Consider the following 56,290-nt stretch of genomic DNA (forward strand, 5'->3'; position numbering starts at 1 on the left):
GGGGGACCGGCGTTCACCGGCTACGTGCGCGCCGCCGCCGAGGCCGGGATGGTCGGCGGGCTCGCCGACTGGTTCGCGGTCACCGCACTCTTCCGCCACCCGCTGGGCATCAAGATCCCGCACACCGCGCTGATCCCGCGCAAGAAGGACCAGCTCGGCGCGAGCCTGTCCGGGTTCGTCGGCGAGAACTTCCTGGCGCCCAGGGTGGTCGGCGAGAAGCTGCGGGCCGCGCAGATCTCCGCCCGCCTCGGCGGCTGGCTCGCCACGCCGGGCAACGCGGAGCGGGTCACCGCCGAGCTCGCCACCGTCGTGCGCGGCGCGGTGACGGTGCTGCGCGACGACGAGATCCAGGCCGTGGTCGACCAGGCCGTGACGCGACGGGTCGTCGCGCAGCCCTGGGGCCCGCCGCTGGGCCGGCTGCTGGCGGGCGTGCTCGCCGACGGCTCCCACCGCCGGCTCGTCGACCTCATCTGCGACCGCGCCTACGACTGGGTGCGCAACAACCACGAGACCGTCATGGCGCTGGTCAGCAAGCAGGCGCCGAGCTGGTCGCCGCGGTTCGTCGACGGGATCATCGCCGACCGTCTCTACGCGGAGGCGCTGTCGTTCGCCTGGGCGGTGAAGGCCGACCAGGAGCACCCGCTGCGCAAGGCCATCGACCGGTTCCTCGTCTCGTTCGCCGGCGACCTGCAGGACGACCCCGACACCGGCGAACGGGTCGAGGCCATCAAGCAGCAGCTGCTCGAGCACCCCGATGTCCAGGCCCTCATCTCGCGGGCGTGGGCCACCGGCAAGGCGATGCTGCTCGACGCCGCCGAGGACCCGTCCTCGCAGCTGCGCCTGCGGTTCACCGACGGCATCGCCCGCTTCGGCGAGCGCCTCGACACCGAGCAGGACCTCCGCGACAAGATCGACGGCTGGATCGTGGACGCCGCCTCGTACGTCGTCGGCAACTACTCCAAGGAGATCTCCACGCTGATCTCCGACACGGTGTCGCGCTGGGACGGCCACGAGACCTCGCGCAAGGTCGAGCTGCAGGTCGGGCGCGACCTCCAGTTCATCCGCATCAACGGCACCCTGGTCGGCGCCCTCGCGGGGCTGATCATCTACTCGGTCGGCGAGCTGCTGGTCTAGATCCAGAGCACGGCGCCGAGGGCGAGGCCGAGGCCGGCGGCGCCGAGACCCGCGAGGGTCGAGGCGACGACGTTCATCACGCTCGTCGTGCGGGCGCGCTCGTCGGCGAGGCGGACGGTCTCGTAGGCGAGCGTCGACCAGGTCGAGAGGCTCCCGCAGAAGCCCACGCCCACCGCCAGCACCGCGGCGTGCGGGGCGGGGCCGCCGAGCACGAGGCCCAGCACGAACGACGCGACGACGTTGACGCCGAACGTCCCCCACGGGAAGCCGGTGCCGTGCGTGGACTGCAGCCACCGGTCCGTGAGGTACCGGGTGGGGGCGCCGAGGGCGGCGCCGAGGGCGACGAGCAGGACGGTCATCGCGCGACCCGCCGGGTCACGGCCATCGCGAGGGCGCACGCGCCCACGGCGCCGAGGATCGTGACCCCCAGGGAGGCGAGCGCGGTCGCCCGGTGACCACTCCCGAGGAGGGTCTGGGCGTCGACGGCGAACGTCGAGAACGTGGTGAAACCGCCGAGGACGCCGGTGCCGAGGAACGGGCGCACGAGCGGGTGCGCCGCACGGACCTCGGTGATCACCACGACCAGCACGCCCATCAGCAGGCTGCCCAGCACGTTGATGCCGACGGTGGCCCACGGGAACCCACCGGGGGCGGTCGGCAGGAGCACGCCCACCGCCCAGCGCGCGAGCGAGCCGAGGACGCCGCCGGCGGCGACCGCGGCGACCGCCCGTCCCTGGCCGCGCAGGACCGCGGCGCCGGGCGGGCGGCCGGCGACGACGTCCTCGGCGTCGGGGTCGGCGTCGGGGTCGGGGGGCTCTCGGTCGATCATCGTCGTTCCTCCTGGGCACGCGCGTCGTCGCGGGTCCAGGGACCGTTGGCGCACCGGTGCGCGGTTGTCGGCGGGCCCCACCGCCATCGCCCGAGAGCCTAGCTCCGTCGCCCGTCCGTGTGTGTGACAGCCCACGTGACCAGCGCAAGCAGAATGCTTGCATCAGCTAGCACTCGTGTTAGCGTGGGTGTCAGCGAGATCGGAGGAGGTGGTTCCCGGTGGCAGGCGACGGGGTCGAGAAGATCGGCCAGGCCGTCGACGACATCGGGGGCTACATCCGCCGGCAGCGCGAGGGCGCGGAGGTCTCCCTCCGTCAGCTCGCGAAGGTCGCGGGGATCAGCAATCCCTACCTGAGCCAGATCGAGCGCGGACTGCGCAAGCCGTCCGCCGAGATCCTGGCCCAGATCGCGACCGGCCTGCGGATCTCCGCCGAGGCGCTGTACGTCCGCGCCGGGATTCTCGAACCCAGGGAGTCCTCGCCGGTGCTGGACGCCGTGGCGGCCGACCCGGACCTGTCCGAGCGCCAGAAGCAGGTGCTCCACGACATCTACGAGTCCTTCCGCCGCGGCAACGCCGCCGACGACGCCGGCAGTGACTCCGGCAGTGACGCCGGCAGTGCCGTGGCTGCGGCCGTCGAGACCGTCGTCGGGCCCAGCGCCGCGACCGAGGACGACAGCACGAACGACCACCGACCCAGGAGTGGAGAAGACCATGCCGGTCACCTTCCCGACCAAGTTCGACGTCCGTGAGGCCCGCGACCAGGCCAACAAGGTGGTCTCCGAGGCCATCGACCCGCTGCGCCACCCGGCGCTCGCCGTGCTCGGGCTCGGCGACGTGGCCGTCGCGTCCGCCCGTGAGGCCGTGAGCCGCGTGCAGGCCGGCGCCACCGAGGTGCAGGCCCGCGTCGAGGACCTCCCGGCCGAGCTGCAGGAGCTGCGCTCCAAGCTGACAACCGAGGACTTCCGCCGCCTGGTGGACAGCTACCTCGCCGCCGTCCGCAGCGTCTACACCGACCTCGTCAGGCGCGGCGAGTCGACCTACAAGGACATCAAGGCGCAGCCGCAGGTCAAGCAGGCGCTCGACACCGTCGACCAGGTCTCGACCGAGATCGAGGGTCGCCTCGAGGACGCCGTCGAGGGCGTCCGGGTCCGCGGCGAGGACGTCCTCGCCGGGGTCACCAAGCAGACCCGTTCGGTCGGCGAGCGCGCCGCCCGCGCGACCCAGCGCGTGGCCGCCGAGGCCGCCGAGACGGTGGCCGAGGCCGGGTCGGAGCTCTCCGAGGACATCAAGGAGGCCGGCGACGAGCTGGCGTCCGAGACCCGGAGCGCCACCCGCAAGGCCGCGGCCCGCACGGCCCCGAAGAAGCAGGGCCCGAAGAACGCGCCGAAGTCCGCGGCCACCGCGACCGCGGACGCCACGAAGGCCCCGAAGAGCTGATCACCGGTCACCCCGGCATGACGCTGTGGTGACAGCACTGCTCCGTACGGCCCCGGGACGCTCCGCCGTCCCGGGGCCGTCGCGCGTCGGGGGTCGACCGCGCGCCTGTCGCCCCTCCGAGGAGGGCACGTATCGTGGTGGCGTGTCGGTCCTCTACAACCTCGACGGCTACGTGCTGCTGGTGCTGTGGCTGCTGGGGATCCCGGTGGGCCTCTACGCGTTCGTGCACGCCCTGATGCAGCGCTCCGACGCCTTCACCGCCGCCGACAAGCTGACCAAACCGGTCTGGTGCGCGATCACCGGTGTCGGCCTCGCGATCCTCGCGATCTCCACGAGCGGCCCCTACAGCTTCCTCTGGCTCGTCGGCATCATCGCGGTGCTGATCTACATCGTCGACGTGCGCCCGCGCGTCGTCGAGATCCAGCAGGGCCCGCGCTGGTGACGGCGGCCGCCGACGCGGCCCGCGCGATCGCGGGGTCGCTGACGCCCGAGCCCGCCCTCGACCGGCCCGATCTCCTCGCCGCCCCCGTCGTCGACGCCCTGCGCGCCCTGCCCGCCGGTCTCGCCGCCGACTGCCTGGTCGCCGCGATCGACCCCGGGCTCGCCGACACGGCCGCCTTCTGCGAGGCCTACGGCTCGCCGCCGGAGGCGTCGGCGAACTGCGTGGTGGTCGCCGGCTCGCGCTCCGGCGAGCGCCGGTTCGCCGCCAGCATCGTGCTCGCCACCACGCGCGCCGACGTCAACAACGTCGTGCGCCGGCGCCTCGACGTCCGCAAGGCCTCGTTCGCGCCGATGGACGAGGCTGTGGAGCTGACCGGCATGGCCTACGGCGGGATCACCCCGTTCGGCCTGCCGGTGGGGTGGCCGGTGCTCGTCGACGCCGCCGTGGCCGCGACCCCCGCCGTGGTGGTCGGCAGCGGGCTGCGCGAGAGCAAGCTGCTCGTGCCCGGCGCCGTGCTGGGCGAGCTGCGCGCCGCCGAGGTCGTCGAGGACCTGGGCCGCTGAGGGGGCGCAGGGAGGGGTCTACCGCCCGCCCTCGACCCGCGCCCGCCAGAGCGCCGAGATCGACGCGCCCGGCTGGTCGTAGACGGGGTTGTTCGCGGTGGTCGGGAAGGCGAGGTTCGACCCGGGCGCCGAGCTGAACGGGTGCCGGGCGACCTCGACGTCGTTGAGCGTGACGACGATCGTGCCGGTGGTCGCGATGGTGCCGCTGTTGACCAGGCGCACCGTGACCGTGCAGGTCGGGGTCCGGCAGGTGCTCTCGCCGCCCTCGACGCTCAGCGCGAGACGCGGGCGCTCGGTGATCGCGACGATGTAGCTCTTCATCGTCGGCGCCTGGCCCGACAGGTCCGCCACGGTGCGCAGGGCCGCCGGCGCGGCCCGGTCGACGGCGACCGGCGAGGTCCGGCCCGTGCCGAACCCGGGCAGGTCGAACGCCACGAGCGTCGGGGGCTCGTCGTCGACGACGGTGACGCTGCGGCCGTCGCTACCGGGGGTGAGCACCCGGGCGTCGCGGCCGCCGACGACCACCTCGTCCCGCTCCCCGACGTCGGGCGCCGAGAGCCGGTCGGCGAGCGCGCTCGGCGGCTGCACCCAGGACGTGAGCCCGCGCGGCAGCACGGTGAAGGCGTCGGAGAGCCACTGGTCGGTCAGCCGGTCGGCGAGCTCCGGGCGGGGCGCGGCGCCCTCCCACCAGGCGCGGTCGGCGCGGATCGCCTGCTCGCGGCCCGCCAGGACGAACTCCGCCCGCCCGCCGCCGTCGCGGACGATGGTGCCGGCCGCGTTGCCGGTGCGGTCGACGGTGATCTCGAGGTTCGCCTGGGCGCCGGCGGCGTCGGGGAAGCGTCCCCGGTAGGTGGCGCCCTCCCAGCCGCGGACGTCGGCCACCGACGCCGCGAGCGTCTCCGACGGCGCGGGCTGGCGGGTGACGAGCAGGACCACCGTGGTCGCGAGCAGGAGCAGCACGACGGCCACCGCGATCCCGATGACCAGGCCCTTCCGGCGCGGGCCCGAGCCGCCCGCCCCCGGCGGCGGTCCGAACGGGCCGGTGTAGCCGTAGGGACCGCCCGGCCCACCCGGTCCGCCCTGTCCCGGCGGCGGCCCGTACCCGGGCGGCGGGTAGCCGGGCTGGGGCTGGCCGGTCTGGGAATGGCCGGGTCCGCCCGCGCCGGGAAAGGCCGCCGTGCCCCACGGGCCCTGCCCGGTGCCCGCTGCGCCCGGCGCGGCGCCCCACGGCGAGGCGGGTGTGCCCGTGGCAGCGCCGGGCTGCCAGGGGCCGGGCGTCTGCCCGGTCGGCACGTCGTACCGCTGGGTGCCGGCCGCCCCGCCCAGGGTGTCGCGGTTCGCCTGCGGGATGCCCTCGGGCGGGGTGGCGGTGTCCGAGGTGTCGACGTCCGAGGTGGCGACGCTCTCGGTGCTCGCCGACGACGCCGTCGGGTGCACCGCGGTCGCGCCCTCACCCTCCGCCGCGGCGGACGAGTCGGACCCTGCGGAGGATTCGCCCGGCGGAGCGTGCTCCGTGGCGGAGGTGCGGTGCACCTGCGTGGCGGAGGAGTCGGGTTCCGTGCCCGGGTGCTGGTCGTCGCGCCGGCTCTCGTCGTCGCCCGCCAAGGCTGCCCCCATGACCCCGTCGTGCCCGCACCGACACCACCTGTGCGCGCACGGTAGCCCGAACGCGGGCCGCAGAGGAGACATCCGGCGCAGAAAAGAACGATCTCGGTCTGCGCCGGGTGCTACGCCGGACGCGCCTAGCGGAAGACGACCGTCCGGCCCGCGTGGACCTGCACGCGATCCTCGAGGTGGGCCCGCAGGCCTCGGGCCAGCACGAGCTTCTCGACGTCGCGACCCTGGCGGATCATGTCCTCCGGGGTGTCGGCGTGATCCACGCGGCTGACGTCCTGCTCGATGATCGGCCCGGCGTCGAGGTCCGGGGTCACGTAGTGGCAGGTCGCGCCGACGAGCTTGACGCCGCGGGCGTGCGCCTGGTGGTACGGCCGCGCGCCGGCGAACGAGGGCAGGAAGCTGTGGTGGATGTTGATCGCTCGGCCCGCCCAGCGCTCGCACAGCGCGGGCGTCAGGACCTGCATGAACCGGGCCAGCACGATCGCCGCCGGGTCGTGTTCGTCGACGATGTCGGCGACCTGGGCGAACGCGCGGTCGCGGCCGCTGCGCTGCTCGTCGTCGTCGGCCCGCGCGGGGAACGGGACGTGGTGGAACGGGACGCCGTGGGCGGCGGCGACCGGGCGCAGCACCTCGTGGTTGCCGACGACGGCGCGCACGTCCATGTCCAGCTCGCCGCCCCAGACGCGGCCCAGCAGGTCGTGCAGGCAGTGCGACTCCCTGCTGACGAGCAGCACCACCCGCGGGGACTCGGCGGTGTCGCGGACCCGCCAGGTCACCGGCTCGCCCCCGGGCCCCTCGAGCTCGGCGGCCACCTGCCCGATCACCGCGCGCAGCATGTCGGCCCCGCCGGGGACGGTCGCCCCGTCGATCACCTGGCGGGTGGAGAACCAGCCCGCGGCGGTGTCGGCGTGGTAGGCGGCCTCGGTGATCGAGGCGCCGATCCCGGCGAGCCGGCCGGTGATGGCGGCGACGATCCCGGTGCGGTCCGGGCAGCTCAGCGTGATGACCAGCCGACGGGTCACGCCCCACCCCGGCCGAGGCGGCGCCGGGTGAACGCGTCCTCGGCCTCGAGCAGCGCGCCCACCTGCTCGACGACCACGCCCTCGATCTTGCCGCCGACCATCGGCACGCTGACCGTCGCCTGTCCGTCGATCTCGGTGACCGCGCCGTCGCCGTTGTCGGACAGCCGCTGGGTGCCCGACATCGTTCCGGGCAGGCCCCGCACGGTCACCTCGAACGTGCCGTCGTAGCCGCCCCCGTCGCGGGGCGTCCAGGTCTCGTGGCGGTCGAGCACGAGGTCGTCGCCGGTGAAGCGGCGGACCACCGAGGGCAGGAACTCGACGGGCACCGCGTGGCGCAGCCGCAGCCGGGCCCCGGAGTCGTCGACGGCGTGCTCGAGCAGCGCCGGGTCGTTCCCGCCGAGCTCGGCGAGGCGCTCGCGCAGGTGGTCGGCGTCGACCAGCTCCGCGTACACCTCCTCGGCGGGGGCGTCCCAGGTGGCGCGGTGGGTGATGCGGCGTGACACGGGCGGGAGGTTACCGTCGGACGGCGTGACACCTGGTCCGACGGCAGGCACGACCCTCGACACCGCGCTGCTCGCCCCCCACACGACCCTCGGGCTCGGCGGCCCGGCCCGCCGGCTGGTGCGCGCCACGACGGCCGACGAGGTCGTCGCGCGCGCCCGCGCCGCCGACGGGGCGGGCGAGCCGTTGCTGCTGGTCGGGGGCGGGTCCAACCTCGTCGTCGGCGACGCCGGGTGGCCCGGGACGGCCCTGCTGCTCGACCACCGCGGGCACGAGATCGTGGCGCGCGACGGCGACGCGGTCGTGCTGCACGTCGAGGCGGGGCACGACTTGGACGCCCTCGTCGCCGACACCGTCGCGGCGGGGCTGGGCGGGCTCGAGTGCCTCTCGGGCATCCCCGGGCGGACCGGCGCGACCCCGGTGCAGAACGTCGGCGCGTACGGCGTCGAGGTCGCCGACCTGCTCGTCGGCGCCGACCTCTACGCGCGCCGCACCGGTCGGCGCGGGCCCGTGGCGGCCGCGGAGCTCGAGCTGGGCTACCGCACGAGCAGGCTCAAGGGCGACCGCAACGTCGACGGCGAGGTCGTGCTGGGCGTGCGGTTCCGCCTGACCACCGACGGGCTCTCCGCGCCGATCCGCTACGCCGAGCTGGCCCGCGCGCTCGACGTCGAGCCGGGCGCGCGGGTGCCGGTGGCCGCGGCGCGCGAGGCCGTGCTGGGACTGCGGCGCGCCAAGGGCATGGTCATCGACCCGGACGACCCCGACTCCCGCAGCGCCGGGTCGTTCTTCATGAACCCGGTGGTCGACCCGGGGACCGCCGCGCGGGTGGAGGCGCGGGCGCAGGAGCGCGGTCAGGTCCCCGTCACCGCGTGGCCGCAGCCCGACGGGCGGGTCAAGCTCTCCGCCGCGGCCCTCATCGAGCGCGCGGGCATCCCGCGCGGCCACCCCGGCGAGCACTCCCCGGTCCGCGTGTCGACCAAGCACACGCTCGCGCTGACCCACCGCGGCGGCGGGACCACCGACGACCTGCTCGCCCTCGCCCGCGACGTCCGCGACCACGTGGACGGCGCCTTCGGCATCGTGTTGCGCCCCGAGCCCGTGCTGGTGTCCTGCGCGTTGTGACCCGCGTCCGGTGGGCTACGGCGCGGTCGCGCCGTGGGCCCGGAGCGTGGCGGCGACGACGCCCGCGGTCCGGGAGCTGCCGGCCTCGGGCCGCTGCGCGAGCGCGGTGACCACGAGGTCCGGCGAGTCGGCCGGAGCCACGGCGGTCATCCAGTCGTCCACGCCGCCGCCCGGGACCGAGGGGTCCTCGGCGGTGCCCGACTTCGCCGCCACCGGGATGCCGGCGCCGGCGAGCGCCCGGCCGGTCCCGGAGGTCACGACCGCCCGCATCCCGTCGCGGACCGGTCCGAGTCGGTCGGCGAACGGCAGCGGGGTCGGCGCCGGGTGCGGGAGGGCGGTCGCCCCCGGACCGGTGCCCACCGCCATCCCGACGTACGGCGTGACCAGCGCGCCGGTGGCGACCGCGGCTGTCCACCGCGCGGTCTGGAGCGGGGTCGCCAGGATCGGCCCCTGCCCGATGCCGAGGATCACGGTCGAGCCCGGGTACCAGGTACCGCCGGCTGCCGTGACGCTCGCGGGTGTGCCGAGGTAGCCGGGGCTCTCACCGGGCAGGTCGATGCCGGTGGGACGCCCGACGCCGAGGGCGCGGGCGGTGTCGATCATGGCGTCCGGCCCCAGCCCGAGCGCGAGCTTGTAGAAGTAGACGTCGTTCGACCAGGCGATGGCGTCCACCATGTCCTGCGGGGGCAGCACCCGCCAGTTGCCGAACGTGTGGCTCCCGTAGGTGAAGCTCCCGCCGGTCGGGACGACCCGGTCCGGGGGGAAGACCGGGTGCACCATGTTCGCCGTGGCGTTGACCAGCTTGTAGGTGGAGCCCGGTGGCAGGGCCGAGGCGATGGCGTGGTTGATCGTCGGGGTGCCGGGTGCCCGCGACGTGGCCCGCAGGGCGTCGGCGTCGAGCGGCGGCCCGTACAGGGCGTTGTCATGGCTGGGCCAGCTGGCCAGGGCGAGCACGGCGCCGCTGCGGGGATCCATCGCCACCGCGCCGCCGACCGCGCCCCGGGCGCTCCCGGCGAGGGAGGCGGCGACGTCCGCCACCAGGCGCCGCTGCACCCCGAGGTCGATGGTCAGGGTGAGCATCGCCCCGGGCACCGGGTCCCGCCGCATGGCCGCGCCGACGGGGCGCCCGCCCGGATCGACCCAGTAGCACTGCTCGCCGGGCACCCCGCGCAGGACGGCGTCGTAGCTCTGCTCGACGCCCGCGCGGCCCGTCGTGCCCCGGGGATCGAGGTCGGGGTGCCACGCGGTCTGCGTCGGGGTCGCGAGCCCGACCCAGCCGAGCACCGGGGCGAGCACCGGGCCGGTGGGGTAGGAGCGCCGGGGTGCCGGCACGACGACGACGCCCGGCAGCCCGGCCCGGGCCACGGTGTCGCCGACCGGCCCGGACACCGTCCCGGCGTCGAGCCCCACGACGGTGTCGGGTGCCGGGTCCACCAGCGCGTGGAGCTCGGCAGGCGGGCGACCGAGCAGTGCGGCGAGCCGGTCGACGGCCGCCGGTTCATCACGCAGCAGCGCCGGGGCGACGCGGACGCCGCGATCCCCGGCGTCGGCCGCGAGGAGCGCGCCGTGCCGGTCCACCACGCTCCCGCGCGGCGCCGGGATCGTGACGCACCGCGTCATCTGGTCGACGCTCGCCGCGGCCGCCACCGGGTCGCGCACCACCCCCGCACCGAACGAGGCGAAGGCGACGAGCACGACGGTCAGCGCCGCCACCGTGGTGCGGGCCAGCCGCGGACGGCCTCGAGCGGCGGGCGTCCAGAGCGGCCGGCGCGCGCCGTCGCGGCGGGCGCTGAGGGCGAGGCCGAGCGCCGCGAGGTGCACCACGGTCGCGGTGCCGCCGCCCGAGAGGACGGGGAAGGGCACCCCGGCGACCGGCAGCAGCCCCAGGTTGCCGCCGGTCGAGACGACGAGCTCGACGCTGAGCAGGACGGCGAAGCCCGCGCACAGCAGGCGTCCGGTGGCGCTGCGCGGTGCCCGCGCCCCCAGCGCGCACCGCCACACGATCACGAGCCCGGCGAGCAGCGCGAGCGCCGCCGCGACCGCGCCCCACCCCGAGGCGAGCGAGGCGAGGGCGAGGTCGGTCTGGCGCTCGGGCAGGTAGCGGGCGGCGAGGAGGTGGACCGGGTCGCTCCGGTCGCCCCACCAGCCGCCCCGGGCGATCGCGAGCCGGGCCTGGCGCACGGCCCACCCCGGCCCTTCGGCGGACTGGGAACCGGTGAGGAAGGTCCCGAGTCGGGCGACCTGGTAGTCGCGCAGGAGCCCGACCGCGAGCGGGGCGGCCACCACCGCCGCCGCGAGCACCGGCAGCAGGTACCGGGTGGGGACCCGGGCGATCACGAGGACGGCGGCCGCGGTGAGGGTCAGCAGCGTGGCCGTGGACAGGTCGGGCTGGTCGGCGACGAGCACGATCGGCACGGCCACGAGCGGGAGCGCCACGGCGAAGCGCCGCCACGTGGGGCGGCCCCGGGTGAGCACGGCGGCCAGCACGAGGGGGACGGCGATCTTCGCGAGCTCGGAGGGCTGCAGGGTGATCCCCCCGACCGCGAGCCAGCGCCGGGCGCTGTTCACCTCGCGCCCGACGACGAGCACGGCGAGCAGCAACGCCAGCGTCGTGCCGTAGACCGTCCAGGCCAGCGTCGGCGTGACGGCGAGCCGTCGCGTGGCCAGCAGGAACAGGATCGCGAGACCCAGCGCGCCGGTCACGAGCTTCGTGGTGGTCGCCTCCACGTCGCCCATGGCCGCCAGGTTGGCCGCGCCCAGCACGACCAGCACGACGGCCGCCAGGAGCGCGAGGACGTCGGCCCATGCCGCCCGGGGCGGCTCGGCGCCCCGCTCCTCCCGGGCCCGGACGCGGGCCCGGCGCTGTTCCGCGCGGTCGGCCCGCCCCGGGCGGCCGGGTCGGCGGGCGAGTCGGCGCAGGGCGCGGGGCAGGCGGGGCCGGCGGCGGTCCCGCCCCCAGCCGTCGCCGGCCGTGCAGCGCGCTGCAGGCTCCCCCCAGTCGTCGGTGGTCTCGTCGCTCAGCACGATCCCTCCCCGATCGGGACGGCCGCGGAGGCGGCGCGGGAGGGCCCGTCGGTGACGGCGACGAGGACGAGGGCGCGACCGGGCGGCACGAGGGCGGTCGTGGTCCCGTACGCGGTCCCGGGACTCGTGCCCGTCGCGAGCCGCGCGATCCCCCCGCGGCAGCGGTCGGCGACGACGAGCGTCCACGCCGCCGGCACCGCGTCGGCGCCGGGGCGGCGGTCGACGCCGACGAGGACGGTGCAGGCGGCGCCCGGGTGGCACGGCGGGTCGACCACGCGGAGCCGCACGGCGCCGACGTCCCCGGCCGCCGGCGGCGCGATCACCGGCACCGGGGGCAGCGCCGGGAGCGCGGCGGTGTCGGTCGGGGCCGGTGCGCCGCCCGCGGCGTGGAGGCGCGCGAGGTCGGCCTCGATGCGGTCCCGCAGGAACCCGAGCTCGACGCCGACCACGAGCACGACCGCGGCCACCGCGGCGAGCCACGGCCAGGTCCGGCGCCAGAGTCGGGCGCCCGCGGCGCGGACGTCGCGGGGCGGGCGCGCGGGCGGGAACGACGGCGCGGGCACCAGCCGGTCCGCGGGGACCGCGGGAACGGGGCGCTCGACGTCGGGAGCGGGGGCGGGCGGGCGGGGGCCGGGAGGGCGGCCCGGGGCGGTGGTCACCGTGGCGTCCGGGAGCTCGGTCGGGTCGGAGGGGTCAGGCGGGGTGGGAGCGCGGTGCGGATCGCCCGGCGGCGAGGGTCAGGCCCTCGGCGACGCAGGTCCGCGGCCGCTCGGGCACCTTGACCGGGAAGCCGAGCGCGGCCTCCAGGTCGTCACGCACGTGGGGCGCCAGCGCGCTGCCACCGGCCAGCACGACGCCGCCGGCCAGGAGGTCCGGGACGCCGGCGACGGGGAGCTCCTCGAGGAAGCCGCCGAGCGCGGCCACCGCACGGCGCACGACCGGCGCCACCGCCGCCTCGACCTCGGCGACCTCGACCATGACCACCCGGGGCCGGCCGGTCGCCACGTCCCGACCCTCGGCCGCGAGGGGCTCGCGGGTCGACGAGGCCCCGACCTTCAGCGCGTCGGCGGCCGCCTCGGAGAGGTGCAGGCCGTGGTGCTCGCGCAGGTAGGTCCGCACAGCGGCCGTCATCTCGTCGCCGGCGTGGCGGCAGGAACCGCGGGTGAGCACGGTGCCGCGGCAGAACACCGCGATCTCCGCGGTGCCCGCGCCGACGTCGGCCACGGCCTGGACGCGGGCGTCGGTGAGGTCGAGCCCGCAGCCGAGGGCCGCGGCCAGGGGCGCCGGGAGGAGGTCGACGTGCCCGAGCCCGGCCTCCTCGGCCGACTCGACGAGGGCGCGGCGTTCGAGGGGTGTCGCGTCCACCGGGCAGCTCAGCACGGCGTGCGGGCGCCGGACGCGCCACCGGCTCCGGGACGTGCGCCGCAGGAGCTCGTGCAGGTAGGTCCGGACGAGCGAGAGATCGGTGACCGCTCCGCCACGGACCGGCCGGCCGACCCGCGCGCCGGGGGGTGTCCGCCCCTCGAGCGCCGCGGCCTCGGCCCCGAGGATCAGCTCCCGTCCCCGGCGTGCCGGCCACTCCACGAGCAACGACGGTTCGTCGTGCACCACCCCGTCCTGCGGGTGGCACACCACCGTCGTACCCGTCCCCAGATCGATGCCGATGTCCGCCACCCCGACCCCCCGCGCGCCGCCCCGCGCCGCACCCGCGCCGCCCGGCGGTGATGGACGCTAGGAGCGGTCAGGGGAGTTCGGAAGGGTCGATGTCCCTCCCGGAGGGACCCGAAGGTCCCTCCCCCGCGGCCGCGCGGTGACCGGCCGAACACGCGCACTCGAGGGCGACGGACCCGCCCGCGGCGCCCCGGGGTCGTGGACGTGACCGTCGCGACCGCCGGGCCGTCGCCGGGGGACGAGCGAGCGGCTGTCGCTCCCCCCTGCCACGATGGTGGTGCCGGGGGAGACGAGGGTCGGGGGACGCATGGGTCGGGCGGTGCGCGTCGCGTCGGCGCTGCTGAGCGGGCTGCTGCTGGTGGTGCTCGCGGCCTGCGGGTCGGGCGCACCGGCCGCGCCCCCGGCGCCGCCCCCGCCCGTGCGGGTCGAGGTCCAGCCGGCCGCGAACGCCACCGACGTCGCGCCGCGGGCGGCCGTCGCGGCGACCACCGAGGGCACGTTCTCCGAGGTCACGCTCACGTCGTCGGCCGGCGGCACCGTCGCCGGCACCCTCTCCCCGGACCGGAAGCGGTGGACGCCGAACGGGCCGCTGGGCTACGGCGCCACCTACACCTGGGGTGGCGCGGCCACCGGTCCGGACGGGCGTCCGACGCCGGTGACCGGCTCGTTCACGACGCTCGCACCGGCCGAGACCGTGCGGGCGACACTGAACATCGGCGACGGCCGCGAAGTGGGGGTCGGCGCCCCGATCACGATCCAGTTCTCGGCGCCGGTGGAGGACAAGGCGGCGGTCGAACGGGCGCTGCAGGTGCGCACGTCGGTGCCGACCGAGGGCTCGTGGGCCTGGCTGCCCGACCAGGACGGCGGCTCGCGGGTGCACTGGCGGCCCCGGCAGTACTGGCGGGCGGGCACCCAGGTGGACGTGCGCGCCGATCTGCTCGGCGTGCCGTTCGGCGGCGGTGCGTGGGGGCGCGAGGACCTCACGACGTCGTTCCGCATCGGGCGCGCCCAGATCGTCCGGGCCGACGTCAACAGCTTCCGCCTGGTCGTCGAGCGCGACGGCCAGCAGCTGATGGACGTGCCCGCGAGCTACGGGCTCGACTCCGACCCCGACCGCACGACGCGCTCCGGCATCCACGTCGTCACCGAGAAGTTCGAGAACAAGCGGATGGTCAGCCCACAGTTCGGCTACGACGTCGTCATGGGCTGGGCCGTGCGGATCAGCAACAACGGCGAGTTCATCCACGCCAACCCGGGCTCGGTCGGCTCCCAGGGGTCGAGCAACGTCACGCACGGGTGCGTGAACCTCTCGACGGGCGACGCGCGGACCTTCTTCGACTCGACCCTCTACGGCGACCCCGTGGAGGTCACCGGGTCCGGCGTCGACTACTCCGAGCGCGACGGCGACATCTACGACTGGGCGATCCCCTGGGACCGGTGGCAGGCGATGTCGGCCCTCTAGCCCGAATCTAGCTGCGCCGGTGGAAGCGCATCCCCGTGGCCTGGTCGCGGGGCTTGAGCACGATGGTGTCCAGGTTGACGTGCGAGGGCCTGCTCATCGCGAAGGCGACCACCTCGGCGACGTCCTGCGCAACGAGCGGGGTGATCCCCTCGTACACCTTGGCCGCCCGGGCCTCGTCGCCGTCGAAGCGCACCAGCGCGAACTCGGTCTCCACCGCGCCCGGCGCGATCTCGGTGACGCGCACCGGCTCGCCGAGCAGCTCGCCGCGCAGCGTGCGGTGCAGCGCGCCCTCGGCGTGCTTGGCCGCGGTGTAGCCCGAGCCGCCGTCGTAGACCTCGAGCCCGGCGATCGAGGTGATCGTGACGACGTGCCCGTCGCCGGACGCGATGAGCGAGGGCAGCAGCGCCTTGGTCACGCGCAGGGTGCCGAGGACGTTCGACTCCCACATCCAGCGCCACTTGTCCTCGTCGGCCTCGATCACCTTCTCGGTGCCCTGGGCCCCGCCGGCGTTGTTGACCAGGCCGCGCAGCGGCTGCCCGCCGGCGATCAGCTCGCCCACCGCGGCGGTGAACGCGGCGACGGAGCCGGCGTCGGTGACGTCGAGGGACAGGGCGGTGCCGCCGACCTCGTCGGCGACCTCCTGCAGTCGCTCCACGCGGCGGGCGCCGAGCACGGGGTGCCAGCCGTCGGCCGCGAGGGCCCGCGCGCTGGCCGCGCCGATGCCCGAGCTGGCTCCGGTGACGACGACGAGGGGGCGGTCGGATCCGGGGTTCGGCGTGCTCACGTCCCGCACCCTAGGACGTCCCGGATCACCGTCGGCGCGGCCGGACGACGGCGGCGCACCTAAGCTGACGGCGTGACCCCGGCGGCGACGACGGCGACGGCATCGGCAGCCCGTTCCCAGAACCGGGTCATCCGTCACCAACCGGGACGACCCCGGCGCGTCGCGGTGATCTCGCTGCACACCTCGCCGCTGGCCCAGCCCGGCACGGGTGACGCGGGCGGGATGAACGTCTACGTGGTCGAGACCGCGCGGCGCATGGCCCAGCGCGACGTCCAGGTGGAGATCTTCACGCGCGCGACGTCCTCGGACCTGCCGCCGGTGGCCGAGCTCGCGCCGGGCGTGCTCGTCCGCCACGTCACCGCGGGCCCCTACGGGGGGCTCGGCAAGGAGGACCTGCCGAGCCAGCTGTGCGCGTTCACCGCGGGCGTGCTGCGCGACGAGGCCCGGCACGAACCCGGCTGGTACGACGTCGTACACAGCCACTACTGGCTCTCCGGGCAGGTCGGGTGGCTGGTCCGCGACCGGTGGGGCGTCCCGCTGGTGCACACCGCGCACACCCTCGCCAAGGTCAAGAACGCCGCGCTCGCCGACGGCGACCGCCCCGAGCCGCTGTCGCGGGTGGTCGGCGAGGAGCAGGTCGTGGCGGAGGCCGACCGGCTGGTCACCTCCACGCAGGCCGAGGCCGACGACCTCATCGGTGCCTACGGCGCCGACCCCGACCGGGTGCGCACCATCGCCCCCGGGGTCGACCTGCGCACGTTCACCCCGACCCGCGACCGCGACGAGGCCCGCGCGGCGCTCGGCATCGGGCCCGACGCGGTGACCCTCGCGTTCGTCGGGCGCATCCAGCCGCTCAAGGCCCCCGACGTGCTGCTGCGGGCGGCCGCGACGATGCTCGCCCGCCGCCCGGAGCTGCGCGCGCGGCTGGTCGTGCTCGTCGTCGGCGGTCCCTCGGGCAGCGGGCTGGCCGCGCCGGAGTCGCTCGTGTCGCTGGCCCGCGAGCTGGGTATCGCCGACGTCGTGCGCTTCCTGCCCCCGCGCGGCGGCGACGAGCTCGCGCAGGTCTACCGGGCCGCCGACGTCGTCGCCGTCCCCAGCCACTCCGAGTCGTTCGGCCTCGTCGCGCTCGAGGCCCAGGCGTGCGGGACGCCGGTCGTCGCGGCCGCCGTGGGCGGTCTGCCGACCGCGGTCGCCCACGACCGCTCCGGGCTGCTCGTCGGCGACCACGACCCCGGGCACTGGGCGGACGCCCTGACCCTGGTGGGCCTCGACCAGGGCGAACGCCAGCGCCTCGCGGCCGGCGCGGTCGAGCACGCCGCGATGTTCTCGTGGGACCGCACCGCCGACGCGCTGCTGGCCACCTACGCCGAGGCCTCGCGCTCCCTGGCCCGCGACCGCGCGGCGGGGGTGGCGGTGTGAGCACGCGCGAGTCCTCGCCCGACCTCGACGAGCTGGAGAAGGTGCTGGTCGCTGCGCTCGACGAGCGCGAGCTGACCTACCTGCGCCGCGGGCCGGGGCGGCTGTTCGTCACCCTGCCCGGGACGAAGAAGCTCGCGACGCACTGCTGGCTGGTGCTCACGCCGCACGCGTTGCTGGTCGAGGCGTTCGTCTGCCGGCACGCGGACGAGAACCTCGAGGAGGTCTACCGCTTCCTGCTCACGCGCAACGCCCGGCTCTACGGCGTGCACTACACGATCGACCGGGCCGGCGACATCCACCTCGTCGGCCGGGTGCCGCTCGTCGCCGTGGTCGACGAGGAGATCGACAAGATCCTCGGCCAGGTGCTCGAGGCCGCGGACGGCGACTTCAACACCCTGCTCGAGCTCGGCTTCGCCACCTCGATCCGCCGCGAGTGGGCCTGGCGGGAGTCGCGCGGCGAGTCGCTGGCGAACCTCTCGGCGTTCGCGCACCTGGTGGAGGACGACCGCTGAGAAGCCGCGCCGCCGGCGTGGGACGGGGGGCATCCGACGCCGGCGACGGGCGTAAGGGAGCCGCGCGAGGCGGCCGACTCGGACCGATCACGAATCTGGATCGGCGTCCGGTTACGGAGCCTCCCACCACGCAAAGCGCAGGACAAGCATTCCCCATGCGGCCGAACGGGTGACCTGACACTCCTCGGGTGCCGCCGTGATCACGGTTCGGAGTGCGCGCCACGCCGTACCGGGGGGTAGTTTGACCGCGACCTGCGCCGCCCGCCCGACGAGGAGCCCGCACCGCATGATCGTTCGCAGCCCGTACGACGACATCGACGTCCCCGACATGGGCCTGCCCGAGTTCCTCTTCGGCGACCTGGGCGACGCGGCCGACCGGGTGGCCATCATCGACGGGCCGTCCGGCGCCCGGACGACCTTCGGCGAGCTGGCCGGCGCCGTCGACCGCTTCGCCGCCGGCATGGGCGAGCGGGGCCTGCGTCAGGGCGACGTCATCGCGCTGTTCGCGCCGAACAACCCCTACTACCCGGTCGTCTTCCACGGCGCGCTCGCCGCCGGGCTCGCGGTCTCCACGGTCAACGCGCTCTACACGCCCGACGAGCTGGCGTACCAGCTGCGCGACTCCGGGTCGAAGGTGCTCGTCACCGTGTCCGCGTTCCTCGACCGGGCGCGGGCCGCGCTGCGCGAGGAGGGCCTGGCCGTCACCGAGGTCATCGTCATCGACGGTGCGCGGGACGAGGCGAGCACACCGCTGCCCGAGACCGCGCTGGCCGACATCCTGTCGACCACCGCCGAGCGCCCGTCGGTGGCGCTGTCCGGCGACGACGTCGCCGCGCTGCCGTACTCGTCGGGAACCACCGGGCGGGCCAAGGGCGTGGTGCTGACCCACCGCAACCTGCTCGCCAACCTGCTGCAGATCGAGAAGATGGGCACGCACGTCTCGCCGGACACGACGATCCTGGCGGTGCTGCCGTTCTTCCACATCTACGGCATGACCGTGATGATGAACCAGGGCCTGCACGCGCGGGCCGCGGTCGTGACGATGCCGAAGTTCGACCTCGCCGAGTTCCTCCGGGTGATCTCCGAGCACCGGGTCGACCGCGTCTACATCGCGCCGCCGATCGCCGTCGCGCTGGCCAAGCACCCGATGGTCGACCAGTACGACATCGACTGCGTCGACATCGTGTTCTCCGGCGCCGCGGCCCTCGACGCCGAGCTGGGCGCCGCCGTCGGGCGGCGGCTGAACTGCACGGTGCTGCAGGGCTACGGCATGACCGAGCTCAGCCCCGTCAGCCACTGCATGCCCGACGACGGCACCGAGATGGACCTCGGCTCGATCGGCGTGGCGCTGCCCAGCGTGGAGTGCAAGCTCGTCGACCCGGACACCGGGCAGGAGGGCGTCGAGCGCGGCGAGCTGTGGGTGCGCGGGCCCAACGTCATGCGGGAGTACCTCAACAACCCCGAGGCCACCGCCGCGACCCTGGACGCCGATGGCTTCCTGCACACCGGCGACGTCGCCACCGTCACCGACGAGGGCGTCTTCTACATCGTCGACCGGGTCAAGGAGCTGATCAAGTACAAGGGCTACCAGGTCCCGCCGGCCGAGCTCGAGGCGCTGCTGCTGACCCACGAGGGCATCGCCGACGCGGCGGTGATCGGGGTCAAGGACGCCGAGGGTGAGGAGATCCCGAAGGCGTTCGTCGTGCTCCAGCAGGGGGCCGAGCTCTCCGACGACGACGTCATGGCGTTCGTGGGCGAACGCATCGCCCCGCACAAGAAGGTCCGCGTGGTCGAGTTCATCGAGCAGATCCCGAAGTCCGCGTCGGGGAAGATCCTGCGCAAGGACCTCCGCGCTCGTGAGCAGGCTCCTGCGTAGGGTCGCTGACCCGCTATTTCGGGCCTCTGACCTGCGCGAACGCCGAATGACCGATGTGAAGTCTCTGTGAGGCTCCGCAGCGGTGCGGCGTTGTGTCCGGGTTTCCACGGAACAGTCACGGAACGGATCTTGCACAGTCGATCAAGCCTCTCCGTCGAGTAGATCTTGGTGGCTTACCACTCGGAGTGCTCCCGACCGGCGGTCCGCCAGCGCACCCGCCACGGCCGGCTGCGACCCGTGCGCGTGGTCAGCTTTCAGAACTGCACGGGAGTGAGGGTGGTCGGGGCGGCGCCCCACCCACGACGACGCGCCCGAGGGCTGCCAGACCGCCGGCACAGCCGCAAGCGCCACCAGGCACGAAGGGGCCCGTCATCGAGGAACGGAGCGCTTGCACCCGCACGAGCGGCCCGGCAGGGCAGAGCCCGCGCCGCCGAGGGAGAGGCCCCGAGCGCAGGCCGCGCGCGGGACGGGCCTGCGCGAGGCCGCGACCCTGCGGGGTGAACAACAAGGCGAGAATCCGCCAGATGCACCTAGGTGGGTAGATGATTCCGACGCTACGGTACGTCCGTTACCGGACGAGTTTCTGCCGTCCGGAACGCTCGACGATGACGCGGGAACGGTCTGACGACCGCTGGGTCCTGTTAGGACAGCTGCGCTCCGGGCGCCTTGCGTGCGCTCGTTGTTAGCGAGGCGTGCCCGGCTGTTCTTGTCTCCCTGGTGTGGCGGTGCGGTTGCTGTATGCCCGTCCCGGATGTTCCCACTCCCGCGTACCCCCCAGCTGGAGCAGGGACATCCCGAGCGTTCTTGATCGGAAGTGCCGTGCCAGACGCAGTGGGAAACGACCTCAGTTACGTCATTCACCGAGCAGAGCGAGTGTTGTGCGCTCGCTCGAATGTCCCGAACCACCACGCGCCGGTGCTGTTGGCCGTGGCGGCCCAGCACGCCGGGGTCTCGCCTCGCGCGATGGCCGATCAAGTCCTCAGCGGGCGGGGCCCGTATGAGGTTGGCTGTCGTCCCGTCCGTGAGCGTCAGCAGCTGTCCGCGGAGGCCGTCGGCGTGACCTCGGCGACCAGGACCACCCTGCACGACACCGATCACCCAGCGGCTGTTGACGGAAACGGCGCCGCCAACCGCCCGCATACGCGGTTGTTGCCTACGCGGGTCCGGTTCCAGTGTCCTTGGGGAACACCACCGGACGGGTACTCGGTGGGTCTCGAGCTCCCCGACCGTGAGCAGGCGTGCACGACCCCCGAGGTGCAGCGCGCCGAGGGCATGCTTGCGACCCAGTTCAACCTCACGGTCGACGGTGCTACCCGACTGCTGCAAGACCGTGCAGCGTCCCGCTGCGTCAGCGTGCACGTCGCCGCTTCTCACGTCCTCGAGGAGCACGCGCGGCGCCTCACCGGCGAGGTTCTCGATCCCTGGGGCACCTGCTAGCGGTTTCGGGCGGACTCGGCACCCTGGTCCGCACCACCAGCGAGCGCGGGCCGCGCGGTGCCCGGCTCCCTTCGGGCCGACACGCTCCCGCTCCTGTCCTCGACCCGCGGCGCGCGCCCGACCCGGGCCGGGGCGAGGGCACAATGGAGAAGGCCTCCACCACGGCGGGTTACGACGCAGGACGCATCCACCATCGCCAGGGGGAGAGCTCATGAGTACCTCGCAGACAACCAGCGCCCACACCGCACTGCGCGAAGCCACCCAGGCGCTGAGCGTGCGCCGCGGTGGCGGCGACACCGAGCTGTCCGTCACCGACCACCACGTGTTGGCCGCCGATCTCGCCGACACCCTCGACGCGGTCGCCGGCCTCCTGCGCTCGGTCGGTGTCGGCGTCGAAGCCGGCACCTCCGGTCGCGGCTTGCCCGCTGTTGCCGAATCCGTGGACCGAAGTGCGTTGATGGCCCGTCGTGCCAGCGGTCACGGCGACGGAGACGTCCCCGAAGCGGCGCATCTCGAACCCGAACGCTGCGGTACTGCCGACGACTGACCGGTCATCGGCCGTATCGACCCCGCGAACCGGCCCCCGGAGAGCGGTCGTGGTCGGTGCGGGGCCGCACCATGGCGACGCGCCCGAGGGCTGCCGGACCGCCCGCACGAACGCCCGGCAGGGCGGAGCCCGCACCGAGAGACCCGGACCCGAGATGCGATGTTTGGGGGAACCAACCACGAGGGCACACCGGGCGAGACCGGCGGCCTCGAGGAGTGCTCTCACTGAGTACGCGGGCCTGTTGTGCGTCATCGCCGACGCGGTGCTGCTCAACCTCGACCAGCTAGCCACCGAGGGCCTCGACCGCGAGGGGATCGAGCAGGTCACCGCCCACGCCCCGACGCACCCACGGCCACGGCTTGTGGGAACTGCTGCACGTCCTGCTTGACGGTCCCACGGATCTCCGCGCCCGGGAGAACGCTCTCGGCCCAAGGTCCTCGACCCGCTGGGACGGGTCTCTCCACGGCGACGACGTGGTATCGGCGTCGTGGAGTATGTGCGGAACGCCGTGCGCGGAGTGGTGGTGGTCGAGGCGGGAGCGTCATCCACGACGACGCGCGCGAGGGCTGCGAGACCGTCCGCGTCGACTGGGGAAGACCCCGAGCGCGAACCGTTTGCAGGTGTCGGACCGACGGCAATCCTCCGAGGTCTACCCTCCGAGCCACGGAGGGTGAGCTCGACCCGGGGAGGCGATCTCCATCGCCACCGACGCGCAGGCACTGATCGACGAGGCTCGCGAGGCGGCGGCCAGAGCGCAACACGCACACTCGATCGCGGTCGCCCATGGGAACCACGCCAGGGCCGCGGCGCGAGACGCCGAGCGACGAAGACTGCGCGCGTCTCGCGCACGGTCTCGGAGGGACGGCAGCCACAGCTGACTGCTCCCGACGAGGACGCGAGGGAGTCCTCGTGCCCACGAAGGTCGGCCGACGACGGTGCCCCCGAGGGTCAGGGCCGGGTGACGACGAGCTCGTCCCGCCTGCGCTCGGCGGAGGACCAGCCCGAGGAGCGGCGACGCGACCGAAGTCGTCACCCAGCGTCAGACTTCGTCGTCGACCGGAGGGATGCCATGCGGATACCAGTCCGCGATCGAGCCGACGCCGACGGCTCGCGGCCGCCGAGGCCTCCGGGCGAGACCCGTCGCCGCTGCCGGCGTCGCACTCGCCTGTTGCGTGCCCGGGACCGACCTCCCCGGGGCGGGTGACTCCCACCGGTGCGCGAACGGCAGGACGGAGGTCGTCCGGAGTATGTTCAGGGCAGGTGCCGGGACGCTGCGTCATCCGGGGGCGGGACCGCCGCACCGGCCGGGACGTCGAACCAGGGCGCCCCGGTGCTCGTGCCCGCCGGGTCGGACGACGGTCGACCCCGACCCACACCCGGGAGCGGCGGGTTCGCTCCCCGAGGTTGGTGGAGACATGGACGAGCCACTGGAGGTCCCGGCAGTACCCGAGTCGTCGGCGCAGGACCGCGACCGGGCCGTCGGCGAACGGGAGGACGCCGCAGACGCCCGGGACCGGGCGGCCGACGAGCGGGATGACGCCGCCGACCGGAGGGAGGCCGAGGCCGACCGTCGGGAGCGGCACGCCGACGCGCGCGAGCGACGGGCCGACGCACGTGAGGCCGCCCTGGACGATCTGGCGCGAGCCAGCGGACTGGCGACCGTCGGGCGGTTCGGGCGCTCCGACGAGGCGCTGGCCCGCGCCGAGGACACGGTATCCCGGGCCCGGGAGCACATCGAACGGTCGCGCGAGGCGCTGCGCGCCGAGCGCCGGCGTGCCGACCGCGAGCAGGACGAGATCGAACGCGAGAGACGGGCCTCGGAGCGCGAGATCGGCGCGCGCGACGTCGGGACCGTTGACGACCTCGCGTGAGGAGTCGGCCGCGCGCGGCCGCCCGAGATCCGGACGAGGCCAGGGTCGTTCCGCTGCGCGGGCTTGACTCCTCGGGCGCGTCGGCCCGCTGGTGTCCGACGTCCGAATGGAGGACACTGTGCGCACGTCTTGTTCAGCGACGGGCACAGCGGTGTCGGGAGGCGTCACGTGACGGTCGTGCGCGCCGACGTCACCACCGATGACCCGGCACAGGCCGAGGACCTCATCCGCCGGGTCTACGTCGCCCAGCGTCTGACGCTCCCGTCGGGGGTCGAGGGCTTCGCGTTCGCGCACGAGACCCGGGCCGTGACCGGCCCGCACTCCGTGGCGGTCAACCGCGTGCGGCACACCCTGCGCCTGGACCTCGACGCCGAGCCCGTGGACGGCCTGCTCGTCACCGACGCCGTCGATCGCGGGGCGGTCCACGTGCACGGGAGTCCCGACTTCGACGACGTGGCCGCCCGTCCGGGCGAGGTCCTGCTCGTCCCGCCGACCGGGACGTTCCGTGCCACGGTGGATCGGGCCGATGTCGCGGTCACCGTGCTGGGTCGCCGCGAGGTCGCCGCCCACGCCGCGGCGCGGACCGGGATCCAGGCGGGCGCCGTGCGGTTCACCGGGCTCGTGCCGGTCAGCCGCCACATCGGCTCGCTGTGGATCCGCACCGTCGCGCACGTGCGCGACAGTGTCCTCGCCCACGACGACCTGGCCGCCGAGGTCCTGGTGCGGGACAGCGTCCACCGGCTGCTCGCCACCGCCGTGCTGGCGACGTTCCCGAACACCGCGCTCGACGCCCTGCGCGACCCGCTCGCGGCGGGACCCGGTGGCGTCGGCGGGGCGGCCACCGACCGGGCCGTGGACCTCCTGCACGCCCGGGCCGGCGAGCCCGTCGGTCCGGCCGAGGTGGCGGAGCTCGTGGGCGCGCCGACCCGGGACGTGGACGCGGCGCTGCGGCGACGGCGCAACACCACGCTGGCCCGGGAGCTGTGGCGGGCGCGGCTGCGGGGCGCCGAGCGGGACCTGCGGGCCGGCGACCCGGCGGCGGGGGACACGGTCGCGGAGATCGCCGCCCGCTGGGGCTTCGTCAGTGCCCGGACGTTCGCGGCCGCCTACACGATGAGCACCGGCGGGGAGGCCCCGGAGGAGACGCTGCGGGGCTGAGCGGACGAGAATGGCGGTGAGGGGGTGCGGCGCGAACGCGATCTCATGGACAGTCTCGCCGACGACCCGCCCGAGACGGACACCTTCTCGGCGTGGCTCGGGGACCAGGATCTCGAGCGGCTCGCGGCGGTCGCGCGCGCCGCGCGCTCCGCGGGCGACTCGTTCGGTCGCTGTCTCCGGGTCGACGGGCGGCGGCAGGATCTCCTGGACGATTAACGCACGTGGTGCTCACTTGACGAGAACCTTCCGAGGGAGGACCGTCACCACCGGCGGCGAGCGTGTCTCGCAGCCGGCGCGGCCGGTGGCGGTCGATGCCCGGGCCCCGTCGGCCGCCCTCCCCCCGCGTGGCCGACGGGGCATCGCCGCGCTCGTACCGTGGGGACGTGGAGCCGCACCGGACGCCCGCCGCGACCGTCGCCACCGTGGCGGCGGCCGCGCTCGCCGCCGCCGGCATCGTCGCCACGATGCTCCTGGTGAGCCCGGGCGGGATCGCGGCGGCGTCCGTCGTCGTGCTGACGGCCGTGCAGGTGGTGCTGCTGCTCGCCGTCCGCGAGGGGGTCGTGGGGGTCCGCCGGTTCCTGCTCGCGTGGACCGGGCAGGCCGGTCTGACCCACCTCGTCGCCGGCGGCCCCGGCGTCACGTCCGCCCTGGTCTACCTGGGCGTCGGTCTGGTGTTCGCCGCCGTGGTCGTGGCCGGCCTGGCCCTGTGGCGAGCGGAGCCCGAGCACGACCCCGACGGCGAGGGGCGCACCGGCGACACCCGGCCCCTGCCCGTGCCGGACGGGGACGGGTGACCCTCAGCGCCCGAGCGCGGCGTCGAGCGTGATCGTCGTCCCCGCGAGCGCCTTCGAGACGGGGCAGGTCTTCTCGGCGGTCGACGCCAGCTCCTGGAACCGCGCCTCGTCGACGCCGTCGACGTCGGCGCGCAGCGTCACCGCGATCCCGCTGATCTCGAAGCCACCGCCCGTGGCCGGCGAGAGCGTCACCTCGGCGCTGACGTCGATCGAGTTCGCGGTGAGGCCCTCGCCGCCGAGCACGCCGGAGAGGTTCATGGCGAGGCACGAGGAGTGCGCCGCGGCGATGAGCTCCTCGGGGCTGGTCTGGCCGTTCGGGTCCTCGGCGCGGGTCGGGAACGAGACGTTGAACTGGCCCGCGTTCGAGGAGTCCAGGGTCACGTGACCCTTCCCGTCCTGCAGACCGCCCTCCCAGTGGGTGGTCGCGTCGCGGCTCGGCATCGTCGCCTCCTGGTGGCGTTCGGTGGGTTCAGCTGGCGGTCGACTCCCCGTCGACGTCGCGGAAGGCGATCGTCGACGCGGTGATCCTCCGGAGGAGCACGATGAGCTCGCGGCGCGCGCGGTCGTCGAGGCCGAGCGCGCAGCCGATCGTGGCGGGCACGTGGGCGACCCGGCCCCGCAGCGCGCGACCGGCGTCGGTCAGGTGCACCGTGACGGTGCGCTCGTCGCGGGCCTCCCGGCGCCGCTCGACGAAGCCGGTGCCCTCCAGCCGCTTGAGCAGCGGCGAGACGGTGCCGTAGTCGAGCGCCAGCGCGGCACCGACGTCCCGCACCGTCCGCGGCTCGGACTCCCACAGGATCAGGAGGACGAGGTACTGCGGGTAGGTCAGGCCCAGCTCGGCGAGCAGGGGCCGGTAGACGTCGGTGACCGCGCGGGACGCCGAGTAGAGCGCGAAGCACGCCTGCTCGGACAGCAGCAGGTCGTCCTCCGCGCCCTCGTCGGTGCTCATCGCGACGAACCTAGCGCACGACTACATCGTGCACAATTTATCGGCCGACCCGCTTGCGGCCGGTCACCTTGTTGTAGACCACCAGCAGGATGATCGCGAAGATGATCGAGCCGATCCAGCCGAGCGGGTTGGAGAGCTCGATGCGGCCGCTGAAGAGCGAGAACACCAGGCCGCCGACGACCGAGCCGAGGATGCCGAGCCCGATCGTCGCGAGGACGCCGATGTTGTCCTTGCCGGGGACCAGGGCCCGGGCGATGAAGCCGACGATCAGTCCGAAGACGATCCAGCCGAGGATGGTGAGGATCATGGGTCCCGCTCCGTTCCAGGGGTATCTGCCGTGCAGCCGCCACGTTCCCGCGTTCGGACGGGCTCAACCAGTACCTCGTCGGCGTTTTCCTGCGTTCGCCTGACCGTCACCCGGCGACGCCGGTGACCGGGACACCCGCCGGGGCCCCGAGCTCGGGCTCGAGATCGACGAGGTCGAACACGCGCATCGAGGCCGCCCGCGCGGCCGAGCAGGTCAGGGGCGTCGGTGAGGCCTCCCAGCGCTCGCGCACCACGACCCGCACCGGGCCGCGCTCCGGCCCGCCGTCGAGACGGACCGCCGTCGCGCCGTCCTCGCCCGCCACGACCCCGAGCACGTGCAGCGCGTCCACGCGCGGTTCCTGGAGGATCAGCCGTGCGTGGTGCTGGGCGGCCTGCGCGGGCGCGGTGAGGAACGAGCGGCCGCGCACCCACACCGTGTCCACCTCGCCCGCGGCGTAGCGCTCGGCCACCGCGACCGCCTCCGTGGCCGGCACGCGCCCGAGCACCAGCCCGTGGGGGAGCAGCACCACGTTGGCCGCGAAGCGGTCGCCGCCGGTGTGCGTGGTCTCCCAGGTGCGCTCCGGGTACGCGATCGCGAGCTCCGCGGCCACGGGGCGCCCGCGCATCGCGCAGCACGCGTCGTGGCGGCCGTGCGCGCACACGAGGTAGACCGGCTCGGGCGACGGGGTCGTCACGGCCTCGACGTCGGCCAGCGCGGCCGGCAGGTCGTCGGGGGAAGCGACCCGGCCCCAGCGCACCGACTCGGCCCCCGGCGTCGTGTCGACGACGGCGAAGCGCCCGCGGTCGGCGAGGGGCTCCCCGCGCATCCGCGGGCGGCGGATCAGCTGGAAGCGCGCGCCGCGGGCACGGCAGAAGGCGTCGACGGCGTCGACGACCTCGGGCGCGTAGCCCGCGCCGCCGAGCGCCTGGTGCCCCCACGGCCCGGGGTGCTCGACGAGCAGCCAGCAGCGGGCGGGCGGCGCGGTCGCGACGAACGGGTCGTCGCGGTCCCGGGCGGCGTCCGAGCAGCGGAAGCTGGCCGCCCCGTCCGACTCGCTGGAGGTCATCCCCAAGTCATACCCCGCCCGGGCGCCGGTGGACACCCGCGGCGGGGGCGAGGTGAGGGTGACCTCACTCCGGGACGAGCACGCCCTCCTTGAGCAGCCGCCGGACGACGACCGCGCCGTCCTCCGGGGCGAGCCCGGGCAGGTCCCCGGCGGTCGCCGGCCGCCCGTCGAGCAGCCGCGCGCAGGCGTCCCGCGTGCCGGCCGGGAGGGTGAGGGTGCGGTCGGCGAGCTCGAGGACGACGGCCTCGTCGGTCGTGCCGGCGCCGGTGCTCGGACGCAGCCGGTGGTGCAGGCCGCGCCGGAGCCGGACGACGGTCGTCGCGTCGGCGGAGGTCGCCGCGGCGGCCTGCACCAGCGGGGCGATCGCCTCGGGCCGGTTGCCCGTCCAGGCGCGGCGCCGCAGGCGCCGGGCGACCCGGTCGGCGCGCCCGGGGTCGGGCGCGGCGAGGGCCTCGGCGACCCGGGCGGCGACCGCCTCCACGTGCGGGGCGAGCGCTGCGGGGTCGGAGGCGTCGATGCCCAGCGGCAGCGAGCCGCGCAGCTCGGGGTCGGCGGTGAGCGCGTTGACCAGCGCGTCCACGACCGCCCAGCGGGTGAGGACGTGCACGCCGATCGTGAGGTGCGCGCTGACCTCGCCCTGCGCCGTGGCGGAGTGCAGGTAGCCGCGCGGGAGGTAGAGGGCGTCGCCGGGCTCGAGGACCTCGTCGATCAGCGGCTCCTCGGCGGCCCGCGCGGCCACGGCCTCGGCGTGGTCGTTCCAGGGCTGGGAGCGCAGCGGGTCGGCGTGGACGGGCGCGTGGACGTGCCAGCGCTTGGTGCCCGCGACCTGCAGAACGAAGACGTCGTGGACGTCGTAGTGGGCGGAGAAGCCCTGCGAGGACGCCGGCGTGACGTAGGCGTTGGTCTGCGCGGGGTGCCCCAGCTCGGCCGCGAGGGCGGTGACGAGATCGGCGACCGGCGCCCAGGTGCGGTGCACGCCCTGCAGCACGACGGTGTGGCCCTCGGCGAACAGCGCGGCGACGCGGTCGTCCTGCACCTGGTCGGCCACCTCGGCGCCGACCCCGCCCTCACCGGTGAAGTGCCGGGAGTCGACGACGGTGCCCTGCTTGGCGATCCGCAGGAACGGGGTGCGCAGCCCGCGCCGGGAGAGCAGCTCGTCGACGGCGCCGAGGTCGAACAGGTCGCCGAACGCCGGCGGGTGGTCGGCGTGCTCGGGGTCGGTGTGCTTCGCCAGGTCCGCGGCGCGCGAGAGGCGGGCCTCCCGCCCCCAGGCGGCCGCGGCGAACTCGTCGAGGTCCCCGGCGACGAGACGCCGCAGCGCCGGGCGGTCCCGGGACCGCCCGGCGCCGGGGGACGACTCGGTCGTCACGATCGCCTCAGGCCCCGCCGTCGGCGCCACCGTCGGAGCCGCCGCCGCGGGCGCCACCGTCGGCCGGACCGTGCCCGGCAGCCCCGTCGGCACCGCCGTCCGCACCGCCGTCGGCGCCGCCGTCCGCACCGCCGTCCGCGCCCCCGTCGGCGCCGCCGTCCGCACCGCCGCCGGCGGCTCCGCCGTCGGCCGGGCCGTGACCCGCGCCGCCGTCCGCGCCCCCGTCGGCACCGCCGTCGGCGCCGCCGTCCGCACCGCCACCGGCGGCTCCGCCGTCGGCCGGGCCGTGGGTGATGTCGTCGTCGTTCACGTCGTCTCCCTGGAGATCGTCGTCGATCCCGGAGGTCCCGCGAGGTGTGCGGGCCACCCGGGAGGTGGTGGGTCGCGAGCACGCAGCTCCGACGACGCCAGCCGTACCCGGCGCGGCGTGATCTCACGCGCGGGGCCCCCGGTGGCGTGGTGCCGTCGCCGAGCCGCTGGCATGGTCTCTCGCCATGACCTCGGAGGGAACCGTCGGCACGCTCGTGCTCCTGCGCCACGGCCAGAGCGACTGGAACGAGAAGAACCTGTTCACCGGCTGGGTGGACGTCGCGCTCTCGGCCACGGGCGAGCAGGAGGCCCGCCGCGGCGGCGAGCTGCTCGCCGACGCCGGACTCCTGCCCGACCTGCTGCACACCTCGCTGCTGCGCCGCGCCATCAGCACGGCGAACATCGCCCTCGACGCCTGCGACCGCCACTGGATCCCGGTCCGGCGCGACTGGCGCCTGAACGAGCGGCACTACGGAGCCCTCCAGGGCAAGGACAAGAAGCAGACGATGGAGGAGTACGGCGAGGAGCAGTTCCAGATCTGGCGTCGCTCCTACGACACCCCGCCGCCACCGATCGACCCCGACGACCCGTACGCCCAGACCGGCGACCCCCGCTACGCCGACCTCGGCGACGCGATGCCGCGCACCGAGTGCCTCGCCGACGTGCTCGAGCGCCTGCTGCCCTACTGGCGGTCGGCGGTCGTGCCGGACCTGCGCGCCGGGCACACCGTGCTGGTCGCCGCGCACGGCAACTCGCTGCGCGCGGTGGTCAAGCACCTCGACGGCGTCGACGACGCGACGATCGCCGGGCTCAACATCCCGACCGGTATCCCGCTGCGCTACGACCTCGAGGCCGGCGCCGACGGCGACCTGCGCCCGACCAACCCGGGCGGCACCTACCTCGATCCCGAGGCCGCGAAGGACGCCATCGCGGCGGTCGCGAACCAGGGTCGCTGACGCTGATCGGTGAACGGGGGCCGAACAGCAGGCCAACCCTGTCCCCCGGTGGCGTTGGACAGCTCACGAGCAGCGCACGGTCGGGGCCACGACGGCCCTACCATCGGAAGATGTGACCGTCCCCGTGCTGGTGGCCGTCGTCGCGACGCTCGCGGCCGCGGCGATCGGCGCCGTCGCCGGGGCCGCCCTCGTGCGCTGGAAGCGGGACGAGCCGGCGCGCGATCGGGCCCGGGGCACCCGCGGCCCGACGGTGGCCGAGCTGCTCGCCCGGCTGGTGCGCCGCTCCCAGTCGGGCATCGCCGTCATCAACCGCTTCGGCGACGTCGTGCTCGCGAACGAGCGGGCGGAGGGCCTCGGCGCCGTGGTCGACGGCCGGCCCGACCCCCGGGTCGCGGCAGCGGCGGAGCGCGTCGCCGCCGGCGCGGAGCCCGCCGAGGTGGACCTCTCGCCCGCGACCCACCCGCCGGGCTCGACACCGCAGACGATCGTCGCCCACGTCCGCCCGCTCGGGGACGGCTTCGCGGTGGTCGACGCCACCGACACCTCCGCGGCGGTGCGGCTCGAGGCCGTGCGGCGCGACTTCGTCGCCAACGTCGGCCACGAGCTCAAGACGCCGGTCGGCGCGCTCGCCGTGCTCGCCGAGGCCGTGCTCGACGCCGACGACCCCGACGAGGTCGCCCACTTCGCCACCCGCATCCTCAACGAGTCCCACCGCCTGGGCGCCCTGGTCACCGAGCTCATCGCGCTGTCCCGCCTGCAGGGCGCGGAGAAGCTGCCCGAGCTCGTGCGGGTCGACGTCGACGAGGTGCTCGCCGAGGCGCTCAAGCGCGTGCGCGTGCCGGCCGAGGCGGCCAGCGCCGCGGGCACTGAGGAGTCCCCGGACCCGCGGGAGCGCTTCCTGCTCGACGCGCCGAGCGGCCTCGAGGTCGCCGGGGACCGCACGCTGCTCGTCACCGCGCTGTCCAACCTGCTCGAGAACGCCGTGGCGTACTCGCCCGAGGGCGGGTCGGTGTCGGTCCGCCGCCGCCGGCAGGGCGACCGGATCGAGATCTCGGTGACCGACCGGGGCATCGGCATCGCCCCGGAGCACCAGCAGCGCGTGTTCGAGCGCTTCTTCCGCGTCGATCCGGCCCGCTCCCGCGCCACGGGCGGCACCGGCCTCGGTCTCGCCATCGTCAAGCACGTCGCCGCCAACCACGGCGGCGAGGTGCGGCTGTGGAGCCAGCCCGGCGTCGGGTCGACGTTCACGCTGCGGGTCCCGGCGGCGCCCCCCGACGACGCCGACGACGACCTCGACGGCGACCTCGAGGGCGACACCGACCTCGCGGCCGACCTGGCCCTCACCACGGCGGGGTCCGGACCGGACCCGGCCCCGTCCGCCCCCGGAGGTTCCCCATGACCCGCGTGCTCATCGTCGAGGACGAGGAGTCCTTCGCCGACCCGCTGGCCTACCTGCTGCGCAAGGAGGGCTTCGAGACCTCGGTCGCGGGCACCGGCGCGGCGGCCCTCGACGACTTCGAGCGCCACGGCGCGGACATCGTCCTGCTCGACCTCATGCTGCCCGGCATGAGCGGCACGGACGTGTGCAAGGCGCTGCGCCAGCGCTCCACCGTACCGGTGATCATGGTGACGGCCCGCGACGCGGAGATCGACAAGGTGGTCGGCCTCGAGCTCGGCGCCGACGACTACGTCACCAAGCCGTACTCGGCCCGCGAGCTCATCGCCCGGGTGCGCGCCGTGCTGCGCCGCGGCCAGGACGGCGAGGGCGAGGGGGCGGCGCCGGGCGCGGGCGGCGAGCGCCAGCTGCTCGAGGCCGGCCCGATCCGCATGGACGTCGACCGCCACGTGGTGACGCTCGAGTCCGACGGCCGCGGCGTCGAGGTCCCGCTGCCGCTCAAGGAGTTCGACCTCCTCGAGTACCTGCTGCGCAACGTCGGGCGGGTGCTCACCCGCGCCCAGCTCATCGACCGGGTCTGGGGCGCCGACTACGTCGGCGACACCAAGACCCTCGACGTCCACGTCAAGCGCCTGCGGGCCAAGCTCGAGCCCGAGCCGTCGGCGCCGCGGCACCTGGTCACGGTGCGGGGGCTGGGCTACAAGCTGGACGCCTGAGCCCCACCGTTAGGGTGGGGGCCGTGCGACTCGGGGTGCTGGACGTGGGGTCGAACACCGTCCATCTGCTGGTGGTCGACGCCCACAGCGGCGGCCACCCGACGCCGACCCACTCCACCAAGACAGCGCTGCGCCTCGCCGAGCACCTCAGCGACGGCCGGCTCGGGGACGCGGGGGCGGACGCGCTGGTGGCCGCGACGGCCGACGCGCGACGCCAGGCCATCGAGCTGGGCTGCGAGGATCTGCTGGCCTTCGCGACCTCCGCGGTGCGCGACGCGTCCAACTCGCCCGCCGTGCTCGAGCGGGTGCGCGAGGAGGCCGGGGTCGACCTGCAGGTGCTGTCGGGCCCGGACGAGGCGGCGCTGACCTTCCTCGCCGTGCGCCGCTGGCTGGGCTGGTCGGCGGGCCACCTGCTGGTGCTCGACATCGGCGGCGGCTCGCTGGAGATGGCGGTCGGGCGCGACGAGGCACCGGTGCACGCCATCTCGGTGCCGCTGGGCGCCGGGCGGCTCACCCGCGACTGGTTCACCACCGACCCGCCGCAGCGCAGCGAGCTCAAGACGCTCACCGAGTACGCCCACGAGGTGCTGGCCCCGGCCGCGAACACGCTGCTCGGCGAGGGCCCGCCCGACCGCGCGGTGGTCACCTCCAAGACGTTCCGGTCCCTGGCCCGCCTGACCGGCGCCGCGCCCCGCAGCGCCGGCCCGCGGGTGCGTCGCCTGCTGACGGCCGCCGGGCTGCGCCAGGTCGTGGCGTTCATCTCACGGATGAGCTCGACGGACCTCGCGGAGCTCGAGGGCGTGTCCGCCAGCCGCAGCCACCAGCTCGTCGCCGGCGCGGTCGTCGCCGCCGAGGCCATGAACGCCCTGGGCCTGGAGGAGGTCGAGGTCTGCCCCTGGGCGCTGCGCGAGGGGATCATCCTCGGTCGTCTCGACCAGCTGCAGCCGGGCGGTGGGATGCTGTCGGTCGGCGGCCCCCTGGCGACTGGACGACCGACACTGCACGAGGCACGGTAGGTGTCGTGAACAGGGACGACGGGCCCCGACCAGGCACCCAGCGCAGCGTGGCCGAGCTGCTGGCGGCCTACAGCGCGGAGTCCCAGCAGCCCCGCCGTCGCCGCACCGAGCCCGACGACGCCGCGGCCGCCGGGATCGCCGGCCAGGAGCCGGGGGGCGGGTACGCCTACCGCGCGCCCGACCCGGCCCCGCCCGCGACCGGTGGCCACGACACGTCCTACGACACGTCCTACGACACCTCCTACGAGCCCCGCGGCTACGACACCGGGGGCTATGACACCAGGGGCTACGACACCAGGGCCTACGACACCGGCGGGTACGACAGCGGCTCCGCGTACGGGGCGGGCCACGGGGCGGGCTACGGGTCCGACCCCGGGGGCGGCCAGGACCCGTACGGCACGGGCTACGAGCCCTACGGCGCCGGCTACGACGGCCAGGGCTACGGCAACCCGCAGTACGACGGGCAGGGGTACGGCGGCGGCCAGGGGTACGGGTCACCGGGCTTCGGTGGCCAGGGGTACGGCGGTCCCGCGCCGCGCAACGGCGGGGCCACCGACTACGCGCCGCGCGACCCGTGGGCGCAGTCGCCCGCCGCGCCGCCGGCCCCGCCCGCCCCGTCCGGGCCGCCGATGCCGCCGCCCGGGCGCCCGCCCGCACCGCAGGCGCCCCCGGCCGGCCCGCCGGCGACCGGCACCCAGGCCTTCGGCGCACCGCCGCGGCCGCCGTCGCCCCAGGTGCCCCTGACGCCGCAGGCCCCGCGGGTGGTCCCCGGTTCCGCGGGTCCGGGCGTGCCCGCCGCCCGCGACGGCGGCCCGTCGACCGCCGTGTCGCCCGCGACCGTGCCCGGCGAGCACGACGACCGGGGCGGCCCGCCGACCGCGGCGTCCGCCATGGCGCGCCCCGACCTCGACGACGACATCCACGACGACCTCGACGAGCGCGATGACGACCGGTTCGACGACGAGCGCTTCGACGACGAGCGTTTCGACGACGAGCGGGACGACGCCCCGGCCGGGCTCGGGCGCGCGCCCGGGCGGACGCGGTTCTCCGACGACCTCGAGGACGAGGAGTACGACGACCTCGAGGACGACGAGCGCGACGCGCCCCGCAGCTCGGCGCGCGACTGGGCGGTGATGATCGTCCAGCTGGTGCTCGGGGCCCTGCTCGGCGCCGTGCTGTGGACGGTCTTCTCCTACCTGTGGCAGGAGCAACCGGTGGTCGCGCTGGTGCTCGCCGCCGCGGCCACCACCGGCCTCGTGTTCGGTGTGCGCGCGCTGCGCAAGTCCGACGACCTGCAGACCACGGTGCTCGCGGTCGTCGTCGGGCTGGTCGTCACGGTGTCCCCGGCCGCGATCGTGCTGCTGAGCCGCTGATCCGTGGTTCCCCGCTCCTCGCCCCGTGGGGGCCCGCCGGTCGCGCTGTCCACCGCGTCCGTGTTCCCGGAGGACATGGACTCGGCGTTCGAGATCGCCGCCGAGCTGGGCTACGACGGCGTCGAGCTCATGGTGTGGACCGACCCGGACAGCCAGCGCTTCGCGTCGGTCGCGCGGGCCTCGGAGCGCACCGGGATGCCCGTGCTCGCGGTGCACGCCCCGTGCCTGGCGATCACGCAGCGGGTGTGGACGCCGGACCCCGCCGAGCGCCTGCGCCGCAGCGCCGTGCTCGCCGCGAGCCTGGGTGCGCCCACGGTCGTGCTGCACCCGCCGTTCCGCTGGCAGCGCCGCTACGCGCTCGGGCTCGCGCGCCAGGTCGACGAGCTCGAGCGGGCCCACGGCGTGCGCATCGCGATGGAGAACATGTTCCCGCTGCGCCGCGGGCGCCTGCGCTGGTCGAGCTACACGCCCGGCCACGACCCCACGAGGCCCGGCTCGCGGTGGTACACGCTCGACCTCTCGCACACCGCGACCGCCGCCGACGATGCGCTCGCGCTGCTCGACCGCATGGGCGAGAAGCTGGTGCACCTCCACCTCGCCGACGGCACCGGCCTGGATCGCGACGAGCACCTCGTCCCCGGGCGGGGCACGCAGCCCTGCGCCGAGGTGTGCCGGCGCCTCGGGGCGTCGGGGTTCGACGGCACGGTGGTCGTCGAGATCAGCACCCGGCGGGCGCGCTCGCGCAACGAGCGGCTCGACATGCTCGCCGAGTCGCTGCTGTTCGCGCGCCTGCACCTCGGCACCGACCTGCCCCGCTCGCGGGTCTGAGCGCTGCGGCAGGATCGCCCCCATGAGCACCTCCACGGTGGCCGTCCTCGGCGGCGGGAAGATCGGCGAGGCGCTGCTCGGCGGGCTGGTGTCCGCCGGCCGCGCGCCCGGGTCGCTGCTCGTCGTCGAGGCCGTGGCCGCCCGGGCCGCCGAGCTCACCGACCGCTACGGGATCGCCGCGGTCGACGCGCCGGAGGCCGCGCGCCGCGCCGACGTGCTCGTCGTGGCGGTCAAGCCCGGGGACGTGCCCGCCGCGCTCGACCAGGTCCGCGACGTGCTCGCCGGGCGCGGCGACCGAGCGACCGTCGTCTCCCTGGCCGCGGGCATCCCGACGGCGGCGATCGAGGCCCGCCTGCCCGAGGGCACCCCCGTCGTCCGCGTCATGCCCAACACCCCGATGCTCGTCGGCCGCGCGATGTGCGTGCTCTCGCCCAGCACCGCGGCGGGGGAGACGGAGCTCGCGGCCACCGAGGAGCTGCTCTCCGCGGTGGGGCGCACCGTGCGCGTGCCGGAGACGCAGCAGGACCTCGCGACCGCGCTGTCGGGCTCCGGGCCCGCCTACGTGTTCCTGCTCGCCGAGGCCATGATCGACGCCGGCGTGGCGCTCGGCCTGCCGCGCCCGGTCGCGACGGAGCTCGTCACGGCCACCGTCGAGGGCGCGGGCGGTCTGCTGACCACCCCGGGCAGCGACGGGCGCGAGGGGGCGGCGCCGCACCCGGGGCTCCTGCGCGAGGCCGTGACCTCGCCGGGCGGCACCACGGCGGCCGCGCTGGGCTCGCTCGAGGCCGACGGGCTGCGTGCCGCCCTCGCCCGCGCCGTCACCGCCGCGCGCGACCGTTCCGTGGAGCTCGGGCGCGCCCACGGGTGATGTCGCGGCCGATCGCGCCGGGCGGACCAGGGGTCCCGTTCGTCGTGACGAGATCGTGTCGGGCGGTCGCGGCGTGGACGCTTGACGCGTCTGCCTGCGCGGCTGCCGCACGAGCGGGTGTACTCGAACCAGACGTCACACCCGTCCCGCTACCCTCACCCGCACAGCACGGCGTGTCGAACCGCCGGGAGGGGAAGCCCGGCGGCACGGCCTGTGCACGGAAGGCGTGAGACCCATGCCCAACAACACGACGGGTTCCGGCCCGCGACGGGCGGAAGGGGACAACTTGGCGAGGGTGCAGTTCCTGACCGTCGCCGAGGTCGCCGCCGCCATGCGCGTGTCGAAGATGACCGTGTACCGGCTGGTGCACAACGGCGAGCTGCCTGCGGTCCGGGTGGGCCGCAGTTTCCGGGTGCCCGAGGACGCGGTCCACGAGTACCTGCGCGGCTCGTACTTCGACGCCGGCTGACGGCCGGCGTCGGGGCCGCGGCGAGACGATCGCCGCACCCCTCCACCACCGGTCGTCACAGGGGCGGCCGGTACGGTGGTGTGTCTGCGACCGGTCGGTCGCCTGCTGACATCACGAGCGGTTCACGAGAGGTTTCCTATGGGCTCGGTCATCAAGAAGCGTCGCAAGCGGATGTCGAAGAAGAAGCACCGTAAGCTGCTGCGCAAGACCCGCGTGCAGCGTCGCAAGCTCGGCAAGTAGGGGCCGGGGCCCCGGCTCCACGCCGGGAGGGCCCGCCCGTCCGCGAGACCGCAGGAGATGCCAGCTCATGTCGGAGGCGCCGTCCGTCGTCCTCGTCACCGGGGTCAGCCGCTTCCTCGGCGGCCACCTGGCGGCGCGGCTCGCCGCCGACCCGTCGATCGAGCGCGTCCTCGGGGTCGACACGACGCCGCCGTCGCGGGAGATGCGGCGGCGGATGGGGCGTGCCGAGTTCGTGCGGGTGGACATCCGCAACCCGCTGATCGGCAAGGTCATCTCCACGGCGAAGGTCGACACGGTCGTCCACGCGTCGCTCTCGGGCAACCCCGCGCAGTCCGGGGGCCGCTCGATGATGATGGAGATGAACGTCATCGGGACGATGCAGCTGCTCGCGGCCTGCCAGCGGTCCGACACGGTGCGCCGCCTGGTGGTGAAGTCCACGAGCGCGGTCTACGGCGCGAGCCGGCGTGACCCCGCGACGTTCACCGAAACCACCGAGCCCAAGGCGATCCCGCCCGGCGGCTACGCCAAGGACGCCGTCGAGATCGAGGGCTACGTCCGGAGCTTCTCCCGGCGCCGCCCCGACATCCCGGTGACGACGCTGCGCTTCGTCAACCTCATCGGCCCGCGGATCGACACGTCGTTCGTGCGGTACTTCTCGCTGCCGGTCGTCCCCGTCGTGCTGGGGTACGACGCGCGCGTGCAGCTGCTGCACGAGGAGGACGCGGTCGCGGTGCTCGAGCGGGCGGCCGCGGAGGACCTGCCCGGGGTGTTCAACGTCGGCGCGGCCGGGGTGCTGATGCTCTCCCAGGCCATCCGGCGGGCCGGGCGCATCTCGCTGCCGGTGCCACAGCCTGCGGTGCCGCTGATCGGGCGCTTCACCCGCCGGGCCCGGCTCGTCGACTTCTCGCCCGAGCAGCTGCGCCTGCTCAACTTCGGCCGGGTCGTCGACACGACGAAGCTGCAGAACGAGTTCGGCTTCACGCCCCGATGGACGACGGTCCAGGCCTTCGACGACTTCGTGGCCGGGCGCAACCTGCGCCCGGTGATCGACCCGGCGACCTTCGGCCGGGCGCAGGACGTGGCACTCGCCGTGGCCCGCGCCCTGCCCTCCGGCACGTGACCGGCCCGCCCGACCCCGACCGCCCGTCCGCTCCTCGCTCCACCAGAGGTGACGTCATGCCCGAGGCCCGGGTGATCCCGCTGCGCTCCGACGGCGGACGCCCCCGACCCCGCACGCGCCCCGCGCCGCGGCGGGCGAGCCGGCCGGGTGTCGGGTCGCTGCAGGAGCGCACCGACGCCGCGCGGGGCATCGAGCCCCGGGGCGAGGTCGTGGACGCCGTCGAGGGCGGCGGCGAGATCGCCGCCCTGCCGACCGCCGAGGGTCCGACCGACCTCGAGGCGCGCGTGGCCGAGGTCGGCGAGTTCCTGCAGCGCCGCCTCACCGGCCGCTACACCGTCGACGACTTCGGCTTCGACCGCGACCTCACCGAGAACGTGGTGATGCCGCTGCTGCGCCCGCTCTACGAGCACTGGTTCCGCGTGGAGACGATCGGCACCGAGAACGTGCCGCTCTCCGGCGGCGCGCTGCTGGTGGCCAACCACTCCGGGACGCTGCCCCTCGACGCCCTCATGACCACGGTCGCGGCGCACGACGACCTCCCCGTGCCCCGGTACCTGCGGATGCTCGCGGCCGACCTCGTCTTCGGGTTGCCGGGCGTCGGCGCCGCCGCGCGCAAGGCCGGGCACACGCTGGCCTGCAACGCCGACGCCGAGGCGCTGCTGTCCGCCGGCGAGCTCGTCGGCGTGTGGCCCGAGGGGTTCAAGGGCATCGGCAAGGACTTCGCCGACCGGTACAAGCTCCAGCGCTTCGGTCGCGGCGGCTTCGTCTCGGCCGCGCTGCGCTCGGGCGTGCCGATCATCCCGTGCTCGATCGTCGGCGCGGAGGAGACGTACCCGAAGATCGCCGACATCGGGCCCCTGGCCCGTCTGCTCGGCGTCCCGTACTTCCCGGTCACGCCCACCTGGCCGCTGCTCGGCCCGCTCGGCCTCGTGCCGCTGCCGTCGAAGTGGTACATCGAGTTCGGCGAGCCCATCCACACCGACGCCTACGAGCCCGGCGCCGCGGACGACCCGATGCTCGTGTTCAACCTGACCGACCAGGTGCGCGAGACGATCCAGCAGACGCTCTACCGCCTGCTCGCGGGCCGGCGGAACGCGTTCCTGGGGTAGAACTCCCGGATCGGCCCCTCGCTGTCGGGGGTCGGAGTTAGTCTCGACCCATGTTCGAACACGTGTTCGCGTCGCTGCCGGAGGGGGTCGCCACGACCCCGCCCGGCGCGGCGCTGGGCGCGCTGTTGGAACGGGTCGACCCGCGGGCGGTCTCGCCGCACGACGCGGTGACCCTGGCCGCGGCGTGGCGCCGCCAGCTCTCCCACCACGAGGCCCGCTTCGCCCTGGCCGCCCGCGAGGCCGCCCTGGCCGAACCCGACCGTCCCGGCGGGCGCCGGGAGGGCTACGGCGAGTTCAGCACCGACGAGCTGCGCGCGGTGCTGGTCGAGTCCCGCACCCGGGTGGCGACCCTGCTCGGGCAGGCCGACACCGCGATCGCCGCCATCCCCGAGCTGTGGGCGGCGTGGGACGCCGGGCGCATCGACACCGACCGGGTCCGGATCTGTGTCACCTGGACCGCGTCCCTGTCGGGTGAGCACGCCCGCCGGGTCGTGCTGGCGGTGCTGCCTGAGGCGCCGCGACTCACGCTGTCCGGGCTGATCGAGCGCATCCAGCAGATCGCCACCGCGCTCGACCCCGCCTGGGCCGCCCGGCTCTACGCCCGCGCCCGCCGCCAGCGCCGGGTGCGGGCGCGGCACACCGCGGCGGGCACCCTGAACCTCTCGGGGCTCGACCTGCCCCTGGATGCCGGGGCGCTGTCGGTCGCGCACGTGGAGACCCTGGTGCTGCGCGCGAAGGCCTCGGGGCATCCGGGGCTGCTCGACACCATCCGCGCCGATGTCTACCTCGCGCTGCTGGGCCCCCACCCGCAGGGGTGGGACGACGACGCCCTCATCGCGCACGTGGTGGCGCACGCCGACCCTGCCGACCCTCCGGGGCGCACCACCCCGCGCCATGTCGGCGCCCACGGCCCCGGCCCCGGTGGCGGCACCAGCCGCAGCGAGCGCACCTCGAACGACCCCGCACCTGACGGGCCGGCACCGGCCGGGGGGTTGCGGGCCGGGCGGGTCGAGTTGCGGGTCGGGCTGCTCACGCTGCTGGGCCTGGACGAGAAGCCCGGCACCATGCCCGGCTACGGCGTCGTGCACGCCCCCTTCGCCCGCCAGTTCGCCCGCCAGCTCTGCGGCGCGCAGTGGCGGGTTGCGATCACCGACGACCACGGGCACCTGCTCGCCGCGCTCACCACCCGACGCCGACCCCACGGCTACCGCACTACCCCCGGGCAGCCGACCGCCGCGCGCCCGGTCCTCGAGCTGCACATCAGCCGCTCCGAGCTCGACCGCGTCCGCGAGCCCGGCGCCTGGGGCGAGGTCCTCGCCGACCTGCGCGAGCAGCTCCAGGTGTGGACCGGGCCGCCATCAACACCCCAGGACGCGCGGCGCCGGTTCCCGTCCGCGGCGCTGGCCCGCTGGACCCGGATGCGCGACCGCACGTGCGTGTTCCCGCCCTGCCGGGCCTCCGCGAAGGGCACCGACATCGACCACACCCGCGCAGTCACCCACGGCGGGACCACCGTCGAGCACAACCTCGGCGCGGTGTGTCGCCACGACCACCGACTCAAGCACGACGCCGGCTGGCGCCTCACCCAGCCCACCCCCGGCCACTTCACCTGGACCAGCCCCACCGGCCACACCTACGACCGCCCCCGCCGCCCGGTCACCCCGCACCTCCCCGACCCCGAGGCCTTCGGCCACCGCTCGACCACCACCCCCACCGAGTTCGCCACCGACGACCCCGTCTGGACCGCCGACCCCTACCCCGCCGGCCGGTCACCGGGACGGCCACCGCCCGACCCTGCAGAGGACGAGCCTCCGTTCTGAGGCTCTGCACGCCTCGCCGCGTCGACGAGCGAGCCCCTGTCGGGGCGCCGTGCGCGGCGGGTCGGGACGCCGCTCGGGTCAGCCGACCAGGCGGCGGCGGTAGGCCGCGCCCGCGACCACCGCGCCGGCGACGGCGCCCGCGCCGAGCACGGACGGCACGCCGATCTTCGCGGCCTTGCGCCCGGACCGGAAGTCGCGGATCTCCCAGCCGCGCCGGCGGGCCATGGCGCGCAGGTCCGAGTCGGGGTTGACGGCCACCGCCGTGCCGACCACCGACAGCATCGGCGCGTCGTTGACCGAGTCGGAGTAGGCCGCGCAACGCCTTAGGTCGAGGCCTTCGCGGGCGGCGAGCGCGCGCACGGCGTGGGCCTTGGCGGGCCCGTGGAGGAGCTCGCCGACGAGGCGCCCGGTGAACACGCCGTCCTCGCTCTCGGCGACCGTGCCGAGCGCGCCGGTGAGCCCCAGGCGCCGCGCGATGATGCGGGCGAGCTCGAGCGGCGTCGCGGTGACGAGCCAGACCCGCTGGCCGGCGTCGAGGTGCATCTGGGCGAGCGCCCGGGTGCCCTCCCAGATGCGGTCGGCCATCAGCTCGTCGTAGATCTCCTCGCCGAGCGCGACCAGCTCCGACACCGACTGGCCCGCCACGAACGACAGCGCCTGCTCGCGGTGGGCCCGCACGTCGTCGGGGCTGCCCTCGCCGCCGAGGCGGAACTTCAGCTGCTGCCAGACGAAGCCGCGCAGGTCGGAGCCGGAGAAGAAGTTCCGCGCCGCCAGCCCGCGGGCGAAGTGGAAGATCGACGCGCCCATCATCATCGTGTTGTCGACGTCGAAGAACGCGGCGGCGGTGAGGTCGGGCGGCACCCGCGGCGACGGCGGGACCCGGTGGATGTCGGGCGCGTCGGCGGCTGCGGCGGCGGCCGCGGGCCCGCCGCCGGCGAGCTCGCCGTCGGGGGCGCCCTCGATGAATGGTTCGCCGGGCGCGGTCGGGTCGGTGGTCGGCCCGGCGCTCTCGGGCACCGTCTCGAGGAGCTCGGACGCGGTGGGCTCACCCAGCGCCGGATCCTGCAGCGCGGCCTCGGCGGACGCCTCACCCGCACGTCGTGCCGCATCCCGCTCCGCCTGCAACCGGCGCTCGCGCCGTCCTGCCACCGCCGGACCCTCCCGTCGTGTCCGTCCCGGGACCACGCCGCCGGGATCGGGACGGTCTTCGGCCCCGGCGCGGTGCGACATCACCCTAGACGCGACCCCCGACCGCGGGCGCGCCCCGACCGGGCTCACACCCGGCGACGGGTGGTCGTCAGCCGAGGCTCAGACCGGGCAGGCCGGGGAGGAGCGGCGGGACGTCGACCTGCGGGAGCAGCGGCACCGGCAGCGGGACCCGCACCGGGTCCGGCGAGCCGTCGCTCTCGCCGCCGGGCAGCAGGCCGTCCACCGGCCCGGAGTCGTCGTCGGAGTCACGGCTGCTGCGGCTCGACGACTCCTCGGTGGAGCTGCTGCTCCGCGAGGTGGTCGTCGTGGTGGTCGTCGTCGTGCTCGACGTGGCGGTGCTGGCGGCCTCGGTGCGCTCGGGCGACGCGGTCGCCTGCTCGCGGGAGGTGTCGCACTCGCGTGAGGGCACCGGGCCGAGGTCGTCGGTCTCGGTGCCCGTCTCGCACCGGGTGGGCCCGCTCAGCGCCGTGGCCCGCTCGCCGAGGCGCTGGAGCATCTGCTGGGAGTCGGTGGCCGCGGCGCGCCCGTCGCCGTCGAGCGAGGGGCTGAGCGTGTCGAGGCGGGACGACTGCGAGCGCGCCCACTCCGCGAGCTCGGCGGGCCGCGGGCCCGAGGGCTGCGACGCGAGCGGGAGGATCATCCGCGAGCCGGTGCGGGCCTGCTCGCCGAACGCGCGCAGGTTCTCGATCACGAGCGCGGACTCGTCGGGGCCGAGGCCCGCCGCCGCGGGGCCGGTGCCGGCCGCCGTGGTGGTGTCGCGGGCGATGAGGTCGGAGACCTCCTCGAGGCGGGTGGCCGCGAAGTCGAGGTGCCGCCGGCCCTTGGCCTCCTGGCCGCTGGTCAGCCCGATCTCGGCGCTCTCCGAGGCCCGCTTGACGCCGTAGAGCATCTCGCCGGGCAGCGAGCCGCGGCTGAGCAGGACGGTCAGGGCCCCGAGGAGCAGGATCGCGCACGCCCCGGTCACGAACGAGGACAGCACCCGGGAGGACGAGCGCCGGGACGACGCGCGGCCCGCGGGACGCCCGTCGGCCGGGCGCGTGCCCCCGCGGCGGCGGTCGGACGCGGCGCGGTCCTCGCGCCCGGCCCGGCCGGCCCCCCGACCGCCGGCCGGACCGGTGTCCGGGGTGCGCAGGACGCGCGTGCTCCCGCGGGGGGCCGCCGACGTGGCGGCACCCCCCGTGATCTCGGCCATCACGGCGGCGCGCATGCGGGCGCTGGTCGCGGGGTCGGGGCCGACGGCGTCGCGCCCGGCGGCGCGCAGCGCGGCGGTGAGCTCGAGGTCGCGGGCGAGCTCGGGGTCCGCCGGGGCCGCGCGGTCCCCCGCACGATCGGGACGCGCCGGACGCCCGGTGGCGTCGCGCTCCTCCCCGACGCGAGCGAACCGCTCGTCGTCCCCGTCGTGCCCGCTCGACATGCCGTCCGTCCTCATCGTCCGCGCGTCACGGTCCGTACGCGCCGTGCTCGTCGCAGGGGCAAACGAACGGAGGGCCGACCGGTTACGACGATGCGGTGTGCGGTTCGAACCACAACGATGTGACTCACCGCAGCCCCTCGGGCAACAGTTGAGCGAGACGACGCACCGCACGGTGCTGGAGGGCCTTCACGGCTCCCTCGTTGCGGCCCATGATCTCGGCGGTCTCGGCCACCGAGAGGCCCTGGAGGAAGCGCAGGGCGATGCACTCCTGCTGGTCGTCACCCAGGCGGGCGACGCATCGCAGCAGCTCGGCGTGGGTCGCGCCGGCGATGACCTCGGACTCGGGGCCGGGACGGAAGCTGCTGGGCGCCACGTCGGCGACCTCGGCGGTGGAGCTCTCCAGCCGGTAGCGGCTGGACTTCACGTGGTCGAGCACGAGGTTGCGGGCGATGGTGACGAACCACGCACCGATGTCGCGGCCCTGGTAGCTCACCGAGGTGATCCGGCGGTACGCGCGGACGAACGTCTCCTGGGTGAGGTCCTCGGCCGCGGGCCGGTCGCCGAGGCGGAAGAGGACGAACCGGAAGACGGTGTCGTGGTAGCGGTCGAACAGCTGCCCGAACGCCTCGGTGTCGCCGTCCTGCGCAGCGCGGACGAGCGCCCAACCCTCGGCTTTCGTGCCGTCGTCGTCGTCGGGCAGGTCGTCGGGCAGGTCGTCGGGCAGGTCGTCGGCGAGGTCCTCGTCGACCCGGTCCTCGCGGGGCTCCTCGACCGACCCGGCGTCCTCGGGCAGCGGCTGCGGGCCGGCGAGGGTGGCGGTCGGGTCGCCCGGCGGCTGCATCGGCACGGAGGTCGTGGCGGCGGCGACGTCGGCCGGGGGCGGGACGTCCGGGGGCACCGGGGGGAGCGGACCGGTGCCGTTGCGGCGGGGGGCGGGCGGGGCCTGCGGCTCGGGCTGGGGGACGCCCATCGGCGGCGTCGGCCGGCCGGGACGCCCGGCGCGCGGATGGCCGTTCGGGGCGCTGGGGGGCTCGGCCGAGGGCGGCGGCCAGGTGTCCTCGCGTCGCCGCTGCGCCGGGTAGAAGGGCGCGGTCGGCGGAGCGCCGTGCGCGCGCGCGTCGATCACCGGGTCGGGCGGGGTGCCGGTGGCCAGACGCGACCGCCCGGTCGTGCCGGTGTGGTGCCCCCGGCCGCCCCGCGCCGGCACGTGGCCGGGCCCGGGCTCGTCGGCGGGATCGGGTGCCGCGCGCCTCACGGCGCTCCGGGCACGGTCGTCGGGTCGGGCGCGGCGGAGGCGGTGTCGCGCGCGCACGTCCGGCCGTGACGGCCGGCTGCGTCGGACATGCCCTCTCCCTCGGTCGACGTCTCCCGATCCGGATCGATCCCCCGCGGAGGGGGCGTCGCCGGGGGAGCATACGTGCGGCGTGAGTTCCCCTGACATCGGCGCGCCCCCGACCGGGTGGACCCTCTCCGACCTGCACCGACGGTGCGACGAGCGGCCGTTCGGACGTATCCCGGGGCTCCGCGTGGGGCCCCGACGACCGTGCGAGACTGCCGCCGGGCGGTGCACCGCGGGGGTGCCGGAGGGAGGCGACGAGCCGTGGCGGACGAACGGTCCGACGAGCGGGCGACCGCCTCGGTGGGCGGTGCGACGGGCGGTCGTGCGCGCGGTCTCGCGGGCGCGTCGGCGGTCCCGGACGACGAACCCGTCCGTGTGGTCGTGCTCGTGCGGGCCGACTGCCGAACCTGCGACCGGGTGGAGGGCGTGGTGCGCGAGATCTGCGGACGCGCCGGCGAGGAGCACACGGTCGTCGACGTCGACGCCCCGGGCACCGACCCGGAGTGGCGCGCCGAGTACGGCGACCGCATCCCGGTCACGCTCGTCGACGGGGTGGAGATCGCGTCCTGGCGCCTCGAGCCCGCCGACCTCGTCCGCGCCCTCGGCGGGGAGGCCCCGTGACCGCGCCGGCGCCCGCGGACGTGCCGATCCTGCAGACCGCCTCGTCGCTCGTGGTGCTCGCCGCCGACACCTACTCCTCCCTGCAGGCGCTGGCGTTCGGGGGCGGGCCCTCCGCGCCGGCGCCGCTGCGCGACCTCCTCGCCGCCGCGCTCGACGAACTGGCCCGCGCCCGCACCGACCTCGCGACCGCCACGCGGCAGGCCGGCGGGCGGGCCCAGACGAACGCCGACCCCCGGTACGCCCCCGTGGTCGAGCAGGCGCTGCCCACGGTGCGGGGGCCGGGCGACGTCGTCGGGCTCGCGCTGACCCTCGAGGACGTCCTCGCCCAGACGCTCGTGAGCGACGTCGTCGACCTCTCCGCGCCCGAGGTGCGGCAGACCGTGGCCGGGCACGCCGCCGCGGCGGCCCGGCGCAAGGCCCTGCTGCTGACGTTCCAGTCGCTGCTGTCCACCGGGCGGGCCGAGCTGGTCGCCTCCCCGCCGGACCTCGCGGCGCTGCCGCCCGCCGCCGGCACCGTGGGCTTCCCCGACGTCCTCTTCCCCACCGAGAAGGCGTCGCCGGCGACCGAGGGGGCGGTTCGATGAAACGCGTCAGCTCCGCTTCGCTGCGTGCCGCCTCGATGAAACGCATCAGCTCCGAGCCGCGGCGTGCCGCCTCGATGACGGCCCTGCCCCGGCGGCGGTTCCTGCTCGGCCTCGGCGCCCTCGCGGGGGCCGGGGCCCTGGCGGCCTGCTCGAACGAGGCGCCCGCCGGCGCGCCGCCCGCCGAGGCGCCGCCGGCACCCCCGGCGACCACGACCGCCGCGGCGCCCACCTACACGGGCGAGGCGGCGCTGGTCGCGCTCGGGGCCGCGGTGTCCGCGCTGGCCGGCGAGCTGCTCGGCGAGGCCGCGTCCGGCGCCGGGCAGGGCCGCTACGGCGCGGTGCCCGGCGCCGTGGCCGCCTACCTGTCCGGCGCCGCGGCCCAGCACGTCGCGCACGCCGAGGCGTGGAACCGGCTGCTCACCGTCGCCGGGCGGCCCGCGGTCGACGGCGCCCCGCTGACGGTCGAGCCCGCGCTGCGCGGACGCCTGGACGCCGCGCGCGCCCCCGTCGACCTCCTGGGTCTCGCCGCCGACCTCACCGGCACGGTCACGGCCACCGTGACCGCCATCACGGGTCAGGTCACCGAGGCGTCGGCCGTCGCGCTCGCGGCGGGCGTCGGACCGGTCGCGGCGATGCACGGGGCGAGCGCGGACTTCCTGCTCGGACGTCCGCCCACCGCACCGGACGACCCCACCGCCGGAGCGCTGGGTCCCGACGCGCTCACCGTCTGACACCTGCGTCCACCGGACGGCGCACGGGGGACGCCGGGCACCGCGGAGCGACGCCCGCGACACCGCGGGAGCAGGCGTTCAGCGGTCGGATCGGGCAGACTGGAGGCCTCCGCCGGTCGGCACGACGCCAGCACGACACGGCGCGGTCCGCGTCGGCGCGGCGGGTGTCAGAGCCCACGGCCCGGCGGCTCGCGGCGATTTTGTGCGTGCGTTCACGAGCGCTAGCGTTGTCCGGAACAGGGTCCGGGACGTCCGCGTGGTGCAGGCCGCCGGGTGCCGACCGCGGCACGCAGCGAGGGATGACAGGAGGCGCCCGGAAGTGACGGTCGATCGTGGCACCCGGCCTGCCCGCCGCCCGGTGCCCACGACTCGGGCGCGCGAGGACGACCTCACGCCGAGCGGGGTCGTCGGCGGCCCGGAGAGCGGCGCCGACGGCGCCGACACCGCCGCCCGCCCCGTCCCCGAGGCGACCGTCGCCCGCCTGGCCGTCTACCTGCGCGTCCTCACCACCCTGCTGGCCGAGGGCCGCGGCACCGTCTCCAGCGAGGAGCTCGCCGCGGCGGCCGGGGTCAACTCGGCGAAGCTGCGCAAGGACCTCTCGCACATCGGCTCGTCCGGGGTGCGGGGGGTCGGCTACGACGTCTCCCGGCTGGTCGCCGAGGTCGAGGCCACCCTCGGGCTGACCCGCCCGCACGCGGTCGCGCTGGTCGGGGTCGGCAACCTCGGGCACGCGCTGGCCGGCTACGGCGGCTTCGCGGCCCGCGGCTTCCCCGTCGCGGCGCTCTTCGACGTCGACCCCGCGCTGGTCGGCACCACCCTCGACGGCGTCGAGGTCGAGCACGCGGACAGCATCCCGCGGGTGTGCGCCGAGCGGGGCGTCACCATCGGCGTGGTCGCGACGCCCGCGGCCGCCGCCCAGCAGGTCTGCGACCACCTCGTGGCCGCGGGTGTGCGCAGCATCCTCAACTTCGCCCCCACCGTGCTGGTGGTGCCTGCGGGGGTCGAGGTGCGCAAGGTCGACCTGGCGGTGGAGATGCAGGTGCTGTCGTTCCACGTCGCCCGCCGGCACGGCACGGTCCCGGCCGCCGGACCCGCCGGACCCGCCGCCGGACCCGCCGCCGGCCCGCGACAGACCCCGCGAGAGGCGGTCTCCCGATGAGCCTGCTCCTGGTCGGCGTCTCGCACCGCACCGCCGAGGTGCCGGTGCTCGAGCGCGTCGCCGTGTCCGGAGACGACACCCGCAAGGTCCTCGACGACCTGCTCACCGGCGATCACGTCACCGAGGCGATGCTCGTCTCCACGTGCAACCGCGTCGAGATCTACGCGGTGGTCGAGACCTTCCACGGCGGGCTCACCGAGGTGTCCTCGGTGCTCGCCCGCCACGCCCACGCCGAGGTCTCCGATCTCACCGACCACCTCTACGTGCACTACGCCGGCTCGGCGGTGGAGCACCTCTTCTCCGTGGCCGCCGGGCTCGACTCGATGGTCGTCGGCGAGGCGCAGATCCTCGGCCAGCTCCGCGCGTCCTACGCCGAGGCCCGCGAGCTCGGGTCGGCCGGCCGGGTGCTGCACGAGCTCGCCCAGCAGGCGCTGCGCGTCGGCAAGCGCGCCCACGCCGAGACCGGGATCGACGCCGCGGGCGCCTCGGTCGTGTCCGAGGCCCTCGTCGACGCCGACGTCGCCCTCGGCGGCCTCGGCGGGCGGCGCGCGCTCGTGGTCGGCGCCGGGTCGATGGGCGCGCTGAGCGCCGCCCACCTGCGGCGCAGCGGCGTGGCCGAGATCGTGCTGGCCAACCGCTCGGAGGCCAACGCCGAGCGGCTCGCGGTGTCGCTGCGCGCCGAGGGCACGCCCGCCCGCGCGGCGGGCCTCGACGCCCTGCACGCCGAGATCGCCGCCGCCGACGTCGTCGTCGCCTGCACGGGCGCGGTCGGCACGGTCGTCGGCGAGGAGGACGTGCGCGCGGCCCTCGCGCTGCGGGGCCCCGGGCTCGTCGTCTGCGACCTCGGGCTGCCCCGCGACGTCGACCCGCGCGTGGGTGCGCTGCCCGGCGTCACCGTCGTCGACCTCGCCGCCCTCGGCGAGCGCCTGCGCTCCGCGAGCGCCGGGCGCGCGGTCGAGGAGGCCCGCTCGGTCGTCGCCGAGGAGGTGCGCGCCTACTTCGCCGCGCAGCGCACCGCCGAGGTCACGCCCACGGTCACCGCGCTGCGCCGCCGCGCCGCGGAGGTCGTCGACGCCGAGCTGCTGCGCCTCGACGGGCGCCTGCCCGACCTCGAGGGGCAGACGCGCGACGAGGTCGCCCAGACCGTGCGCCGCGTGGTCGACAAGCTGCTGCACACGCCGACCGTGCAGGTCAAGCGGCTCGCCCAGTCCCCGGGCGGCGACACCTACGCCGAGGCGCTGCGCGAGCTGTTCGAGCTCGACCCGCAGACCCCGGCCGCGCTGGCCGCGACCGAGACGATCACCGAGACCACCGCGAGCGTCGAGCCCGGCGACGGCATGGGCCAGGCGCTGTCGGTCGACCCGAGGCGGGGACGCTCGTGACGGCGACCGAGACCACCGCCCCGCTCACCGGCGAGGGCGCCCGCACGATCCGGATCGGGACGCGCGCGAGCCTGCTCGCCCGCACCCAGACCGACCTCGTCGCCTCCGCGCTCACCGACGCCGGGGCCACCGTCGAGATCGTCACGATCGCCACCGACGGCGACCGCAGCCAGGCCGCGAACACGCCGATCCCGCAGACCGGGGTCGGGGTGTTCGTCACCGCGCTGCGCGACGCCGTGCTCGCCGGCGAGATCGACGTCGCGGTGCACTCGTACAAGGACCTGCCCACGGCCGCCGTGCCCGGGCTGGTCCTCGCGGCCGTCCCGGCGCGCGAGGACCCGCGCGACGCGCTCGTGGCCCGCGACGGCATGGTGCTCGGCGAGCTGCCGCCGGGGGCGGTGGTCGGCACCGGGTCGCCGCGGCGGATCGCGCAGATCGCCGCGCTCGGGCTGGGGCTCGAGCTCGTGCCGATCCGCGGCAACGTCGACACCCGCATCGGCAAGGTGGCCCGCGGCGAGCTCGACGCCGTGGTGCTGGCCCGTGCCGGGCTGGCCCGCCTGGGCCGCGTCGGCGAGGCCACCGAGGTGCTCGACCCCCTGCAGGTGCTGCCGGCCCCCGCCCAGGGGGCGCTCGCCTGCGAGTGCCGCGCGGACGACGCCCCGCTCGAGGGGCTCCTGCGCGCCACCCTGCACGACGAGTCCGTGGCCACGGCCGTGTCCGCGGAGCGCGCGGTCCTCGGCGGGCTGGGCTCACCCTGCGGGTCGCCGATCGGGGCGCTCGCCGAGGTCGTCGAGGACCTCGACGACGACGGTCACGTCGTCGAACGGCTGTCGCTGCGCGCGGTGGCCGCCACGGCGGAGGGCGCACTGGTGCGCGGCTCCGCCACCGGAGAGACCGAGGACGCCGAGCGGATCGGCCGGGAACTGGCCGCGGAACTGCTCGCCGACGGGGCGGAGCCGAAGGGGCTCGCGGAAGACGAAGCGCAGCGGAGCTCGACCCGATCTGCGCAGGACGATGTGCAGCCCCCGCCCGCCTCCTGAACACCACGATGGGAACGGAAGACATGACAGCACCCTCGACGACCGCCGGCCGGGTCGCCTTCGTCGGCAGCGGGCCCGGTGACCCCGGCCTGCTGACCGTGCGGGCCCGCGACGCCCTCGCCGCCGCCACGCTGGTCGTGGCCGATCGCGGCGTGCCCGCGGACGTCCTCGCGCTGCTCCCGTCGTCGGTGACGGTGCGCCCGGTCGGGCAGGTCGGCGACGACCCCGCGGCCGGCGGCCCCGCGACCGACGCCGTGGTCGCCCCGGGCTTCGCGGCCGACGACCCGGCCGCGACCGGCGACGGCCCGGCCCCCGCCGATCCGGCCACGCTGGCCGAGACCGTGGTCGCGGCGGCCCGCGGCGGCGACTCGGTGGTGCGCCTGGTCCTGGGCGACCCGCTGGTCCGCCCCGACGTCGTCACCGAGGTCCGCGCCGTCGCGGCGGCCGCCGTGCCGTTCGACGTCGTCCCGGGCATGCCGGCCGACACCGCGGTCCCGACCTACGCCGGCGTCGCGCTCGGCCCGGCCCACACCTCGGTCGACCTCACCGCCGGCGAGGCCGTCGACTACGCGGCTCTGGCCGTCGCGCCGGGCCCGCTGGTGCTGCAGGCCACCGCCGCCGAGCTCGCCGGCGCCTCGGCGCAGCTCGTCGAGAACGGCTGGAAGCCCGGCACCCCGGCGCTGGTCACCGCGGCCGGCACCGGCTCGCGGCAGCGCACGGTGGAGACGAGCCTCGACAAGCTCGCCGCGGACGGCGCGGACCTCGAGGGCACGCTGGTCGTCACCCTCGGCGACGCCGTCACCGACCGCGCCACGCTCTCCTGGTGGGAGTCGCGCGCGCTCTACGGCTGGCGCGTCCTCGTGCCGCGCACCAAGGACCAGGCCCGCGCGATGAGCGACCGCCTGCGCGTCCATGGCGCGGTGCCCGAGGAGGTGCCGACCATCGCGGTCGAGCCGCCGCGCAGCCCGGCGCAGATGGAGCGCGCGGTCAAGGGCCTCGTCGACGGGCGCTACCAGTGGGTCGTGTTCACCTCGGCCAACGCGGTGCGCGCGGTGTGGGAGAAGTTCGGCGAGTTCGGCCTCGACGCCCGCGCCTTCTCCGGCGTCAAGATCGCCTGTGTCGGCGAGGCGACGGCCGAGACCGTCCGCGCGTTCGGCGTCCACCCCGAGCTCGTGCCGGACGAGGAGACCGAGCAGTCCTCCGAGGGCCTGCTCGAGGTCTTCCCGCCGCACGACGACGTGCTCGACCCGGTCGACCGGGTGCTGCTCCCGCGCGCCGACATCGCCACCGAGACCCTCGCCGAGGGGCTCCAGCAGCGCGGCTGGGAGATCGACGACATCACGGCGTACCGCACGGTGCGCGCGGCCCCGCCGCCCGCGCCGGTGCGCGAGGCGATCAAGACCGGCGGGTTCGACGCGGTCTGCTTCACCTCGTCGTCGACGGTGCGCAACCTCGTCGGGATCGCCGGCAAGCCGCACGCCCGCACGATCGTCGCCTGCATCGGGCCGAAGACCGCCGAGACCGCCGTCGAGTTCGGGCTGCGCGTCGACGTCAAGCCCGACGTGGCCGACGTGCCGTCGCTGGTCGAGGCGCTCGCATCGCACGCCACGAAGCTGCGGGCCGAGGGCGCGCTGCCCCCGCCGCGCAAGACGAAGGCCCGCAAGCGCTAATTTCGGTGCCGACCGGCCCCGGAAGGACGAAGGCCCATGTTCCCCCCGAGATCGTTTCCGGCTGACCGCCCCCGCCGGCTGCGGGTGAACCCCGGCATCCGCCGTCTCGTCGCCGAGACCGAGGTGCGCCCGCGGCACCTGGTGCTGCCGGTGTTCGTGGCCGAGGGCCTCGACGCGCCGCGGCCGATCACGTCGATGCCCGGCGTCGTCCAGCACACCCGCGAGTCGCTGCGCAAGGCGGCCGCGGAGGCGGCGGCGGCCGGGGTCGGCGGGATCATGCTGTTCGGCGTGCCCGCGCGCCGCGACGCGGTGGGGTCCGGGGCGATCGATCCGGAGGGCATCCTCAACGTCGCGCTCGCCGACGTCCGGGCCGAGGTCGGTGACGCCCTGCCGGTCATGGCCGACACGTGCCTCGACGAGTTCACCGACCACGGCCACTGCGGGGTCCTCGACGCCGACGGTGCCGTCGACAACGACGCGACGCTGCCGATCTACGGCGAGATGGCGGTGGCCCAGGCCCGCGCCGGCGCCCACGTCGTCGCGCCCAGCGGGATGATGGACGGCCAGGTCGGCGTCATCCGGGCCGCGCTCGACGACGCGGGGTTCGCCGACACCGCGATCCTCGCCTACTCGGCCAAGTACGCGAGCGCCTTCTACGGCCCGTTCCGCGAGGCCGTCGACTCCCAGCTCCAGGGCGACCGCCGGACCTACCAGCAGGACCCGGCCAACGCCCGCGAGGCCGCCCGGGAGGTGGCGCTGGACCTCGACGAGGGCGCCGACATCGTGATGGTCAAGCCGGCCATGGGCTACCTCGACGTGCTGCGCCGGGTCGCCGACGGCGCCGACGTCCCGGTCGCCGCCTACCAGGTGTCCGGCGAGTACGCGATGATCTCGGCCGCGGTCGAGCGGGGCTGGCTCGACCGCGAGCGCACGATCCTCGAGTCGCTGACCTCCATCCGCCGCGCCGGCGCCGACGTCGTCCTCACGTACTGGGCCACCGAGGCCACGGCCTGGCTGGATCGGTGACGGTGGCCGACCACGCGCCCGTCGACCCCGTCGCGGTCACCCCGCCCGAGGAGGAGCCGGGGCGCCCGGGCCTCGTCACGGCCGCCGTGGTGGTCTGGATCGTGCTGGGCGTGCTGATGATCGGCACCGCGGTGCTCTTCGCGGTCGGCCTGCTCTTCGGCAGCCTCGACCCGACCACCGAGCCCATCGCCGTGGTCGCCGCGATGATCGTGCTCGCCGCGGCGGGCGTCGGCACCGTCGTCGGGGCCCGCCGGCTGCGGGACGGGTCGCGCACCGCCCGGATCGGTCTCACGGTGCTCGGCGCCGTGCTCGGGGTGGTCGGCCTGGTGCAGGTGACCTTCCTCGGCGTGGGCGGCGTCTGGTTCGTCGCGTTCGTCGTCGGGGCGGTGCTGCTGCACCTGCCCGCGGCACGGGCGTGGTTCGGCCGGTCGTCGTGACCGGCACCGAGGCGCCCGTCCTCTTCGAGGAGTCGGGCACCCGGCCCTGGCTCCTGCTGTTCGGCCCGGTGCTCGCCGCGGTCGGGATCGGGCTCGAGAGCTTCGCGCCCGGCGGCGCCTCGCTGCCGCTGTGGCTCGGGGTGGGCCTGCTCGTCCTCCTCTACACGCTGCTGCTCGTGCGCTCGCGGCGCCGCTACCTGCGGGTGCGCCTGACCCCGTCGACGCTCGAGCAGGGCACAACGAGCCTGCCGATGTCGCACGTGACCTCGCTGCGCCCGGTCGACGAGGAGCACCACGGCGTGCGGGTGCTCGGCGACGGGCCGGTCGTGCCGCGGCGCCTGTCGCCGGTGGTCCTGCGCCTGACCGACGGCACGCGCGCGGTGGCGTGGGCCCGCGACGGCGACGGCCTGCGCACGGCGCTCGAGGACCTGTTGCGCACCCGGGCGGCGTCGTGAGGCGCCCGGTGCTGCTCGTGATCGTGTCGGGGGTGCTCGCCGTCGCGGCGGTGGCGCTGCTCGTCGCCGGGGTGCAGGTGCGCGAGACCACGGGCGGCCTGCTCGTCACCCCGATCCGCCAACTGCACCTCGTCGGCGGGTTCCTCGTCGCCGGGACGGTGGTCGGGGTCGCGGCCGTGCTCACCGCCCTCGCCGCGGTCCCCGTCCGGCGCGCCACGCGCCCGGTGCCGGGGGAGGACGCGGCTCCGGAGAGCGCGCCCGCGCCGAGCGCGTCCACGGGGAGCGCGCCCGCGTCGGTCGCGCCGGGATCCGGGCGCGACACGTGATCGCCTGAGGGTCCCTCGTCCCTCTATCCTCCGACCGGGCGCCGGGTCGACGACCGTCCGCCCGACCGGGGGGAGGACGAATGACGCACCTGTCGGGACCGTCTCCGGACGGGTCCGCTCCGCCGCAGGGAGCACAGGGGTCCTTCGGTCCGTACCGCCTCGAGGGCCGTCTCGGGCGCGGCGGCATGGGCGAGGTGCACCGCGCGTACGACACCCGCCGCGACCGGGAGGTCGCGCTCAAGCGCCTGACCCCCGAGCTGGCCGACGACCCGGAGATCCGCGAGCGCTTCGAGCGCGAGTGCCGCACCGCCGCCCGCCTGTCGTCGCCGCACGTGGTGCCGATCCACGACTTCGGGGTGATCGACGGGCGCCTGTTCCTCGACATGCGCCTCGTCGAGGGCCGCGACCTCGCCCGTGTCATCGTCGAGGAGGGCCCGCTCGACCCGGCGCGGGCGGTGGGCATCGTCGAGCAGATCGCCGATGCGCTCGACGACGCGCACGCCCACGACCTCGTGCACCGCGACGTCAAGCCGGGCAACGTGCTGGTGACCTCGGGGCGCGGGCCGGACTTCGTGCACCTCGTCGACTTCGGGATCGTCCGGCTCGCGAGCTCGGGCACGCGCGGGCGCAACCTCACGGGCACCGGCACCACGCTCGGGACGCTCGCCTACATGGCGCCCGAGCAGTTCGAGGGTGCCGCCGTCGACCGCCGCGCCGACGTCTACGCGCTCGCCGTCGTGCTCTACGAGATGCTCGTCGGGCGCCCGCCGTTCGACGGCGACATGCCCGCGATGCTCCACCAGCACCTCGCGGTGCCGCCGGCCCCGCCGTCCTCGCGGCGCCCCGGGCTGCCGCCGGCGCTCGACGCCGTGGTGCTGCGCGGGCTCGCCAAGCGCCCCGGCGACCGGTACGCCGAGGCCGGCGAGCTCGCCGAGGCCGCCCGCGCCGCGGTCGACGGCAGCGCGCCCGTCCCCGCGACCGCCCCGACCCCGCCGGTCGGCGGGCCGGAGCACGGGCGGGCCACCTGGGTGGGGCCGGCAGGCTACGCGCCCCCGGGGCCGCCGCCCTACGCTCCGGGACCTGCGCAGGTCCCCGGCCAGGTGCGCTGGGACAGCGGGCCCCACGGCGCATCCTCGGGGCCCTGGTCGCCCGCCGCGCCGGCGGGCACCTGGAGCTCGTCGTCGGCCCCCTGGGCCACCCCGGGCACGCCCGGGGCTCCCGCCGCGACCCCGCGGCGCCGGGGCCGCACGATCGCGATCGTCGTCGGCGCCCTCGTGCTCGTCGCCGCGGTGATCGTCACGACGGTGCTGGTGGTGGGCGCGTCGTCGGGGCCCGCGACGGTGGCCGTCGGCAACGCGGCCTCGCTCGCGCAGCTGTTCCCGGAGACGGTCTCCGCCGGGTGCGCGCCCGGCGACGTCGCCGCGTACGAGATCAGCGCCGGCGGCGCCCGGCCCGTGGAGGCCGTCCAGTGCACCGGGCCGGCCGGCGTCGCGATCGCCTACGCGCGGTGGGCCTCGCCGGCCGACGCCACGAACCGCGTGCTCTCGTACTCGACGTCCCCCTCGGTGGACGGCCAGCGGCAGTGGGCGGCCCAGAACGTGCCCCAGGGCCCGTACTGGCAGACGGTCAGCGGCGCGTCCTGCACCTCGCTCGCGGCGTACACCGGCTTCGCCGTCAACGTCCAGCTCTACGCCCCGGCGGACCGCTGCGCCGACGTCACCACCGCGTTCCAGGCCTCCGGGCTGCCCGGCGGCGATCAGCTGC

The 56,290-nt window shown here is 75.7% G+C and carries 58 protein-coding genes (2 of these 58 only partly in view); 40 read left to right on the forward strand and 18 right to left on the reverse strand.

The features are described 5' to 3' along the window. Positions 1–1,134: the 3' portion of a DUF445 domain-containing protein gene (locus PHK61_RS06700; RefSeq protein WP_420791362.1), read on the forward strand. Its footprint begins 273 nt before the window's first position; only the last 1,134 of its 1,407 coding nucleotides appear in the window; its start codon lies off the left edge, out of view; the stop codon is at positions 1,132–1,134. Here PHK61_RS06700 and PHK61_RS06705 read toward each other — a convergent pair. Beyond that, positions 1,131–1,493, reverse strand: coding sequence for a fluoride efflux transporter FluC (locus PHK61_RS06705; RefSeq protein WP_274280195.1), 363 nt, complete (start codon positions 1,491–1,493; stop codon positions 1,131–1,133). The two genes, PHK61_RS06700 and PHK61_RS06705, sit on opposite strands and share 4 nt — an antisense overlap. After that, positions 1,490–1,963, reverse strand: a complete 474-nt coding sequence (locus tag PHK61_RS06710) for a fluoride efflux transporter FluC (protein WP_274280196.1) — start codon at positions 1,961–1,963, stop codon at positions 1,490–1,492. Before PHK61_RS06710 ends, PHK61_RS06705 begins: the two co-directional genes overlap by 4 nt. Before the next feature lie 218 nt (positions 1,964–2,181). On the opposite strand from PHK61_RS06710, the gene PHK61_RS06715 reads away from it, so the two are divergent. From PHK61_RS06715 to PHK61_RS06730, 4 genes are all read left to right on the forward strand, one after another. Further along, positions 2,182–2,712, forward strand: coding sequence for a helix-turn-helix domain-containing protein (locus PHK61_RS06715; RefSeq protein WP_274280197.1), 531 nt, complete (start codon positions 2,182–2,184; stop codon positions 2,710–2,712). Next, entirely contained in the window at positions 2,675–3,400 is a 726-nt protein-coding gene (locus PHK61_RS06720; protein ID WP_274280198.1) for a hypothetical protein, read from the forward strand. Before PHK61_RS06715 ends, PHK61_RS06720 begins: the two co-directional genes overlap by 38 nt. 142 nt (positions 3,401–3,542) lie before the next feature. Then, positions 3,543–3,842, forward strand: coding sequence for a DUF2516 family protein (locus PHK61_RS06725; protein ID WP_274200403.1), 300 nt, complete (start codon positions 3,543–3,545; stop codon positions 3,840–3,842). Then, positions 3,839–4,405, forward strand: coding sequence for a YbaK/EbsC family protein (locus PHK61_RS06730; protein ID WP_274280199.1), 567 nt, complete (start codon positions 3,839–3,841; stop codon positions 4,403–4,405). The genes PHK61_RS06725 and PHK61_RS06730 overlap by 4 nt, the downstream gene beginning before the upstream one ends. Before the next feature lie 18 nt (positions 4,406–4,423). Here PHK61_RS06730 and PHK61_RS06735 read toward each other — a convergent pair whose 3' ends face one another. From PHK61_RS06735 to PHK61_RS06745, 3 genes are all read right to left on the reverse strand, one after another. After that, the gene (locus PHK61_RS06735) at positions 4,424–6,022 is read right to left on the reverse strand and encodes a hypothetical protein (protein WP_274280200.1); all 1,599 of its coding nucleotides are present in this window, start codon (positions 6,020–6,022) and stop codon (positions 4,424–4,426) included. 125 nt (positions 6,023–6,147) lie between these two features. Beyond that, on the reverse strand, positions 6,148–7,044 hold the full coding sequence (gene purU / locus PHK61_RS06740; protein WP_274280201.1) for a formyltetrahydrofolate deformylase: 897 nt from the start codon (positions 7,042–7,044) through the stop codon (positions 6,148–6,150). After that, a complete protein-coding gene (locus tag PHK61_RS06745) occupies positions 7,041–7,547 on the reverse strand; it encodes a DUF2505 domain-containing protein (RefSeq protein WP_274280202.1) in 507 nt (168 codons plus the stop codon). Before PHK61_RS06745 ends, purU begins: the two co-directional genes overlap by 4 nt. Here PHK61_RS06745 and PHK61_RS06750 point away from each other — a divergent pair. Then, a complete protein-coding gene (locus PHK61_RS06750; protein WP_420791363.1) occupies positions 7,534–8,667 on the forward strand; it encodes a UDP-N-acetylmuramate dehydrogenase in 1,134 nt (377 codons plus the stop codon). The genes PHK61_RS06745 and PHK61_RS06750 overlap by 14 nt on opposite strands. A gap of 15 nt (positions 8,668–8,682) precedes the next feature. Here PHK61_RS06750 and PHK61_RS06755 read toward each other — a convergent pair whose 3' ends face one another. From PHK61_RS06755 to PHK61_RS06765, 3 genes are read right to left on the reverse strand one after another with little or no spacing between them, the layout of a single operon-like run. After that, complete coding sequence (locus PHK61_RS06755; protein WP_274280204.1) at positions 8,683–11,691, reverse strand: FtsW/RodA/SpoVE family cell cycle protein; 3,009 nt, start codon at positions 11,689–11,691, stop codon at positions 8,683–8,685. After that, entirely contained in the window at positions 11,685–12,350 is a 666-nt protein-coding gene (locus PHK61_RS06760; RefSeq protein WP_274280205.1) for a hypothetical protein, read from the reverse strand. The genes PHK61_RS06755 and PHK61_RS06760 overlap by 7 nt, the downstream gene beginning before the upstream one ends. 34 nt (positions 12,351–12,384) lie before the next feature. Beyond that, complete coding sequence (locus PHK61_RS06765; protein ID WP_274280206.1) at positions 12,385–13,365, reverse strand: rod shape-determining protein; 981 nt, start codon at positions 13,363–13,365, stop codon at positions 12,385–12,387. Between the two features lie 304 nt (positions 13,366–13,669). Between PHK61_RS06765 and PHK61_RS06770 the strand changes: the two genes are divergently transcribed. After that, the gene (locus PHK61_RS06770; protein ID WP_274280207.1) at positions 13,670–14,824 is read left to right on the forward strand and encodes a L,D-transpeptidase; all 1,155 of its coding nucleotides are present in this window, start codon (positions 13,670–13,672) and stop codon (positions 14,822–14,824) included. A gap of 7 nt (positions 14,825–14,831) precedes the next feature. Here the strand turns inward: PHK61_RS06770 and PHK61_RS06775 are convergent, their stop codons facing one another. After that, on the reverse strand, positions 14,832–15,608 hold the full coding sequence (locus tag PHK61_RS06775; protein WP_274280208.1) for an SDR family NAD(P)-dependent oxidoreductase: 777 nt from the start codon (positions 15,606–15,608) through the stop codon (positions 14,832–14,834). Positions 15,609–15,737: 129 nt separating this feature from the next. Here PHK61_RS06775 and mshA point away from each other — a divergent pair, with 129 nt between their 5' ends. From mshA to PHK61_RS06820, 9 genes are all read left to right on the forward strand, one after another. Continuing rightward, a complete protein-coding gene (mshA, locus tag PHK61_RS06780; RefSeq protein ID WP_274280313.1) occupies positions 15,738–17,027 on the forward strand; it encodes a D-inositol-3-phosphate glycosyltransferase in 1,290 nt (429 codons plus the stop codon). Positions 17,028–17,059: 32 nt separating this feature from the next. Continuing rightward, a complete protein-coding gene (locus PHK61_RS06785) occupies positions 17,060–17,539 on the forward strand; it encodes a type III secretion system chaperone family protein (protein WP_420791366.1) in 480 nt (159 codons plus the stop codon). A 286-nt stretch (positions 17,540–17,825) separates the two neighbouring features. Then, complete coding sequence (locus tag PHK61_RS06790; protein ID WP_274280210.1) at positions 17,826–19,415, forward strand: AMP-binding protein; 1,590 nt, start codon at positions 17,826–17,828, stop codon at positions 19,413–19,415. A 1,206-nt stretch (positions 19,416–20,621) separates the two neighbouring features. Then, positions 20,622–20,852, forward strand: coding sequence for an ANTAR domain-containing protein (locus PHK61_RS06795; protein ID WP_274280211.1), 231 nt, complete (start codon positions 20,622–20,624; stop codon positions 20,850–20,852). A 211-nt stretch (positions 20,853–21,063) separates the two neighbouring features. After that, on the forward strand, positions 21,064–21,399 hold the full coding sequence (locus PHK61_RS06800) for a hypothetical protein (protein ID WP_274280212.1): 336 nt from the start codon (positions 21,064–21,066) through the stop codon (positions 21,397–21,399). Between the two features lie 1,415 nt (positions 21,400–22,814). Further along, positions 22,815–23,270, forward strand: coding sequence for a hypothetical protein (locus PHK61_RS06805; protein ID WP_274280213.1), 456 nt, complete (start codon positions 22,815–22,817; stop codon positions 23,268–23,270). Positions 23,271–23,438: 168 nt separating this feature from the next. Beyond that, positions 23,439–24,428, forward strand: coding sequence for an AraC family transcriptional regulator (locus PHK61_RS06810; RefSeq protein ID WP_274280214.1), 990 nt, complete (start codon positions 23,439–23,441; stop codon positions 24,426–24,428). 45 nt (positions 24,429–24,473) lie between these two features. Continuing rightward, the gene (locus PHK61_RS06815; RefSeq protein WP_274280215.1) at positions 24,474–24,644 is read left to right on the forward strand and encodes a hypothetical protein; all 171 of its coding nucleotides are present in this window, start codon (positions 24,474–24,476) and stop codon (positions 24,642–24,644) included. Positions 24,645–24,811: 167 nt separating this feature from the next. Continuing rightward, complete coding sequence (locus PHK61_RS06820; protein WP_274280216.1) at positions 24,812–25,222, forward strand: hypothetical protein; 411 nt, start codon at positions 24,812–24,814, stop codon at positions 25,220–25,222. 3 nt (positions 25,223–25,225) lie between these two features. Here the strand turns inward: PHK61_RS06820 and PHK61_RS06825 are convergent, their stop codons facing one another. The 6 genes from PHK61_RS06825 to PHK61_RS06850 all read right to left on the reverse strand — a co-directional run bounded on the left by PHK61_RS06825 (position 25,226) and on the right by PHK61_RS06850 (position 29,223). Further along, the gene (locus PHK61_RS06825) at positions 25,226–25,663 is read right to left on the reverse strand and encodes an OsmC family protein (protein ID WP_274280217.1); all 438 of its coding nucleotides are present in this window, start codon (positions 25,661–25,663) and stop codon (positions 25,226–25,228) included. Positions 25,664–25,691: 28 nt separating this feature from the next. Beyond that, positions 25,692–26,171: a MarR family winged helix-turn-helix transcriptional regulator gene (locus PHK61_RS06830; RefSeq protein ID WP_274280218.1), complete on the reverse strand. Its 480-nt coding sequence runs from the start codon at positions 26,169–26,171 to the stop codon at positions 25,692–25,694. Between the two features lie 37 nt (positions 26,172–26,208). After that, positions 26,209–26,478: a GlsB/YeaQ/YmgE family stress response membrane protein gene (locus PHK61_RS06835; protein WP_274280219.1), complete on the reverse strand. Its 270-nt coding sequence runs from the start codon at positions 26,476–26,478 to the stop codon at positions 26,209–26,211. Between the two features lie 106 nt (positions 26,479–26,584). Further along, entirely contained in the window at positions 26,585–27,544 is a 960-nt protein-coding gene (locus PHK61_RS06840; RefSeq protein WP_274280220.1) for a sucrase ferredoxin, read from the reverse strand. Positions 27,545–27,608: 64 nt separating this feature from the next. Then, on the reverse strand, positions 27,609–28,913 hold the full coding sequence (locus PHK61_RS06845; protein ID WP_274280221.1) for a cupin domain-containing protein: 1,305 nt from the start codon (positions 28,911–28,913) through the stop codon (positions 27,609–27,611). Between the two features lie 7 nt (positions 28,914–28,920). After that, positions 28,921–29,223, reverse strand: coding sequence for a hypothetical protein (locus PHK61_RS06850; protein ID WP_274280222.1), 303 nt, complete (start codon positions 29,221–29,223; stop codon positions 28,921–28,923). Positions 29,224–29,407: 184 nt separating this feature from the next. On the opposite strand from PHK61_RS06850, the gene PHK61_RS06855 reads away from it, so the two are divergent. The 12 genes from PHK61_RS06855 (at position 29,408) to PHK61_RS06910 (ending at position 41,133) form a co-directional block, all read left to right on the forward strand. After that, positions 29,408–30,178 carry a phosphoglyceromutase gene (locus PHK61_RS06855; RefSeq protein WP_274280223.1) on the forward strand — a complete coding sequence of 257 codons (771 nt, stop codon included), beginning with the start codon at positions 29,408–29,410 and terminating at the stop codon, positions 30,176–30,178. A 112-nt stretch (positions 30,179–30,290) separates the two neighbouring features. After that, positions 30,291–31,577 (forward strand): sensor histidine kinase, encoded by a 1,287-nt coding sequence (locus PHK61_RS06860; protein WP_274280224.1) that lies wholly within the window; start codon positions 30,291–30,293, stop codon positions 31,575–31,577. Further along, positions 31,574–32,290, forward strand: coding sequence for a response regulator transcription factor (locus PHK61_RS06865; protein WP_274280225.1), 717 nt, complete (start codon positions 31,574–31,576; stop codon positions 32,288–32,290). The genes PHK61_RS06860 and PHK61_RS06865 overlap by 4 nt, the downstream gene beginning before the upstream one ends. Before the next feature lie 23 nt (positions 32,291–32,313). Further along, a complete protein-coding gene (locus tag PHK61_RS06870; RefSeq protein ID WP_274280226.1) occupies positions 32,314–33,306 on the forward strand; it encodes a Ppx/GppA family phosphatase in 993 nt (330 codons plus the stop codon). Between the two features lie 5 nt (positions 33,307–33,311). Continuing rightward, positions 33,312–34,679 (forward strand): hypothetical protein, encoded by a 1,368-nt coding sequence (locus PHK61_RS06875; protein WP_274280227.1) that lies wholly within the window; start codon positions 33,312–33,314, stop codon positions 34,677–34,679. Between the two features lie 75 nt (positions 34,680–34,754). After that, positions 34,755–35,507, forward strand: coding sequence for a sugar phosphate isomerase/epimerase family protein (locus PHK61_RS06880; protein ID WP_274280228.1), 753 nt, complete (start codon positions 34,755–34,757; stop codon positions 35,505–35,507). Between the two features lie 22 nt (positions 35,508–35,529). Beyond that, positions 35,530–36,375: a pyrroline-5-carboxylate reductase gene (gene proC, locus PHK61_RS06885; RefSeq protein WP_274280229.1), complete on the forward strand. Its 846-nt coding sequence runs from the start codon at positions 35,530–35,532 to the stop codon at positions 36,373–36,375. 235 nt (positions 36,376–36,610) lie between these two features. Then, positions 36,611–36,844 carry a helix-turn-helix domain-containing protein gene (locus PHK61_RS06890; RefSeq protein WP_337993934.1) on the forward strand — a complete coding sequence of 78 codons (234 nt, stop codon included), beginning with the start codon at positions 36,611–36,613 and terminating at the stop codon, positions 36,842–36,844. Between the two features lie 138 nt (positions 36,845–36,982). Then, complete coding sequence (locus tag PHK61_RS06895; protein ID WP_010241351.1) at positions 36,983–37,084, forward strand: 30S ribosomal protein bS22; 102 nt, start codon at positions 36,983–36,985, stop codon at positions 37,082–37,084. A gap of 67 nt (positions 37,085–37,151) precedes the next feature. Next, complete coding sequence (locus tag PHK61_RS06900) at positions 37,152–38,204, forward strand: NAD-dependent epimerase/dehydratase family protein (RefSeq protein WP_274280230.1); 1,053 nt, start codon at positions 37,152–37,154, stop codon at positions 38,202–38,204. Between the two features lie 56 nt (positions 38,205–38,260). Beyond that, entirely contained in the window at positions 38,261–39,313 is a 1,053-nt protein-coding gene (locus PHK61_RS06905; RefSeq protein WP_274280231.1) for a lysophospholipid acyltransferase family protein, read from the forward strand. Positions 39,314–39,363: 50 nt separating this feature from the next. Beyond that, positions 39,364–41,133 carry an HNH endonuclease signature motif containing protein gene (locus tag PHK61_RS06910; RefSeq protein WP_274280232.1) on the forward strand — a complete coding sequence of 590 codons (1,770 nt, stop codon included), beginning with the start codon at positions 39,364–39,366 and terminating at the stop codon, positions 41,131–41,133. Between the two features lie 78 nt (positions 41,134–41,211). Here PHK61_RS06910 and PHK61_RS06915 read toward each other — a convergent pair whose 3' ends face one another. The 3 genes from PHK61_RS06915 to PHK61_RS06925 all read right to left on the reverse strand — a co-directional run bounded on the left by PHK61_RS06915 (position 41,212) and on the right by PHK61_RS06925 (position 44,480). Beyond that, a complete protein-coding gene (locus tag PHK61_RS06915; protein WP_274280314.1) occupies positions 41,212–42,096 on the reverse strand; it encodes an HAD family hydrolase in 885 nt (294 codons plus the stop codon). 334 nt (positions 42,097–42,430) lie between these two features. Continuing rightward, positions 42,431–43,756, reverse strand: coding sequence for a DUF5667 domain-containing protein (locus tag PHK61_RS06920; RefSeq protein WP_274280233.1), 1,326 nt, complete (start codon positions 43,754–43,756; stop codon positions 42,431–42,433). Positions 43,757–43,880: 124 nt separating this feature from the next. Further along, positions 43,881–44,480 carry a sigma-70 family RNA polymerase sigma factor gene (locus tag PHK61_RS06925; protein ID WP_420791367.1) on the reverse strand — a complete coding sequence of 200 codons (600 nt, stop codon included), beginning with the start codon at positions 44,478–44,480 and terminating at the stop codon, positions 43,881–43,883. A gap of 876 nt (positions 44,481–45,356) precedes the next feature. Between PHK61_RS06925 and PHK61_RS06930 the strand changes: the two genes are divergently transcribed. The 12 genes from PHK61_RS06930 to PHK61_RS06985 all read left to right on the forward strand — a co-directional run. Then, positions 45,357–45,716 (forward strand): glutaredoxin family protein, encoded by a 360-nt coding sequence (locus tag PHK61_RS06930; RefSeq protein ID WP_420791364.1) that lies wholly within the window; start codon positions 45,357–45,359, stop codon positions 45,714–45,716. After that, a complete protein-coding gene (locus PHK61_RS06935; RefSeq protein ID WP_274280234.1) occupies positions 45,713–46,300 on the forward strand; it encodes a hypothetical protein in 588 nt (195 codons plus the stop codon). The genes PHK61_RS06930 and PHK61_RS06935 overlap by 4 nt, the downstream gene beginning before the upstream one ends. Positions 46,301–46,374: 74 nt before the next feature. After that, positions 46,375–47,031, forward strand: a complete 657-nt coding sequence (locus PHK61_RS06940) for a ferritin-like domain-containing protein (RefSeq protein ID WP_274280235.1) — start codon at positions 46,375–46,377, stop codon at positions 47,029–47,031. Between the two features lie 319 nt (positions 47,032–47,350). After that, a complete protein-coding gene (locus tag PHK61_RS06945; RefSeq protein ID WP_337993935.1) occupies positions 47,351–48,190 on the forward strand; it encodes a redox-sensing transcriptional repressor Rex in 840 nt (279 codons plus the stop codon). Beyond that, entirely contained in the window at positions 48,187–49,572 is a 1,386-nt protein-coding gene (locus tag PHK61_RS06950) for a glutamyl-tRNA reductase (RefSeq protein WP_274280237.1), read from the forward strand. Before PHK61_RS06945 ends, PHK61_RS06950 begins: the two co-directional genes overlap by 4 nt. After that, positions 49,569–50,612 carry a hydroxymethylbilane synthase gene (gene hemC, locus PHK61_RS06955; protein ID WP_274280238.1) on the forward strand — a complete coding sequence of 348 codons (1,044 nt, stop codon included), beginning with the start codon at positions 49,569–49,571 and terminating at the stop codon, positions 50,610–50,612. Before PHK61_RS06950 ends, hemC begins: the two co-directional genes overlap by 4 nt. Positions 50,613–50,635: 23 nt before the next feature. Further along, positions 50,636–52,282 carry a uroporphyrinogen-III synthase gene (locus tag PHK61_RS06960; RefSeq protein WP_274280239.1) on the forward strand — a complete coding sequence of 549 codons (1,647 nt, stop codon included), beginning with the start codon at positions 50,636–50,638 and terminating at the stop codon, positions 52,280–52,282. Between the two features lie 36 nt (positions 52,283–52,318). After that, the gene (gene hemB / locus PHK61_RS06965) at positions 52,319–53,308 is read left to right on the forward strand and encodes a porphobilinogen synthase (protein WP_274280240.1); all 990 of its coding nucleotides are present in this window, start codon (positions 52,319–52,321) and stop codon (positions 53,306–53,308) included. After that, positions 53,305–53,745 carry a hypothetical protein gene (locus tag PHK61_RS06970; protein WP_274280241.1) on the forward strand — a complete coding sequence of 147 codons (441 nt, stop codon included), beginning with the start codon at positions 53,305–53,307 and terminating at the stop codon, positions 53,743–53,745. The genes hemB and PHK61_RS06970 overlap by 4 nt, the downstream gene beginning before the upstream one ends. After that, on the forward strand, positions 53,742–54,200 hold the full coding sequence (locus PHK61_RS06975) for a hypothetical protein (protein WP_274280242.1): 459 nt from the start codon (positions 53,742–53,744) through the stop codon (positions 54,198–54,200). Before PHK61_RS06970 ends, PHK61_RS06975 begins: the two co-directional genes overlap by 4 nt. Then, positions 54,197–54,526 carry a hypothetical protein gene (locus tag PHK61_RS06980; RefSeq protein ID WP_274280243.1) on the forward strand — a complete coding sequence of 110 codons (330 nt, stop codon included), beginning with the start codon at positions 54,197–54,199 and terminating at the stop codon, positions 54,524–54,526. Before PHK61_RS06975 ends, PHK61_RS06980 begins: the two co-directional genes overlap by 4 nt. A gap of 80 nt (positions 54,527–54,606) precedes the next feature. Beyond that, on the forward strand, positions 54,607–56,290 hold the 5' portion of the coding sequence (locus PHK61_RS06985; protein ID WP_274280244.1) for a protein kinase domain-containing protein. It continues 398 nt past the right edge of the window; 1,684 of the gene's 2,082 nt are visible here — the first part of the coding sequence; the start codon lies at positions 54,607–54,609; its stop codon lies beyond the right edge, outside the window.

Origin of the sequence: Actinomycetospora lutea, assembly GCF_028737205.1 — a bacterium.
GTDB classification, from domain to species: Bacteria; Actinomycetota; Actinomycetes; order Mycobacteriales; family Pseudonocardiaceae; genus Actinomycetospora; species Actinomycetospora lutea.

Bases quoted from the DNA above. Each gene is read 5' to 3' on its own strand.
- PHK61_RS06830 (WP_274280218.1), bottom strand. From the start codon at position 26,171: ATGAGCACCGACGAGGGCGCGGAGGACGACCTGCTGCTGTCCGAGCAG.
- PHK61_RS06770 (WP_274280207.1), top strand. From the start codon at position 13,670: ATGGGTCGGGCGGTGCGCGTCGCGTCGGCGCTGCTGAGCGGGCTGCTG.
- PHK61_RS06840 (WP_274280220.1), bottom strand. From the start codon at position 27,544: ATGACCTCCAGCGAGTCGGACGGGGCGGCCAGCTTCCGCTGCTCGGAC.
- PHK61_RS06960 (WP_274280239.1), top strand. From the start codon at position 50,636: ATGACAGCACCCTCGACGACCGCCGGCCGGGTCGCCTTCGTCGGCAGC.
- PHK61_RS06825 (WP_274280217.1), bottom strand. From the start codon at position 25,663: ATGCCGAGCCGCGACGCGACCACCCACTGGGAGGGCGGTCTGCAGGAC.
- PHK61_RS06940 (WP_274280235.1), top strand. From the start codon at position 46,375: ATGACGGCCCTGCCCCGGCGGCGGTTCCTGCTCGGCCTCGGCGCCCTC.
- PHK61_RS06905 (WP_274280231.1), top strand. From the start codon at position 38,261: ATGCCCGAGGCCCGGGTGATCCCGCTGCGCTCCGACGGCGGACGCCCC.
- PHK61_RS06865 (WP_274280225.1), top strand. From the start codon at position 31,574: ATGACCCGCGTGCTCATCGTCGAGGACGAGGAGTCCTTCGCCGACCCG.
- PHK61_RS06800 (WP_274280212.1), top strand. From the start codon at position 21,064: ATGAGTACCTCGCAGACAACCAGCGCCCACACCGCACTGCGCGAAGCC.
- PHK61_RS06890 (WP_337993934.1), top strand. From the start codon at position 36,611: ATGCCCAACAACACGACGGGTTCCGGCCCGCGACGGGCGGAAGGGGAC.
- PHK61_RS06835 (WP_274280219.1), bottom strand. From the start codon at position 26,478: ATGATCCTCACCATCCTCGGCTGGATCGTCTTCGGACTGATCGTCGGC.
- PHK61_RS06895 (WP_010241351.1), top strand. From the start codon at position 36,983: ATGGGCTCGGTCATCAAGAAGCGTCGCAAGCGGATGTCGAAGAAGAAG.
- PHK61_RS06950 (WP_274280237.1), top strand. From the start codon at position 48,187: ATGAGCCTGCTCCTGGTCGGCGTCTCGCACCGCACCGCCGAGGTGCCG.
- PHK61_RS06920 (WP_274280233.1), bottom strand. From the start codon at position 43,756: ATGTCGAGCGGGCACGACGGGGACGACGAGCGGTTCGCTCGCGTCGGG.
- PHK61_RS06790 (WP_274280210.1), top strand. From the start codon at position 17,826: ATGATCGTTCGCAGCCCGTACGACGACATCGACGTCCCCGACATGGGC.
- PHK61_RS06900 (WP_274280230.1), top strand. From the start codon at position 37,152: ATGTCGGAGGCGCCGTCCGTCGTCCTCGTCACCGGGGTCAGCCGCTTC.
- PHK61_RS06815 (WP_274280215.1), top strand. From the start codon at position 24,474: ATGGACAGTCTCGCCGACGACCCGCCCGAGACGGACACCTTCTCGGCG.
- PHK61_RS06735 (WP_274280200.1), bottom strand. From the start codon at position 6,022: ATGGGGGCAGCCTTGGCGGGCGACGACGAGAGCCGGCGCGACGACCAG.
- proC (WP_274280229.1), top strand. From the start codon at position 35,530: ATGAGCACCTCCACGGTGGCCGTCCTCGGCGGCGGGAAGATCGGCGAG.
- hemB (WP_274280240.1), top strand. From the start codon at position 52,319: ATGTTCCCCCCGAGATCGTTTCCGGCTGACCGCCCCCGCCGGCTGCGG.
- PHK61_RS06805 (WP_274280213.1), top strand. From the start codon at position 22,815: ATGGACGAGCCACTGGAGGTCCCGGCAGTACCCGAGTCGTCGGCGCAG.
- PHK61_RS06720 (WP_274280198.1), top strand. From the start codon at position 2,675: ATGCCGGTCACCTTCCCGACCAAGTTCGACGTCCGTGAGGCCCGCGAC.
- PHK61_RS06750 (WP_420791363.1), top strand. From the start codon at position 7,534: ATGCGGCGTGACACGGGCGGGAGGTTACCGTCGGACGGCGTGACACCT.
- PHK61_RS06710 (WP_274280196.1), bottom strand. From the start codon at position 1,963: ATGATCGACCGAGAGCCCCCCGACCCCGACGCCGACCCCGACGCCGAG.
- PHK61_RS06880 (WP_274280228.1), top strand. From the start codon at position 34,755: ATGGACTCGGCGTTCGAGATCGCCGCCGAGCTGGGCTACGACGGCGTC.
- PHK61_RS06910 (WP_274280232.1), top strand. From the start codon at position 39,364: ATGTTCGAACACGTGTTCGCGTCGCTGCCGGAGGGGGTCGCCACGACC.
- PHK61_RS06705 (WP_274280195.1), bottom strand. From the start codon at position 1,493: ATGACCGTCCTGCTCGTCGCCCTCGGCGCCGCCCTCGGCGCCCCCACC.
- PHK61_RS06855 (WP_274280223.1), top strand. From the start codon at position 29,408: ATGACCTCGGAGGGAACCGTCGGCACGCTCGTGCTCCTGCGCCACGGC.